Source organism: Desulfitobacterium sp. THU1 (assembly GCF_038181555.1).
GTDB lineage: Bacteria > Bacillota > Desulfitobacteriia > Desulfitobacteriales > Desulfitobacteriaceae > Desulfitobacterium.
In genome coordinates this window covers 1-57,525 of the sequence record NZ_JBBWUA010000014.1, presented here as the reverse complement: position 1 = coordinate 57,525, position 57,525 = coordinate 1, and the positions used below count along the sequence as shown (strand labels likewise).

Below are 57,525 nucleotides of genomic sequence, written 5' to 3'. Positions count from 1 at the left end.
ACCTACCGCTAAAGGGAGTGCTCTTTGATAGAAACCTGAATCTAAGGTCATCCCTTTTTCCCAGCATTTCTTTAAGAGGTTCCAAGTAGCTTGCGCATCAGACATGGCCCGATGTGCTTTTTCTAGGGGTTCTAAGTCAAGCTTTTTCACGAGATCAGCCAATCGATAGCTATTCAAATTGGGAAAAAAGACTCGAGCAAGCTCTAGGGTATCCCAGATTGGGTTTTCAAAATGAATATTTAACACACGCTCAACAAAACCTAAATCGAAATTGACATTATGACCTACAATAATAGCATCCTGAAAATATTTCAGTATTATATCATGATAAAACTCTAAGGGTTGGGCTTGTTTTAGTTCATCTAAGCTTATCCCTGTTAGTCGCAAAATACGTTCAGGAACTGGCTCTTTCGGAGAAACTAAAACACTAAATATCTCGGGATCCTTCCCCTCGACTATACTAAAGGCGGCAAATTCAATAATCTCATCTCTATATATATCTAATCCAGTGGTTTCGATATCCATAACCACTATCTTCTTAGCAATCATAATAAGCCCCTTTCTGAAGTCATTTTACACATAATTTCGAAGGTAATCAATGTAAGATGCTAAAAGAAGGGATTGGCTAAGAAAGAGCGAATTAATGCAGTTGATTCTACATAATGCTTCTGGGAGGAACAAACCTTGAATAAGCTCCGTAAGATTTCTTTTTGGATGTGTATCATTCTTTTACTTTTTTTACTTAGTGGTTGCGCTGAGAGACCCTTTTTAGCCAAAGGGGGGATTTATTCTATAGTAACGATGTCTTCTGAGGGAGAAGTAGAAAAAACACCTATCCAACTCAATTGGAATACAAATTTTGCCGTGATGCAACAGCTTCTCTTGGAAGCTTCCTTTGTCTTGGGAGACCTGCATACTTTACCTAGTTCTGAAACTACCGTTATTACGGCTGAAAGCGTTCCCAAACATAACCCCGTTAACCCCAAAGATATTTCATCGCTTCCTAAGGTGGAAGACTCTCTTCCCCTAGCTAATAAACTTGACACGAAAAATGATCTTTTGGGGATAGACATGGAAGGCATAGAAGAAATCCCTGCTATCTCCTCTATGATAGATGAGCTTCCGATTCGTCCTACAGAAACAGTTTTATTAGAAGCCACTTTCCCTGAAGCTAAATCCTTCGAACTTCTTATCGATGACGAACTCACGACTTTAGATATTACCAATGTTCAAATAGAAGTCACCGGCCTTCATCCTGGTCGGGTTATTTTGAACCAAACTATGTTCCTCCAGGGCATCCCCAACCCAAATCTTGAATCTGCCTTTAAACAATTTCTTGTTATGCTAGCAAAGACCGAGCAGGCAACTGTACGCTAAGCTGATAAAACTAAACACTATAAAAACAAACAAGAAGCCGTTAAAACCTGCTTCTTGTTTGTTTTTATAGTGATATAAAGAATTCTGCTTTATACTTTGCTAACCTCTAATGATAATGCGTCTGTTTCATTGGGCTGGGGTAATGGCTACAAAATCCAAAAAAGCCAAACACATACATCGCTAATTTTTCTGGTCGTAAATGTTGCCAATTATCAATGTTTATTTCTTCCCCAAAACTATTTCTCAAGATTCGATTACTTTGAATCCAGCCACTGCGCCCATCATCATTTAGCTTAATTTCCCAAATCGTATTTTCACCTTGGACTTGAACCGATGCGATATGAAGACAGCACCGAGCATGGTATATTTCGATCAGCTTCACAAGTAAATTTGTTACGGGATCAATGGTAACCCCATCGCTAGGATTGATCTGAGCCTCTTCCATAATCTTGCTTGCTAATTCATCGACAGCTTTTTCTCGATCATAGCGCTGCTCCAAAGGATTATTTAAGTTTTTAACCCGAACGGAACCCTGGCTCAAGTCAAAATAGAGGGGGGCATGCCCTTCGAGATCAAGAATTAGAAAATTACCATCTACTTGAATATGTCCCTGTACCCGTGAAAGAAGTTGATGTGCGATTTGGTACGAGAGGATATGAGCTGAAACTTCCCGTTCATCACGCCGTGCACAGCTTTGACATTCCTTGACCGGATTAACTTCTAAGGCTAACCTCAACCTTGACACCCCCATTTATTTTTTAGATTAAACTCATCTATAGTATACACAATTCTATAGTAATAATCATCATAATATTTGAAATTTTTAAATAATTCATCACCAAGAAAAAGGAGCCTAGATCATCTCCTTTTCTTACATCGCTATCTACCTTTTGGCATCCTAATCACTTAGAATTTTTCGTCAATCACATCAAACATTTGTGGTGTAGCTTGTTTAAAGGCTTTGTTTTCACCTATGGTCGATGCCCAATTTTCGTAAGCATTTACATTGTCCCATTTCGTCATAACCATAATCTCATTCGTATTCGTTTGCTCATTAATACTAGCGTACTTAAACCCTCCGATTTGATCTAGGTCATCTAATCCGTTTCGAATATCAGATAATAACCGATCACGATCGGGCGATTCAAAGGTATGAACGATTGTAAGCATAATGGTACCTCCTCAGAAAATTTTTAATCGATTTTTATTCTGTCCTAATCTTTCCTCTTCCATTCAATCTTCAATGGGGCAAGCTTCCTGAAGAGTTGTTCATGTCAAATTTTGCACCAGTGCCAAATTTGATCTAATATTTATGCCCTTCTCCTGTTAGTTCACGATTCACTTTTACACTCTCTCAACATAAACTATTGTATAAGTCTTACCTTCGGTTTTTCCTTTCCTATAAATGAAGAATGAATATTCCTACAAGTCGTCGTTTTTTAACATCTAAAGTGCTATAATTATAGTGTTCCAACCTAAATGTGTGTGCTAAAGGAGGATCCAGATGAAGTTCGTTTATTTAAAAACAGACTTCCCGAGCGGCAGATCCCATATCCTTATGAAAAACACCGAGTCTCCAAGCCAAGAATTGAATCATTTCGTTCTTGTACTTACCAATAAAGGGACGCTTTGGGTAGATGTTTTCTGGCCTTACGATGATGAATCCGAGCGATATACCCGTCGCATTTCTGAACAACAGTTCTGGCAAACATTCCGCGAGTGGCGTCTCGCCGGTTTTCAATTAGGGGACAATGAGCAGGTGGCTACAGTCTTAGCTAGGCGTCAATTGAATCTTAAAAAAAACACAGTTGATGCTTAGATCTACTTTCAAGCAATTCATCGCATATATAAAGGCGTTCAAACAGTTGGTAATGTTTGAACGCCTTTATATACTTATACTTCACCTATGGGAGCATTGCTATTAACCTTCTGGGCTGCTGATTTCATGGCCAGCTTGTCAAGACGGTAGATAAAAGCTAAGAGCTCAGCTACAACTTGATAGAGCTGAGGTGGTATCTCTTCCCCATACTCCACTTTCATAAGGGTCTCAATTAAAATCTCATCTTTTTGAATGGGTATTCCATATTCAATGGCTTGCTCAATAATTTTGCGAGCTACTTCCCCGGAGCCTTTCGCTACGACTTTTGGGGCTCCAACATGGTCATAAGCCAGGGCAGCGGCTTTTTCTTTCATACCTGATAGTTCACCCCTTCACGCAATTCTCCTTTTAGAAAGCGATGGAATTCTTCCGCAGTCTTGAGCTGCCCTACACCGATGGGGTGAAGGGTAATTCCCATTTGGTGAAAAATGGTACGGGTCGGCTCGTAATTTTCCTCAATTAAAGTCTGTAGCTTTTCGTGTTTTTCGCTTAAAAGCTTAAGTGTCAATTGGCCTTCATACAGCCATCCTTCTAGCCCAAGCTCACCTAAGGTAGGGGTTTCGGCATGAAGGGCTAAACGGCAATGATCGAGGTCTATTTTTTTGCCCTTCCGCGAAGCTTTAAAGGCTAGAGTCTGAGTATATAGCTCCCCCTCTGATTGCAGAGGTATTTCCATAAGATAAAAAGGTGCGTCAGGGTTACCTGCTTGCAAGAGGATTTGCTGACCTGTTAAGCGCTCCAGAAGACTGGAAAAGAGGGATTTCTCATTTCCGGTAGACTCACTACTATTTAACAATGAAAGTATGATACCCTTAAGGCTCTTTTTTAGCTCTATTTGTAAATTCTGGACATCCCCGTCTTTCATGGTCTCAATATTTTTAAGTCTCCGTTCATAATCTAAGCCCAAACCCTTAAATAGCATAAAAAGCTGCAGAAAGCCATCTGTGCCAAGATTCGACCACTGGGGAACATTATTATTTATAAAAGAGGCTATCATTTCTTTTCCAGAAAGATTGAATAGCTCGTCATTAGAAGCCTCTTGAATGCCTGCATTGCTTGGCAGACCCTTCCCATCGATAACCGCCGGTGTACCCTTTACATCTATAGGCACCGGTGCACTCTTACCGTCAATGGGCACAGATGTGCTCTTACTGTCTGTCGTTACTGGTGCACCTTTACCGTCTGTCACCACCGGGGCGCCCTTGCCATCCGTGACCACCGGTGCACCCTTGCCATCCGTCACCACCGGGGCGCTCTTGCCATCGGTCACCACTGGAGCACCCTTGCCATCCGTCACCACTGGTGTGCCCTTGCCATCCGTCACTACTGGTGCACCCTTGCCATCCGTCACCACTGGTGCACCCTTGCCATCCGTCACCACTGGTGTGCCCTTGCCATCCGTCACCACTGGTGTGCCCTTGCCATCCGTCACCACTGGTGTGCCCTCGCCATCGGTCACTACCGGGGCGCCCTTGCCATCCGTAACTACTGTTGTGCCCTTGCTGTCTGCTGGCACTTGAGCGCCTTTACTATCGGTTAGAACTGCACTTAATAAATTGGATAAAGATTTTCCCTTTGGTGAAGCAAACTCAAGATACAACCGCTCCAGTCTTTGGGAATCTATGGGCATATCTTTACTAGGGTAATTACTATTATCGCGAACAAGTACAATTCCGTTTTCATCAATTTTTTGGATTGAAGCCCAGAACTTCCCTCCAGGTTCGACGGATATCTCCAGCAGGGCAGGGATCACTTGTCCTGCAAGACGGATTTGAGCCTTCCCACTAGGATCCTTCTGAATAACTTCCACAAGGAATCTCTGCCCCGGTTGAAGTCCGGTATTTTTTATGGGTAAATTAATTGACCCCAAGCCCTGTAGCTCCAAATTATCCCACTCCCATATGTACTAATTCTTTTTACCCTTGTTCATTTTCAGATCCTTCTGCAATGCCTTTAAGGCCTGGTACGCTTTAGCATCTATTCTTCTCCCTAAATTTTCTTCGAAATCTTCAGTGTTCCTATATATCCTCTCGATCCTTTTTTCAGATAAAGAAGACCTTTTCGAATGCTGGTTATTCTTGTTGAAGGAACTCTTGTCAGGTACCGCCTCTTTCCTTGGTCGCTGCTTTACTTTACGCTCACCTTGTTTTTCCTTAGCTAAAGAAATCTTTTTGCCATCTGCCGTCTCTTGTTGATCGCTTGACGATTTGCTATCGAAAGGGAATTGCGCTTCCACCCACTGACGAACAAATTCTGGTTCCTGAGTGACAACGAAGGCTTCTTGAATCGACCCATTGCTTTTCAGGAGAATTTTACAGCCCGTTTGTGTTTCGTATTTGTAAACGATTCCGCGTTCTGGAGAGCGGTTAACTTGTATTACTCCAGGTATTATATCGGAAATTTGCGGGTTTTGGCTTAGTTCTTCTAGCCAACCCAAGGCATCTTGAATGATCCCATGTTCCCGCTTGACTTTATTTCGCCGATGCTTCATCTATTCACCTTGATTCAGAAAAAATATGCTGAGCAATTATTTCCTTGCCCTCAATATCAATAATTCCCATCGAATAGCTAGCCTGCCGCCTTTTATCCGTAGGAGATCCCGGGTTAAACAAAAGTAGTGGACCGTGTTTTTCTAGATAAGGTTCGTGGCTATGACCAAAGATAATTAGATCTACCTGATCATGCTCAAAATTTCTTATGGCTCTTTCGGTAGTTGTGCGTCCCGATCCTACAGCACCATGGGTCAAACCTATTTTTACCTCCCCGCAGGTAACTATTTTTCGCTGCGGTAAGTGAGCTAATTCCCAACCATCGCAATTTCCTTGTACTGCTTCTAGTGGAGCAACCTGTTCCAAATCTGTTAAAAGACCAGCGTTTATCACATCACCTGCGTGGATAATTAAATCTACTCCTTCAATCTGCTCCCAAACCCACTTCGGTAAAGATTTCCCCTCGCGTAAATGTGTATCAGACATAACCGCTATTTTCATGATGTTCACCCTTTCGAAGATGCCTAAGTAAAAAAACTATCCCCAGCATAAATATTGAAGTGAGAATTCCGCTTATGACAAAGGTTACTTTTGCTCCCCAGAAATCCGACAATGTTCCGGCATAAAGACTGCCTACAGGGATCATACCACCAAAAACAAGGTTATAGGCACTCATAACTCTTCCCCGATAGGGTCCATCCACAGCTATTTGAATAAGTGAATTAGCGGAAGCAGAAAAAACGATCATTGACCAGCCTAAGAAGACAAGAAACAACGCGCTGCTGAAATATGTATTCTGTAAGCCAACTATAATATTGAAAATCCCCAAGCCGAAGGCACCTACCAGAAGCAAACGGGGTTGTGGACCTTCGGCACTCCTAATGGCAACTGTTAAGGCTCCAACGAGGGCTCCAAACCCTAAAGAGCTCATCAAAAGTCCGTATCCCAAAGCCTCTTCCTGTAAATCAATTTTGGCAAGCACTGGTACCAGTACATTAAAATTCATAGCGATGGCACTCAAAAATCCCATCATTATCATGATCACTAGAATGCGCGGAGTTCTTCTTATATAGCTCAAACCATCAAAAATATCACCTTTTAAGGATTTATGCTTAGGCATAATTCCTTCGCCATGAGGTATCGCTTGAACGAAAATCAAAATCCCCAACACGCCAATAAAACTAAATCCATTGATTAAGAAGCACCACATGGGCCCCCAGAAACCCATGATAATTCCCGCAATGGCCGGACCGATGAGGCGAGCCCCATTAAAAATTGCTGAGTTCAATGCAATTCCATTAGCCAAATGCTCTCTCCCTACTAATTCAATAATAAAAGCTTGGCGGGCCGGGATATCAAAAGTATTCGCGATTCCAAGAATAAAAGCCATGGTGATAAGCATCCAATATTGTATAGCTCCAGTGCCAACTAAAATAGCCAAGGTAAATGCTAAAACCATGAATATACTCTGGGTCACAATCAGGACATTGCGTTTAGGTAGTCGGTCAATCCAAGCTCCAGCCTGAAGAGAAAACAGCATGGTCGGTATGAATTGCATTGCCGAGACCAAGCCGAGTAAAAAAGGCGAATTGGTCAACTGCAAAACCAGCCACACTTGCCCAATATTTTGTGTCCAAGTTCCGACTAGTGATATGATTTGGCCTCCCCAAAACCAGCGGAATGAGGAATGGGTTAAGGCTGGAAATGCTCGATATATATATGAATTTTCTTGTAAGCCTGCCATCTGCCGCTCTTACCTCCATCAGTGAAACATTGATTCTATCCGTCGATAACTTTACTTGCGTCAATTAAAAATTATAACATAATTTATAGAGTTCCAGAAAACAATAACACTATCTACGGCTTAAAACCTATACGTGAATTATAACCTATACGTTCTGATACATAAAAAAAAGGCGTAGCCTCATTGCCCGCCTTTAATTAAGAAAACTAATGGTAATATCGTCCAACGGATCTTTGATGTCTTATGGCCTTACGCACTTCGTTCGCGACCTTCCAAGTTTCTTGAAATTGCGGAGTCATCAAGCTCAGTTTACCCGAATGTTTATCGATTAAAATATCCACCCCGGGTTTTCTTCCCTCCGTTTTTTCACCAGGCCTAAGTATGTCAATCCCTATTTTGTTTTCATCATATTCAGGAGGCACAAGGTAATTCAGCACTTCTTCAGTAGCATCTATTAATTCAACCACTTGATCTTGAGGATATCCCTCGCACAGCAAGATATCCCGCACTTGTGAAAGTGGATGATCAAGCGTTAGTAGCATCTGGGCCCGTTGGACTAAGTTGTAATCAATTTCCACGACGCCACCTCTTTTCAATTATTTCTACAATTTCATTTTTCCCTTGAGCTACATTGGAAATACGAACTACTTCTTGTCGAAGTTGGAGAACTTGACCAATTCAATCAATATTTATATTAGGAGGTTTTCATGAATAAATTTTTATCTCTTCCCGCTGTGATCGCTGCCATCTCTGGCATCACTATGGCGGTTCAAGGCACATTAAATTCTGAACTCTATCAAAAAACCTCAATTTTAGCCACTACCTTGGTCGTTCATATCATCGGAACTGTCTTGGCATTAATTGCAGTCTTCATTACTCGGGTCCCATTTTTAGAATATAACTGGCTTTCCATACCATGGTATCTTTACCTTGGCGGAGTTCTTAGTGTCGTTATTGTTGGGCTAGTGGCCCTAAGTATTCCCAAGATTGGAGTGTGTAACGCTACAACAGCCATTATCATTGGTCAGGTGGGCGCCGCTCTTATCATCGATCATCTCGGTCTATTCGGTGCTGAGCGTCTAGCTTGGAATCCTTGGCAATTGCTCGGACTCATTCTCTTTGCAGCTGGAGCGAAGCTCCTCTATAGTTAATGCTCAGAAATCCCTTAACCAAGTTTTGCTCGTGTGTCAATAGCAGCCATATTGACCACAATTTGATAGATTTCATCGGCAACGGAAAACTTCCGAAGCTGGCCATTAGCAACCATAATTACCGTTTTCTTGCCGCCACTAGACTGATCATTTTCAATTAAGCGCAATAGAAAGGTATAGGCCTCGCTGGCAACTGCCAGCTGCTTAAACTCTCCATCAGCTACAAAAAGTATCCAATAACCCGTAGACACTTCATTGCCAAGATATAGAGACGAGGCCGGAGAGCCGAGGCTCGAATCTCCCGTGGAATACAGATAACCTGATGATGTATCAGGATAGGTATTGTCTATATTCGTATTGGAATCATAGATACTATCCTCATTATTATTCGGATCATAGGATCCTGTAGAAGAGTCAACCAGCTGTGCTGCTGGGTCAGTAAGGCGTGCATAGACATCACTAAAGAAATTCGGGAAAATGATATAGGCACCTACCCCTATGAGCAATACCCAAAAGGCCAATGCCTGTAAATCCTGCCAGATATCATTGCGCGGTGGCCGCCCCCATGAATTTGACAACTGAACCCCTCCTCTATCCCAGTGGTGAGATCCTATGAGATCCTATAAGTAATTATACTAATGAAAGATGTCCGATATGTTTGTCCATAACAAGACGTTAGCAAAAGTCTTTGCACTTACCCTTGAAATAAACGCGAATTTAACTTATTCCCTCCCGATAACTTGCATAACTCTTCATCTCCGTCTAGAATAATACCGAGGTGTGCAAGATGGAGATACTTCGCGAAAAACTTAGTTTATTACCGGACAAACCGGGAGTTTATCTTATGAAAGATGCTTCCGGCGAAATTATATATGTAGGTAAAGCCAAGATTCTCAAAAATCGAGTCCGTTCCTATTTCACGGGTTCCCATAATGGAAAAACCCAACTCATGATCAGCCAAATAGCAGACTTTGAAACTATTCTTACGGATTCAGAAGTAGAGGCCTTACTTTTAGAATGCAATTTAATTAAAAAACATAATCCTAAGTATAATATTTCATTGCGAGATGATAAAACCTACCCTTTTATCACGATCACCGATGAAGATCATCCACGTATCTTAGTGACCCGGCAGGTAAAAAAAGGAGCAGGGAAATATTATGGACCCTATCCTAACGCGACAGCAGCCAAGGAAGCGGCCCGCTTGCTGAATCGTCTTTTTCCTTTTCGCAAATGTCGTCAGATACCAAACAAGCCCTGTCTTTATTATCATCTTGGTCAATGTCTGGGGCCCTGCACTCAAAATGTGCCCCGAGCGGCCTATGAGGATATCCGTAAGGAAGCTGCCACCTTTCTCAAGGGGGATCAGGGGGCCATCCTTAAAGCCTTACAGTCCAAAATGATTCAGGCTGCAGAAAATCTAGAATTTGAACGAGCTCAAGAATACAGGGACCTGATCGAAGATCTAAAGAAAGTCGGAGAAAAACAAAACATCACCCTCAACGACTTTGTGGATCGGGATGTGGTTGGATATGCTTTTTCCCGCGATCAAATATGCATCCAGATCTTTTACTTACGCCAAGGCAAGCTCCTCTCCCGAGATATTTTTATCTTTCCCTATTATGAAGAACCTGAAGAGGCCTTTATTTCTTTTTTAGCTCAGTTCTACACCGAAAGCTCCACCATTCCTCAAGAAATACTCTTACCTCCGCTAGATCTCAGCGCATTAGGTAAGCTTTTTCCTATGGTCGTACCCCAAAAGGGACAAAAACGTGATCTAGTCCAGATGGCCATGGAAAACGCCCAAACCACTTTACACGAACAGATCTCCATCGAAATCCGAGATTTGGAAGAATGCACCCAAGCACTAGAGGAAATCGGAAACGCTTTAAATATACCCTCCCCGCAAATCATTGAATCCTTCGATATATCCAATATTGCCGGAGCTCATAGTGTTGCCGGAATGATACAGTTTAGCGAGGGAAAGCCGAATCGCAGTCAATACCGCAAGTTCAAAATACAGCCCATGCCCAATATGGATGATACAGCCTCCATGCACCAAGTGATTGAGCGACGCTATAAACGCCTCCTCCAAGAAAACCTTCCCCTCCCAGATCTTATTCTTGTGGATGGAGGTAAGGGCCAGATTAATGCGGCTAAAGATGCCCTAGCTGCCTTGAAGGCTGATATTCATGTAGCGGGTATGGTCAAAAACGATCGACATCAGACCTCAGCTCTCATGGACTCCGAGGGCTTTCCCCATTCTTTCGAACGACGGTCAGCCGGCTTCCGTCTCTTAGAACGAATTCAAAATGAAGTCCATCGTTTTGCGATTACCTTCCATCGACAACAACGTACCAAAAACATGATGCTCTCTGAGCTTGATGGAATACCTGGTGTCGGGCAGAAGAGAAGGCAACAACTTTTGCGACATTTCAAATCCATAGACAACATCCGCACAGCCACCCTCGAGGATCTTCAGAAGGCTGGTCTTCCTTCTCCAGCTGCTACCGCCATCTATACACACTTCAATGACAAAGGAGTCAAGCCATGATTCTCAATTACCGCGTCGAACTCTGTCGTCAATGCTATTACAAGCGGACTAAAAAATGTCAAAAGACGGATCTGTACATTCATAATCAGACACCTGCCGAACCGGGAGGAGAATGTAAAAAACATCGACTTGTGCCTTGGGTCCCCTATTAAAAACAAATTAAACGAAAAAAAAACACCTCTCTCACGAGAGGTGTTTATCTTTGAGCTTTAGGACACAGACGAATAAATATTGCGCCATAGGTCGAGTAGGTTTTCCCACTGAGTTCCTCCAGTTTCCTGTAAAGGCGGTTTCCCCTTTCCCTCAGCCTAGAATGTCGCCCAAACTAGCACTTGATCGCCACTAAGAACGCACTTTAATCCTCGTTAGTTTTCGCTCTAGAAGTTTTCCTTAACGGCCCATGACAGCTTAGCCTCTTTTGCAGAAAAGAATTTCAGGCAGACTCAAGCCCATCGGCCAATGAGCAGAAGCCCCTTTAGCCCTCCCAACTTCTCCACCTCAAGGCAGGCTACACTGCACTAAGTTCCTTCCTAATGCAGGTTCATACCCCAAGCCGTAACCAAAAACTCAGCCACGAACTTAGGCCTCCACGGAAGAGGGTATCGCCCGCATGCCATTGCGGATCCCCCTCAACCTTAACCCCCAGCAGCAACCCTCGACTGGGCGTCGAAAGCCACCACCAGGAACTTCATCGGTATGCCCTTAGCGGATTATTAGGCCCGCCTTCGACTGTCATTTCACGCACTAGAATAGCGCTCCATAGCTCAAAGACAATTATATTATTTATTTTACAATGAAATCAATCTTTTTTTCAAATCTTCATTGTCGGTCCTTGAGCTTGCTATACTTCGAAAATGAACGCAACGTTGAAATAAGTTATCATTAAACGGATTTTGCCTCAATTGCCGGCTTTCCATCAGTAAATATGCGCCTCAGCATGACTTCAATACTTCCCGGCAAATCCTGAGCGGCTTTCTGTATTTGGGAAGCCCTCCATTCAATTTCATCCATCAATACTTGAACCTGGGGATGAGAAATATAGGCTTGAGGTTGCTTCTCTTCAAAAATACCTTTCGCCAAAAAAACCATAACAAGAATTACAAAAACTCGCCAAATATAACGCAATGGATATACCTTCCTTTCTTTAGCAGGTGTATCCATAGTTTATCCTTCTTGTCTCACTTTAGTCCTCATTATCTGATCCCGGCTATAAAAACTACCAAAATCGCATAAAGGCTAACGAGTCGGCAAACAGAGCATAGATGTGCATTCTCATAGATGGACGAGAAAGGTCTGATGTCAAAATACATCAGACCTTTCATCGCACTAAAGGTAAACTTAGCTATGTTGCCAATTCGCCAGATAACGTTCCTGTTCCTCTGATAATTGATCAATCTTCAATCCCAAAGTTCTTAGCTTTAGCTCTGCCACGCGCTGATCTATTTCTAAGGGAACGGAATAAACTTTAGACTCAAAAGGAGCCTTGGCAGTCGCCAAATAATGCAAGGCGAGAGCCTGTAAAGCAAAGGTCATATCCATGACCTCAGCAGGATGACCATCCCCGGCAGCCAAGTTGACCAAGCGCCCTTCAGCTAAGAGATATATTTTGCGTCCATCCTGAAGCAGATATTCCTCGATATTGTTACGAACTTCGCGACAACTCTTGGCCATAGCCGCTAATTGGACTTTATTCACTTCGACATCAAAATGACCAGCATTAGCTAGGATCGCACCATCTTTCATCACTTGGAAGTGTTCACCAGTAATCACATCTTTGTTCCCGGTAACCGTTACAAAAAAGTCGCCGAAGGGGGCAGCCTCAACCATGGGCATGACTTCAAAGCCATCCATCCATGCTTCGTTGGCTTTGATTGGGTTGACTTCGCAGATGATGACTCGGGCACCGAGGCCCTTAGCTCTCAAGGCGACCCCTTTACCACACCATCCATAGCCTACGACGCAAACAGTTTTTCCGGCAACCACCAAGTTGGTTGTGCGCATTATTCCATCCCAAACCGATTGCCCTGTGCCATAGCGATTATCGAATAAGTACTTCATTTCGGCATCATTAACGGCGATCATGGGAAAAGCCAATTCTCCATTCTTCTCCATAGCCCGTAAACGGAGAATCCCGGTGGTGGTTTCTTCAGCTCCACCTAGAACCTTGCCAATTAATTCCCGACGTTCTTTGTGGATGGTCGAGACTAAATCGCCACCATCATCGATTATGTAGTCCGGGCCAAAATCGAGCGCCTTATGAAGGTGTTGATGATACTCCTCATCAGTCGCACCGTACCAAGCGTGAGCATGAACACCTCCAGCCACTAGAGCAGCAACTACATCATCTTGGGTAGATAAAGGATTACTAGCCACTACTGTGACCTCCGCTCCACCTGCTTGGACGACTTTGGCAAGATAGGCTGTCTTTGCTTCTAAGTGCAAGCAAATAGTCACCTTTTTACCTTTAAAGGGTTGAGTTCTTTCGAACTCCTCCCTCAAGGTGTTTAATACAGGCATATGTCCTTGAACCCAGTCAATTTTTAATTGGCCTTTGTCTGCTAAATTAATATCTCGTATTGTTGATCCCATAGTACCCGGCTAAACCGGCCACCCCCCTCTTCTCTTTACGCGGTTGTTTTAATGCTGTCGGCTAAGCGTTGAGCAATATCTTTAAAATTCTCTGATTCGTAATCCTCGATTTTGCCGAGGTCCGACACGGTCGCTAAAACCGGATCAATGGGTAATTGCCCGAGATAGGGAATTTCGTTTTTCGCAGCTTCCTCTTCTCCATGTGGTTTGCCAAAAATCTCAATCCTATCTTCACAATGAGGGCAAGACACGTAAGCCATATTCTCGATCAAGCCATAGATATTTGCATCATATTTTTTCACCATTTTGATCGCTTTGCGAACGATCATTCCAGCTAATTGTTGAGGGCTGGTCACGATGACTATGCCAGACACGGGCAAGCTTTGCATCACCGTAATGGGTACGTCCCCAGTTCCCGGCGGTAGATCAACAAGTAAGAAATCCAGTTCTCCCCAGATAACATCGGTCCAGAACTGCCTTACCATCTGCGATATAATCGAACTTCTCCAGATTACCGGCTCATCTTCGTTAGGGAGCATTAGATTTAAGGACATAACCTTTATGCCATGCTGTGATTCGACAGGAACGACTCCTGTCTCATTGATATCTGCTTTACCTTTTAGGCCGAAAATCTTCGGAATACTTGGCCCTGTAATATCCGCATCTAAGATACCGACCTTATAGCCTTTTCTCATTAAACTTACGGCAAGCATAGAGGTGACAGAGGATTTACCTACGCCCCCTTTGCCACTCATAATCGCGATAACGCTTTTAATGTTACTGGCTTCTTGGGCTTTCGTTTTTTCTGGTTTAGACGGACAGCTGCCTGTGGTACAGGTACTCGCTGATGAACATGAGCTGCATGCATCACTCATAATCCTTCATCCTTTCTTTCTGAGAATCTTAAATCAAGCAATAACCTAATATAAATAGTGTGCTTATCCATAATCTTTGTCAAGGTAGGTCTTTGGGAAGACTTGCCCTTAAAGAAGAGCTTCCAAACGATCGAGAAGTCCTTTAAAGACCTGCAAAGCTTCTCTCACAGGTAACGGGGTCTCCATATCCACTCCCGCCTTACGCAAAAGCTCAATGGGATAGTCCGAGCTTCCGCTCGACAAAAATTCTAGGTAACGCTTCACGGCAGGCTCCCCTTCGTCGAGGATTTTTCTGCTTAAGGCCGTAGCTGCTGAGAATCCCGTAGCATATTTATACACATAGAAGGCATTGTAAAAATGAGGAATCCTTGCCCATTCAATAGCGATCTGAGGATCCATAACCACATCCGGTCCATAATAATCCTCATTGAGTTTAAGATAGACACTGGACAACAAATCCGCTGTAAGGGCTTCCCCAGCTTCCACCATAGCATGGGTTTTCATTTCAAACTCCGCAAACATGGTCTGGCGGAAAACAGTGCCTCGGAATTGCTCTAGATAATGGTTTAATAGATAGGCCAGTAGCTTCGGGTCTTCAGTTGTTTTAAGCAGATGATCCATAACTAAACCTTCATTAAGGGTAGAGGCAACTTCAGCAACGAAAATCGTGTAACCGGCATAAATATGAGGCTGAGTTTGGTTGGAATAATAGGTATGGAGTGAATGACCCATCTCATGAGCGATGGTAAACATCGAATCCAGGGTATCTTGATGATTGAGCAAGACATAAGGATGGGAACCGTATGTACCCCATGAATAAGCACCGCTGGTCTTGCCTTCGTTTTCATACACATCGATCCAATGAGAATTAAAGCCCTTTTCTAAAACCTTGCCATACTCTTGTCCTAAAGGCTTTAACCCTGCCTGACACATTTCCACAGCTTGGGCATAGGGGATTTTCATATTGACTTCCGACACAATGGGTACATAAATATCATACATATGAAGCTCATCAAGCCCCAAAGCCTTCTTTCTCAGCTTCACATAGCGATGCATCTCCGGCAGAAACTCGCGAACCGTTTCAATCAAGGAATGATAGACTGTAAGAGGAACCTTGTCAGCATTCAAGGATGACTCAATTGCCGAGGGGTAACGACGAGACTTAGCGAAAAAGACATCACCCTTGATATTCGAACTGAGAATAGCTGCCCAAGTATTAATCTGCTTTTGATAGGTAGCATATAAGGTTTCAAAGGCCTCCTGCCGAACACGACGATCTTCGCTTTCCATAAATTGAATATAATTACCCTTGGTAAGCTCGACTTCCGCACCTTTTTCATCCTTGATGGTAGGAAATTTCAGGTCCGCATTATTGGCCATCCCAAAAATGGTACTGGGGCCATCCGCAATTTCTCCCATTTCGGCCAGTAGTTTTTCTTCCGCCGGGCTTAAAACATGGTCCCGTTTGCGTAGAATATCATCTAAAGCATGGTCGTAGAGGGCTAATTGGGCATTTGCTTGACGATATTCCTGAAGCATCCCATCCGGTAGGGAGAGAATTTCAGGAACGACAAAGGCCAGAGCACTCCCGACACGTACAGAGAGGGCACCGGCTCGATCGGTTAAGGCTTGATAATGTGAATCCCGATTATCCTCGTCACGACGCATCCGTGCATAGGTGTAGATTTCGCCGACGCTTTGGCCGATTTCGTCCACCCAAGCAAAGCATGCTAATAATGTTTCGGCACTCTCCCCCAGACGTCCTTGATATTCTCCAGCTTTAAGCAAAAGCTTCTCAGCTTTGATATACTCTTCCTCCCAAGCTTGATCATGGGGAAAAATGTCTTCAAGATTCCATTTATATTCTTGAGGAATCTCCGAGCGAGATTTTTGTTTAGCTTGTTCCATTTTGCTTACCTCCTAAATCACACTTACCAGCTTATTATACACATTAGGGGTAATATTTAGCAAAATTCTCTTCACGGTTCTCATTCTCAAGGCCCGGTATAAATATCAACATCAGGGAATAATAGCCTGAGAAATACAGGGAGTTTATTAATACGTATATAAAAAAGTGAAACAGGCAGCGTACGTTCCACTGCCTGTTTCTGCCACCTCGTCCACCTATCTCCCAGGAAGGTTCCCCAACCTTCCACACATATTTTAACGTGCTTATAGGGTTTGTGCAAGTTTAAAGTGAACGGAAATTTCCTAAAAATTAAACTTTTAGTCAGATAAAAGTAAAAAAGCCTTTTCAATAGCAAAAGTTATTGATATAATTGGTAAAATCAAATTACGCTTAACTCGCCCCTTTGATCGGGATAGTTAAGCTCTTTTTTATTTTGAAAATATCCTAAGGGAGGTAGATAGAATGAAGATTGGATATTTAGGACCGACGGGCAGCTTTTCCGAAGAAGCGCTCCAGCTCTTTTTAGCCACTCAACCGGAAATTATGGAACCTCCAGTAGAGCTAATTCCTTTCACAACGATTCCCAAGCTTTTAAATGCCTGCCAAGCTCTCGAGATCGAAGGAGCCTTTGTTCCGCTAGAAAACTCCACCGAAGGCCAAGTTGCCGTGACCATGGATATGCTAGGCCAAATTGAAAATCTCTATATTATGAGGGAATTTATCCACCCCGTAGAGCAATGCTTACTCACCGCCAAACCACTAGACTTTGAGGAGATAGAACAAGTATTTTCTCACGAACAAGCCTTAGGGCAATGCCGTGACTTTTTAGAAACTCATCTCCCCCAAGCAAGTCAATCTCCCTGCTTCAGCACCACGGAGGCTGCAACGAAAATTTCTCAGAATCCAGACCATAATTGGGCGGCCATCGGTCCTCGTCGATCAGCTGAAATCTATAACCTGCACTGTCTGGCGGAAAAAATTCAAGACTCAACGCTCAATGCTACACGCTTTGTTTTCGTTGGTCACCATCTTGCCGAGATGAGTGAGGAAGACAAGACTTCACTTTTAATTGTCACGGGAGATACCCCCGGTTCCTTAGCCGATGCTCTTCAGGAATTTTCCTTAAGGAGTATTAATTTGAGCCGGATTGAGTCACGGCCTTCCAAGAAAAGGCTGGGTGAGTATGTCTTCTTCGTTGACGTCGATGGTTATGTCTTCTCATCTTCCCTCCAGGATGCTCTCTGGGCTTTAAAAAACAAAGGTGTTAACACCAAACTTCTTGGTTCATACCCCAAAGCCAAGCCGCTCACCAAAAATTAATAGAAATATAAAACGAGTTTGGGAGATGAGATATCAGCACCCGAACTCGTTTTGTCTTAAGACTTTTTTGACTTTAGACGTTTTGACTTTAGATATATACTTTCTTAATCAGTTCAGAAATCTTGTCTGGGCTGACATGGCTCATTCCAAAGGTTTGTTTATCCTCTAACCCCTGAAGTCCTTGAGGAATAGCCCAACCGGTGATCTCACTCAGCTTCTTCAAATTAATCCATTCATCCCCTGAGACAGCACTTGCATCGATTCCCGCAAGAACAGTTTTGGCAAATTTATATGGGCTTGCAGTTGAAGCAATAATTGTATAGGTCTGATCACCCGACTTCTTCGCATAATCATCGTATACTTTCACGGCAACGGCAGTATGAGGATCTAAGACATAGGAATATTCTTGATAGACAGCATCAATGACCTTCAGAACCTCTGCTTCATTGGCCCAGCCGGCGTCAACTGCATCCCTTGCCTTGGCCAGGGTGTCAGAATCAACCATAAAGGCACCTCGTTCTTGAAGATCTTTATACCATTTGCTGATTTTATCCGGTCTTCTTCCTGACATTTCATACAAAAACCGCTCGAAATTGCTGGATATCAGGATATCCATCGAGGGCGAGGAAGTCACATAGAAAGGTCGATTTCGATTATAGATTCCCTCAGCAAAGAAATCTGTCAAAACATTATTTTCATTGGAGGCACAAATCAGTTTATTAATCGGTAAACCCATTATCTTGGCATAATAGGCAGCAAGGATATTACCGAAGTTACCCGTGGGGACAACCACATTCATTTCTTCTCCGGGACGAAGCGCTTGGGACTCCACGGCCTGCAGATAGGCCCAAAAATAATAGACGATTTGTGGCAAGAGTCTACCCCAGTTGATCGAGTTCGCTGAAGAAAAAGCGATGCCCTGTTGATTAAAGGTTGATCTCAATTTTGAACTGGCGAAAATCTCTTTAACTGCAGATTGACATTGGTCAAAGTTACCCATGACGGGCACAACCCGGGTATTAACTCCATCGGTGGTAGTCATTTGCCGTTCTTGAACAGTGCTGACACCATGCTCGGGATAAAACACCATGATCTCTGTGCCCTTAACATTCTTAAAGCCCTCCAAAGCAGCCTTTCCGGTATCTCCCGAGGTAGCTACAAGAATCAGGACTCGATCCGTTTTGGTTAGCACCTTCATGCTTTCGCCAAGTAAACGAGGCAGAACTTGCAAGGCCATGTCTTTAAAGGCAGCTGTAGGCCCATGCCATAATTCCAGTATTCCCATCTTCCCCACCCTTACCAGTGGAGCGGGATTATCCGAATCAAAGACCTTATTATTATATATTTCTGAAGCCTCAATGCATTTTTCTTTCTCAAAATCGGGAAGATAGGATTGAAAAATCAATTGAGCAAGCTCTGGATAGGTTAGACCGCGGATTTCCTCCCAGTTGATTTTTGGGTAATGCTTTGGAACAAATAATCCACCCACCGGAACCATACCCAAGGCAATGGCTTCTTTTCCTGTTTGTTCCGGATAATTTCCTCTTGTGCTTTCGTACAATTCGCTTCACTCCCCAAGACAATATCCGATTTCTATTCGCCACTGATAGACATTTTTCCTTCTCCAGTATACCATAACTAAAGGAAAGTCATTCCAAAACAGAGGAAGTTGCTGCTCTATTGGAGAATTATTCAACTATCAAGCTATTATCAGCAGATTATATGGAAAAGGAGCATAAAGATGAGTGTAAATGAGACTACTCACCGTCAATATCGGCAAACCCTTATTTTCGGTTTAATTATGATTATCGAGAAGCTTTTTCCACTAGAAAAGCTCAAAATTCAATACTCCATTTTGGATGGTGTCTACTGTGAATTAGAAAATTCTCCGCTTTCTTCACGAGAAGTATCCCTAATCGATGAACGTCTACATCAATGGGTGGACTCTGAGCCCCCCATCCTCTCCTGTGAGGAGGAGGATGGGTTTTTCCACACAAAGGTCAACCAAACCTTTGTAAAGTCTCTTTACCCTGCTCTACGCCCCACAGGGGCCCATTATCCCTATACCTTGATCTATTACCATCCCGGCTTTATATTGCACTTTTCCAACGCTGTACATCCCTGCGAGCTACCCAATTTTGTCCCACCAGAAAAATTAGCTGCTACCTTCCTGGAATCACAACGCTGGGTAGAAAATCTCCATTTGGATCAGGTTGAAGATATTAATCAAAATGTTCTTGATGGTAAGACAACCGAATTGATTTCCTTAGCTGAAGCATTACATGAAAAGAAAATCTCATTAATTGCGGACCGAATCCTCAGCCAAATTAAAAATCTTCGTATTATCCTTATCTCGGGCCCTTCTTCTTCTGGAAAAACTACCTTCGCTCAACGCCTATCCACACAACTATGTGTTAATGGTATTCGCCCCAAAGCCCTATCCCTAGATGACTATTTCTTAGACCGAGAGCACACCCCTCGCGATCAAAACGGTCAATTTGATTTTGAAGCACTTGAAGCCCTTGACTTACCATTGTTAAATCAGCATGTCAGTGCCTTGATTCATGGTGAAGAAATTGAGTGTCCCATCTTCGATTTTGTTGAGGGACGACGCAAAAATGAAGGTAAACGCATGAAGTTAGCAGCCGATGAAATCTTGGTTATGGAAGGAATTCATGCCCTGAATCCACGCCTTTTACCTTCCTTGGAGCGTTCTCATCTCTTCAAAATATATATAAGCGCCCTTTTCCAGCCTAATATTGATGCTCATAACCGCATCTCGACGACGGATGTACGTCAAATTCGCCGTCTAGTCCGCGATGACAAGTACCGAGGAATTAGCTCCGAAAAAACTCTTAATCAATGGCCCAGTGTACGGCGAGGAGAGATCAACAACATTTTCCCCTATCAAGAGGAAGCGGATGTTATGTTCAATTCCAGCCTGTTATATGAGTTGAACGCTCTTAAAGCCTATGCGGAACCTCTGCTCATTACGATTACACCTGACCATCCCTATCATGCCACCGCGACCCACCTCTTAAGACTTCTTCATCACTTTCAAACCATGGATGTTGCCAAAGTTCCTTTCAACTCTATCTTACGAGAATTCATTGGCGGCGGAATCTATTAGTCTTTTCTCTGCAAAAATGGAACAGTTTGCAAAGATGGAGCTGACCATTAATTATGATCAGCTCCATCTCTGTATGGGTATCGCTCTTATTGCTTATCGCTAGCGAGAATTCCTCCCGATGCAAAACTTTCCTTAGCCATATCCCGAATGATAATACTTACACTCTCGGGCTTAGCACCTGTGGTTTCGACAATAGCTTGTGTCACTTTTTCTACCATTTGCTTTTTTTGTTCTAGTGTACGACCTTCTAATAGATCGATCTGAACGAATGGCATAGCAGATCATCCTTTCCAATATCCATGAAATTATATTATAGTACTATTATAAAGCTTCTTTTCGCACTCTAATGTTAAATGGTGCATCGATGCACCATTTGAACTGCACTCAACTATTTAGCACCCCTATATCAAACTCGTAACCCTTCTCTTTAGCCAGCTGAAGAAGCTTTTCTGGAGAAGCAATCATGGCTTCCTTTTCCTGCCGTGAAAAGCGCTTGATGAAGGCCTCTAAACGAAGAGCCTGACCGCGATTCTCTACTACCCAAGCCTGCTTAAGAACTACAGGCCTCCGTCCCCGGGTATATTTGGCCCCTTTACCCTCGTTGTGCTCTTTGATTCTGCGCTCCAATTGCGGTGTTGTACCCGTATAGAGGGTCTTGCCGGCACATAGAAGGATATAAACCCAGTACATATCCTGCTCTAACCGACCTTATTCTCTAGCTTGCCGATGCCTTCGATTTCAATGGTGATGACATCGCCAGCTTTCATGGGGCCCACTCCTTCCGGGGTACCGGTCATAATCAGGTCTCCGGGGTTTAAGGTCATGATCTGTGAAATATAGCTGATTAACTCGGGAACGGAATTAAGTAAATTACGAGTATTGGAAGACTGCTTCACATCCCCATTCAGTAAGGAACGGATGTTTAAATTATTATGCTCAAGGTCAGGAACGATCCACGGACCGATGGGACAGAAGGTATCGAAGCCTTTACAGCGAGTCCATTGACCATCCTTCTTTTGCAAATCCCTTGCCGTGACATCATTTCCACAGGTGTATCCAAAAATATAATCCTGTGCTTGGGCTACCGAGATATTCTTGGCGGTTTTCCCCATGACTACCACCAGCTCAGCTTCATATTCAACTTGTTGACTCATCGCCGGATGATCAATCACATCCTCTGGTCCGATCAAAGCTGTCGAGGGTTTAAGAAAAATGACGGGTTCATCATGTCGAGTATGTCCTAGCTCTACGATGTGTTTGGCATAATTTAAACCAATGCAAACAATTTTGCTCGGTTCTACCGGCGCTAAGAGACGCACCCCTGCCAAGGGGATGATTTGTCCCGTTCTCTGGCAACCCTCTTCTAGATAAGATCGATCAAGAACATGAATTGTTTCACCCTCGACCTGTCCGTAAAAAGTATCCCTCTCATGAGAAAACCGTATGTATTTCATCAAATCTCTCCCTTTCCCAAAATCTCATTGGATAATAAATATTATAGCTTCTGGAGGTTATTATGAGCAAAGACGATTCCCAAGTATTAACCGACCCCCAAAGAGTAGATTCTATTCTGACCCTTTTGGAAAAGACTTATCCTGATGCCCATTGTGAACTCAACTTTTCGAGCCCCTTTGAGCTCCTGATCGCTACCATGCTCAGTGCTCAAGCTACGGATAAAAAAGTAAACCAAGTGACTGAAAAGCTCTTCCTGAAATACAAAACTCCGGAAGATTTTTTGACCTTGACTCTGTCCGCGATGGAAAATGCTATCAAAGAGCTGGGCCTCTACCATAATAAAGCTAAAAACATCCTCTCCACCTGTCGGATATTAGTAGAGGACTATGGGAGTGAGGTTCCAGATGAGATGGACGCTCTGACTCAATTGCCCGGAGTGGGCAGAAAAACAGCCAATGTGGTATTAAGCAATGCCTTTAACGTCCCTGCCTTGGCTGTGGACACCCATGTTCTCCGTGTCTCTAATCGCCTGGGATTAGCCTCCGGCACCAATCCCGATATGATTGAGAAACAATTGAAGAGCTTGATCCCCCGTTCTCAATGGAGTCAAGCTCATCATTGGCTTATTTGGCATGGACGCAGAATCTGCGCCGCCCGTAATCCCAAATGTCAAGTTTGCCCCTTGACGGCTTTGTGTCCGAGTTCATCAATCCCGATCCGGATGCCGAACTAGCTTAACACCTCGGTAATAAAGACTGTTCTCTGTTCGACCATATTATATTCTTTAGCCTGTCCTATCTCAAACTTCATATCATCAAACACACGTACCACTGGGCGTGCCGGAATACTAGGATTTTGGTTCACCACTACCCCAATCTCCCCGGTATTCAAACGAACTGTACTTCCGGAGGGGTATGCTGCAATATTGCGCAGAAACAGGCGCACAGGCTCCAAGGGGAAGGCTTTACCCACAAGGCCCATAAGAACCTCACAAGCTTCGTGGGGCATAATTCTTTCCAGACCGCTGTGATCGGAGGTCAATTTATCATAGAGGTTGGCAATCGCTACGATTTGGGCAAGTGGATGGATCTCATCTCCTCTAAGCTGACGGGGATAACCGGTTCCATCAATATACTCATGGTGCTGAAAGGCAATGTGGGCAACCACAAGATTGAGATCCTTACGCTTGCGGAGCTCTTCAAAGCCTAGTTTCGTATGTGTCTTCACCTGCTCTTCCTCTTCTTCCGTGAGAGGCTCATTCTTCTCAAGGAGATTCTGAGGAAGATGCACCATACCGATGTCATGGAGAAGGGCACCTATTGCTAGAGTTTCCAGTTTTTCTTTATCCAAAAGCATAACCTTACCCAAAACAGTTGCAAGGACACAAACATTCACAGAGTGAGCAAAGGTATGATTATCCTTGCTACGAATATCCATCATATTGACTAGGATGTCTTTTTTGAACAAGATCTCTTCCACAATTTTACTCACCATGTTGCGCAAATGAAAATCATCGATATCCTTTCCCACTCGGATGGCTTGAGATGCCTGCTCGATAATTTCAATAGCTTGTCGGCGACTATCTTCATCGATTATATCTTCTGGGATAACGTCTTCAAAACGATCATCTTCAATATATACTATGGTGATACCCATGTCTCTCATTTTACTAATGTAGAGAGGTGTGAGTTTAACCCCTTTCCCCAGTAAAACCCGTCCATTACTCGAATATATCGTTTTGCCCAGTACATCACCTATTTTTAGGGTATTCACACTGACTTGACGCACCAAGTCCCCCCCTTTTGAAAAACATATTATTATTCATCCTACACTATTAAAGTTTCTTTTTAAATCCATCTTTGGTCCTATCCAAAAAAAAAAAATCAAATACCTAAAACTAAAAGCCGCTCCATGGGCGGCTTTTAACTATTTAGGATCACTTAACCAATTTTCAGGCTTTACTGGATAGCCATCGGGTGCTTGAAGCAAGGGATGTTTCGCATCAGTTTGACCAAAGACCCTTACTCTAATCCAGCTTTTACCTGTAGTAGCACTTATGAGCAAATAACCCTGTGTCGAATTTCGAAAGCGAAAATCTAGTACTCCGTAAGCAACGGTAGCATCCTCTTTTAAAGGCACATAGGAAACCGGTAAAGAATGAGAATGTCTTTCTAAGACCTCTAGATTAGCCTGTTTGACGGCCTGATAGAGGGTTGTAGAATCCTGGCAGATCCCTCCGCCATCATCGACACCGACTTGATTGCCCATAAAAACATAAGCTGGTAAATATCCTCGCTCGGAATCCCTTTCACCCACTACATCATTAAAAGAGAACTCTCCACCAGGAGGAAGTAGGAACCCATCTATTGCCTCAGCCGCAAGTCGGACATTGTTTACGCGCTCATAAAAATACGGGTCATAATATGTCGTATAATCACCTAAAGGACTCTTAACTATCTCCAATTCCGCTGTTGTAGGATGAACTTCTACAACCTCGGTGACTAACGGGACTGGCTCTAAACCGCTGCCCTGTTGCAATTGTTTCCAAGATTCTTCAATATTAACACGCACTCCAGCGCTACCTTGCTCTAGTATTACTGAACCATCTCCATAATAAACTCTAGCAGCCTTTCCCACTTGATCAATGCTTTGGGCAATTGTCATCAATTGAGAAACCATCTCTTCTTCATTGAGTTTTTGGGGCGAAGGAGATGATAAAGTCATTCTACGCAAATACTCGAAGGAATCAGTGATGAAGTTACCCGTTGAAATTGCGTATTGACGTGTCAAATAATCGTGCAGATTTTGATTGGTTAGAGTAAGCTCTAATGGGTAAAGATTTTGATCGTGGATCACTGCTTTTGGGATTTCTTCAATAAGGACATTATACGCTTCTTCTAGAGCCATACCACTAATGTCTTTACCCCAAATAACCAGTCCATCTGGTGCTTTGGCATAACCAGCCCCATAAGTAACTGAAGCTCCAACCAGAATGGAAATGAGGAGCTGACAAAATAGAATAGCAAAAAGAAGTCCCCACGTTTTCCTTCTTAACATAGTTCAGCCAACTTAGTTCTTATGAAGTAAAGAAGTGATTTCCATTAGCTTACTCCGTGTAGTAATCTGACGAATTGTTGTTTCAGTCATCGGCTCACCTGCATGTAACATTTCGCCATTATCCAATTCAACATCTTGAACTACAGTCTTACCAACAAAATATTGCAATTGACGTTGTTCAAAAAGATTGAACTCCGCAGCTTCATTTTGTTGACTAACTAAATCTTCTTCAGCAACTACTGGAGTAGCTTCGCTAACCTTTGGTTCTATCACTTCAACTTTACCACTTACAGCTTGACTAACAACTTCTGTCACAGTATCCCGTGGATCCACTTCAATAATTAGGAGCTCTTTACCATAAGTAATGATTTGTTCTCCATTGACTTGATGACCTTCACCATTATTATCTGTAATTGCACATTGAGCAATTTTTCCGGTCTGTTCGTCGATGAGAATCTCTTTTACTTCACCGATCAATGCACCTTTTTTTGTCAATACTTTTGTGCCGATGACTTGGACACCTTGCTGTATCAATTCTTGCGCTTCGTTACTATTAGCAACGTTTTGAATTACATCAGGGTTAGGGACGGTCAGAGCAAACTCTCCTAATCCAATAATATCAGCAAAGGAAATCACTTTAGCGCCAAAATAATCTGTGGGCTGGTCCACCACAAAAAACTCTAAGCTCCCCTTTTGAGGATTAAGAATATAGTCTTTTACCACTCCCACTTGTGTTCCTTCTGATATGCTAATAATACGCAAACCTTTGATTTCTGCACTTGCCTTCATCTCATTAATCAGTCCTTCCTAAAATCTCCCTTGGAATTGGCAAGTTTTCCACTTCCAGCCATTCCACGAGTTTAATACCCCACTCAGGAGGCGCATTTTGAATATATTCATTGAGATAAGGAGTGACCTTATCCAACGCATCATAAATTGAGGAACCATTTCTCCAGTGTTTACAAATTTCCATAATTAAGTAAAAAGCAATATCATAAGATGGCTTTTGTTCTAGGGCCAAAATAAACCATTCAGCTGCAAGGTGAAAACGTCCCTGCTCCTTCGCCTGGAACCCTCTATCAATAAGGTCCTCGATGCTGAATTCCTCAGCCTGCCTGAAGGAAGTAATCAATGGCGATGTGGGAGCCATGGGTTCTATGGGCTCACTGTATTCTTTATGATCAATTACTTCAGTTGGTTCAACTGGTTGTTGTGATTCTACTGCTTCTACCCGTTCTATCGATTCGGCTAGCTCTACCGACTCTACTGGCTCTTCCGACTCCACTGGCTCTTCCGACTCCACTGGCTCTTCCGACTCCACTAGCTCTTCCGACTCCACTAGCTCTACCGACTCTACTGGCTCTTCCGACTCCACTGGCTCTTCCAACTCCACTGGCTCTTCCGGCTCTACTGGCTCTTCCGACTCCACTGGCTCTTCCGGCTCCACTGGCTCTTCCGACTCCACCGACTCTTCCGACTCCACTGGCTCTTCCGACTCCACTGGCTCTTCCGACTCCACTGGCTCTTCCGGCTCTACCGACTCTTCTAGTTCAGTTGTCTCCGTTTCTTCAGCTGGTTCCGTAGATTCTTCATAATTCGTAGCATCGAACAAATCATCTACAATAATCTCAGCTGTAGAATCAAGATCCACTGCCTCTAAGTCAAACTGGTGTTGAGCCTCTATGAGTACAACCGCAGGATCCGTCACAAATTGAGTTTCTTCCGATTCCTTAAAATCAATGACTTCTGTTTGATCCGAGTTGGTATCCCCTTCATTAATGTCCTTTGCCCGGTTCCTGGCAACCATTATTACTATGGCTAAAAGAAGGAACCCACAAACACCAACTATCCAAAGTAGAATTCTACCTTGGCGTAGTGCATAAGGGAAAATTTGGGCAAAGATAAGCATTGACAAGGACGCAAATACAACCTCGCCCTTCTTCAACTTCGCTCGATCAGCTATCCGAAGTACCATAAATATAAAAGGAGCACTGACTATCATTACAGTTATCCAATATAACGAAATCTTACGCTCCCCCCCTTATTATCTTTGACTATCTCGTATATTCGACACAAACCAAGTTTCTCCTTCTCTTTCTATGAATTACCGTATCATAGCTGCAGTAAAGTCCACCCAAAGGCACAAATAACAGCTGCCAGGTAGGCAGGTATTGTATATTTCATTATGCTATGAACCTCAACCCCTGCCACGGCAGATGTCACAGCTACAAATCCCCAGGGTATTAAAGCTGCTCCGGTCCATATCCCGACCACCTGGCCCAAGACTGCTAAAGGAACCGCTGGCAATTGAGATACCTGGCTTAGAGCAACCGCAATCCCCCCCACTAAAGGTAAACACGAGAAGCCAGAACCATCTAGTGAACCGAGAATGGCTATGAACACAATAAGCGCCGATACCGTCCATTTCGTAAGCGGAAGTATTTCGGAAAGGAGGATAGAATAATCATAAAAATAGCCTGGTCCATCCAGCAAAAAAACCTGCTCGTAACCGGCCATCGTCCCTAGAAAAAAAAAGCTGGACATCATGACTATGGGTGCAAATACTCCCATAGCATAACGCATTCCTTCCTTGACGTAAACAATAAATTGAGCGAAGGCTCTTTTCTTTTCCGTAAGTACTGTACATAGGCAGAGGATCAATAAGGTCACTCCGCCAATCAATCCACTAGCTTCATCCCCACGAATTTTGTACATTAGAATGGTGATTACAGTGCCTAGATAGCTCAAGCCTATAATGCCTGCTATCCACTGGTTTCTCTTGGGGGATGACCCCTGTTGAGTGACCTTCTTATCCTCTCTTTCCATTCCTAGATTGCCTTTTTGCCCTGCATCCATTAGTTTTTTTGGCATTTCTTCTTTATTTAAAAACAACTTTAGTGCTATATAACCAATTAAAGCACCACAACCACCGCTCAACATAACCACAGGAAAAGAGGCAGAGAGAATCACGGCAATAGGAATCCCTGTGGCTTTGCTTATCAATGAAGGCGCCCCTTGGATAACGAAATCCCCCGATAATCCTATTCCCTTTCCAAAAACCGCTAAACTGACCGCGAGAGGGATAGGATGGATTCCCGCCCGCCCCAAAGCAGGTATAACTGCCGCTCCTAGAAGAGTCAACGCTGGAGTCGGCCAGATCAATAAAGTCAATACCCACATGACAAGCCCAATTGACCAATAAGCTACACTTATGGATTTAATTCTCATCAAAGGACTCACTAAGATTTGATCTGCACCCGACTCTTGGAGCAGCTTGGTTAGCGCTACGATAAGTCCAATCAGCACAATTACTCCGAGCAGGTTATCCGTAGCAAGAATTATTGCCCGAAAGGATATCTGCACCGCTTCAATCCCATTACCACTTTGGGCAATTCCTACTCCAAATAAGCCGATCGTGGCAGGTAATAAAGGAAGCTTACGGAAGAACAAAGCAAAGATAATAATCAAGATAAAGAAAAGAAACACCCAATGCGCTATACTAAACATGATTATCCCCCTCATTCCCTTAATCTGCCACTTCAATCATGGAAGTATACAAGGGAATGAAAGTATGAAAAAAGACTGCTCCTATACTGAGCAGTCTCTAAATCCCTAATTTACTTGATATCTACGCGTGGGAAGGTCTTGTGGCTTTACTTCTTGTTCCTTTAGGAGTGTTAAAGGAATTGAAGCTAACAGAGAAAATTTGGCGACATGAAGCGCACACAGCGATTCCGCAACTAACCAAAAAGATCCCCAGAATAATCATTGCGATCCAAGCTAACATAACATCTACCCCCTTCGTCGTAGTCTATAAGTAGTGACACGATGCTATATATCATTTCAAGTAATAACTTTCACTTACCTTTACTCATATTATATGTGAAAACAAAAGCATACGCAAGTGAAAGTTCTTGTTTTCTTATATTAAAAATACTCTGATTTTTTCACCAAATAAACCTTCATCTAAATAAAGAAGACCCCGCCTTAGCTGGGTCTTTCATCTTATTATTCAAGTTCAGCACATAAAGTAACTTCTATCTCCCGTGCAACAACTTTTCGTTCAGTAAAATCGGCCAACCAGTCTAAGAATTGTTGTCTATCCGCCCAAGGAATATACACTTGAAATTTTACAAGCGCAAGGAATTCCTCGTTAGCGGTTGACCAGGAATACTGTTTTAACCAGTATTTTAACGGCTCATACCACTCGTAACCTGCTTCGATTTCATAAATCTGATGAGGAACAAGCCTCCCTACAGATGCTTGATCCATCAACTGACGTGCAGTGCCGCCATAGGCTCGGCTTAGCCCACCCGTACCGAGAAGAATCCCCCCAAAATAACGAATAACCACCAGAAGGACATCCCATAACTGACGATATTGAAGCACATCGAGGACGGGTCTTCCACCTGTTCCTTGTGGCTCACCATCATCTGTGGACTTTTCCAGTTGGCCTTGATAGAGACGATAGGCATAGACATAATGACGAGCATTGGGGTAATCCTTGCGAACCTCCTGAAGTCTTTGCTCCACTTCCTGCGTATTGGTGACTGGAAACACAAGGCCAATAAAACGCGATTTTTCAATGACTTGCTCCCATGCCGATGCACTTAACACTGTATCATAGCTTTCCACAGCCATTACTCCTGTTCACTACGTTTTAACAATGCTTTACTCATGAATTTTTCGGCATCGATCAAGAATCGTTCGTGAACTCCTGTCCCGATAAGTTCTTTCTCATCGAAAGCTTCTAATTTAAAGACTAAACGGCGACGGTCAATCTCTATCAACTCAGCTACAGCCCAGACTTTCATATCAAGAGGGGTTGCTGCAGTATGCTTAATGTCAAGCGCGACCCCTACACTGCTTTGTCCGTCCTCTAACGTTAAAGCATTCACAGCTGCTTCCTCCATCATAGCGACTAAAGCAGGTGTAGCAAATACATCCAACGAGCCACTACCCATTGTTTTTGCAGTGTTGGTTTGATCAACCAGCTTTTCTGCCCTTCCCTTTGCGCCGAGAGTTAATTCTCCCATCTCATCACCTCATGTCTTTCATCATTTATTCTTAGGCTTGCGACCACAGACGATCGCCACAACCCCACCGGCAAGATTAATGTAGCGAGTATCCGTTAAACCATTGCTAGCAAAGATACGTGCTAGTTCTTGTTGAGCGGGAAATTCTACTGCCGAGTCATGAAGATACTGATAGGCCTTTGCCTTCCCAGCCCAGATTTTCCCCATTAAAGGAACCAGTTTATTAAAATAGAGCCAATATCCTTGCTTAAAACCAGGCATTGTCGGCTTAGCCATGTCTAACGAGACAACCATACTGCCCGGCTTAACGACACGCACCATCTCTCGAACCCCTTTTTCCAAATCGGGAAGGTTTCTAAGCCCCCAGCCCACGGTTGCTCCGTCAAAGGAGTTATCCGCAAAGGGCAAGTTCATGGCATCCCCCTGTTTAAGTTCAATAATTGCCCGATAGGGTGAATTCGCCAAATTCTCCTTGGCTTTGCCTAGCATATTTTCTGAGAAATCCAATCCTGTTACATGTCCCTGCTCCCCCACCGTCATGGCTAGCTCTAAGGAGAGCTGTGCTGTCCCACAACAGATATCAACCATGTTCATGCCAGGCTTTGCTTCAACAGTTTGAACTGCTTTTCTTCGCCATCCTTTATCTAAACCAAAACTCATCAAGCTATTCATCAGATCATAACGCTTGGCAATTGAGTTAAACGTATCTTGAACATAGGTTGCTTTATCCTTACCGGAAAAATCCATCAATAAAATCCTCGCTTTCTAGGCTTCCATTACATTCCTCCCTTAGGATTGTAATGGATTATTCTTTCCTTGTCTACTTTACGCCACCGCTGCTGAGAATTTCTCGCAGGTCATCCTGAGTGACTCCGGACTTTAAGGCGATGCTGAGAAGCAAACGCACTTTCTCTGTAGAAAGGTCTCCGGCAAATAAGGCACCATGCTCTTGGAGATTGGCTCCACCACCAGGGTAACCATAGATGGGGGCAGTTCGCCCAAACAAGCAACGAGAGGTTACCACCGTGGGTATATTGCGGGCGGTAATTCTTTGGAGAGCCGGAACGACTTCGGGAGGTACATTTCCTCGGCCGAAAGCCTCGATTACAACTCCCTCAACTTGAGAGTCCACCATACACTCTAACAACCGTTCGTTCATACCTGTGTAAGCCTTACAGATAATCACCTTTGCCAAGGAGGAAGGAAGATCAAATTTTATAGTGGGCTCGGGTTTACGGTGCCACAGCACTTCCTCGTTGTCAATGCTCCCGAGTGAACCTAATTCTCCGGAACTAAAGGCATCGACATGGCTGGTATGTAGTTTCCTGACGTCCCTTGCCGCATGAATCTCTTCATTTAAAGCAATCAAAACTCCTCGCTCTTTGGCACGGGAATCGAGGGCAATTCTCAGGGAATTATGTAAATTACGAGGTCCGTCTGAGTCCCGTTCTGAAGCATCTCTCTGAGACGCCGTCAGAATAACCGGTCGTGTATCTTTAACTGTAAGATCCAAGAAATAAGCTGTTTCCTCTAAGGTGTCGGTTCCATGGGTGATAATGATCCCTTGGCAATCCGGATCAGCAAACGCTTCATTGACAACCTTGGCCAATTGGAGCATACGCTCCGGATCAAAATTACAGCTGGCTACATTACTAAATTCGATCACATCCCATGTGGCGTCTTTCTGCAATTCGGGTAGACTTCCTAATAGATCGTGTCCAGTAACGGCTGGTACCGCTTTGCCACAAGGATCCTTGCGCATGGCGATCGTACCACCTGTGGCTATTAGTTTAACCTTTTTCATTTCTTTCCCTCACTTTTTATACGCCCAGTGATGTTTTCCACTAAAAATAAGTATACATTCATTTTAATATTATTTCCTCCTCGGAAAAAGCAACTTTGCAGACAGAGCAAGTGAAAATTAAAATTAATTCTCTTGTGCATCCGACAAATTCCCACTATTATGAAGATAGGATAGTATTTTTAGAGGAGGCTGAGTCATGTATGAATTAAAAAACCACACCGAAAGTGTGGTACATCATGTTTTAAAAGAGTATATGGAAAAATATCAATTACCATGCTCATGCGATCGTTGTCAAGCCGACATAGCAGCTCTTTCCTTAAACCAGTTACCCAGCAGATACTATGTTTCTCTCCGTGGGGAAATACTAACCCAATGGGAGTCGGAATCCTTGCCCGATAAAGCTCGGGTTATTTCCGCTATTGTTAGTGCTGCCCAGCGCGTTGCCGAGGCACCCTCCCATACATAATCAATCCAGATTACCCAATCCAAAATCAACTGCAAATAATGATTAAAATTATAACCAGAAATTGAATGATTATTGCCGTGATTTTAAAGGGTGAGTCTACAGTAAACTGTATTTTAATTGGAACACTCTCCACTTTTGCCATCTTACTCTCCTTTAATCTCTCAGTCCTCGATTACTGCTCTCCTTGCCCTGGATTTCTATAGTTGCCTTAACAGCAAGAAAATAAGTCTCTACTAATAATATTCCTATTCATATGATGTTGTGAGAAACCATCTTTTAGCTCGTGTAAAGTGAGGTATTATTTTGCTGGATCCAGAACTACTAAGACGTTTTAGTTTATTCTCATCCCTACCTGATCAAGATTTATCACCCGTTTTGCCTCTTTTCAAAACCCGGAAATATCGAAAAGGGCAAATTCTCTTTATTGAAGGAGAAATCGGCTCCCAGGTTTATTTTATCCTTGAAGGTCAAGTGAAGCTCAGTAAAGCTTTGCCTAATGGTGATGAACAAATACTCGATTGGTGCGGTCCCAGTGACAGCCTCGCAGAAATACTCTTGGTTGAACCCGGTTCCTATCCGGCTACCGCAGAAGCACTGAGGGACAGCACTCTTCTTGTGTTATCCAATGAAGGGATGGTTGAAATATTAGAAAGTCATCCTCATTTAGCAGTAGCACTCATTCGCAAGCTCAATATGCGTTTGCGTATGAATCAGGAGTTCATTCGAGTTTTGACTAGCCGTTCTACGGCAGGAATTTTGGCCACCCTCTTACTTCGCCTAGCTAAGCCAGCTACTACGCAAGGACAACCCATATATTATGATGCAACACTTACCAACAAGGATTTAGCCAGTATGATTGGCACTTCAAGGGAATTGGTTAATCGCACCCTTAATCAATGGAAGAAATCCGCGATAATCCGCCAAAATGAGGATCGCATGGAAATTCTGCTCCCTCATGAATTAGCGGATTGGCCATGAGGCAAGTGGGCGAGGACCTGTTGAACTCTCCATATCTAAAGGACGAAGACCGTTCCAAGTAGCTTCCCAAGATAATTCGGGATTACGCCGCCAAAACACCATGGCGGCTCTTACTTTTTCTACGCTGCTTTCTTGGGGTATCAAACGAAGATAACTTTTTCCACCCCAAGCCTTCACCCATTCCGTATAGCAGTGCTGGTACTCAGGGGTGGCTTTCTTCATATGCTTTAGGGCAAAAAAGGACGCAATACCGATTAGAGTCGAATCTTCATTTCCGCGACGAAAGGATTGACCATCTAAATCTTGGCCGCCGATAATCAACAAGCAATAGAGTAAATGAATCCGCACGACTTGTCGCACAATCTCTGGATTCAATTTTAAAATCTCGGCAAACCTTCCTAAGGGACGCAGAAAAATCTTAGCACAGGGTTCAGAATATGAAAGCTGGACAAACACGGATAAGGGTAAAGGAAACAGGTCGTCCATGCCTGACTCCGCTAATTTGGAGATCAATTCATTTTCCATGTGCGACACTTTGCGGTCCTGTTGTTGAATTTTTTGCGACGTTTCGCGGAGGAAGGATTCCGCTTCCTTTGGTTGCTCGGGAAGCTCCTCCAGCCATTCTCTCAAACGGGCCCGCCGAGGCAAAATGATCTCTAGCAAAGTAGCCGTCTCCTGATGGAGGATTTTAAACCCTGTTTTGATTTCCTCTGGATTGCGATAAAGTCCCCGCATGAGCGTTTCCGCACCCTGGGGTACCTCCATGGTTTCATCAAAGCGTATCATCGCTTCTCCATTTCTTTCCGGAAAGCGAAGCCCCATGGCTTCCTCGGCCTCTAGGCGCAATGACATTTAGACTCCCCCCTTGGCCAGTTCTTGTTTCATCATATGGCCTTTTTGGCTTACTCATGCCATAATCTTCATAGAATCCTTCCATAATTTGACCCTTAGAGAAGGGTTTGTTAAAATAGATAAAACTCCGGAAGAAATGAGATGATTTTCAATGTCTGCACGCACATATCACGGCTTAACTTTAGATGCATTTCAAGAAGAAGCCTTAGATGCCATTGATGCCGGAAAATCTGTAATTGTCGCTGCTCCCACCGGAACAGGAAAAACACTCGTCGCTGATTATTTAGTCGAAAAAGTCATGGCCGATGGACGACGAATTATTTATACCGCACCCATTAAAGCACTGAGCAACCAGAAGTTTAAGGATTATAAAGCCCTGTTCGGCGTTGAAAATGTCGGTATCCTTACCGGGGATGTGGTGCTCAATTCGGAAGCTCCTTTACTCATTATGACAACTGAGATTTTCCGAAACCAAGTGATTACCAACGACCCTACCTTGGAATCCGTGTCCTACATCATTTTCGATGAGATTCATTGGCTTAATGATGAGGAACGAGGTACTGTCTGGGAAGAGTCCATTATTTTAGCTCCCCCGCACATGAAGCTATTGGGCTTGAGTGCTACCATTGCCAATGCTCATCAGCTGGTAGAGTGGATCGGAACCATTCGCCAAGAGGATGTCGCATTGATCGAAGAACATCGTCGCATTGTTCCTTTAGAATACTATTACTTTTCAAAGGATACCGGTTTGATCACCTATGACAAGCTCTGGAAATATTATCGCCAAAGAATTACATCCGCCCCTCCTCAAGAGGGTAGCTTGTTTGCCCCAACCAGTCATATTGACTTGATTAAGGTCATCCAAAAACAATATCTACCTGCTCTCTACTTTGTCTTCAGTCGCAAACAATGTGCCGATAAGGCATCAGAATTAGCCTCTTTAACCAATTATTTAAAGCCTCAAGAAAGAAAACAAGTCGAGGATGCTTTTCTAGATCATTTTGGCCCGGAAGAAGAATGGTCAGCCTCCACACGCTTGTTGCGACGGCTTGCGGTCAAAGGAATTGCTTTTCACCACGCGGGGCTTATACCCTCGCAAAAAGTCCTGGTTGAAGAGCTGTTTCTTAAACGCCTTATTCATGTCCTTTATTGTACCGAAACCTTCAGCGTAGGCATCAATTACCCGGTTCGTTCCGTTTGCTTTGATAGCTTAAACAAATTCGACGGTCGCAACTTTCGTTCCTTGGCTAATCACGAATTTTTTCAAATGTCCGGACGGGCGGGCCGACGGGGATTAGATGAACGAGGCTATTCCTTTGCTCTTGTAGATCTAAATTATATGGAAAAAAGTCCCCCTCCCCGCTTCAATATTAACCGTTTAGAACCACTGACCAGTCAATTTAAACTAAGCTATAACACGGTCTTGAATCTTCAGCTCACCCTCACACTTGAGCAAATCCAGATCTACTTTCAGAAAAGCTTTGCCGCTCACAGCAATCTCCAGATTCACGGACATCTGATTGCTGAATTAGCTCAACTGGAAGAACAGTTTGGTAACAAAGGTGAACACGTGTGTAAACATGCCGACAGCTATACCTGTCCCGTCAGATATCTCCCGAAAAAGACAGAATTGGACCGCCTTAAACGGGCCTATCACGCTTTAGGACCACGCCGCCAAAATCGAGTCTACGGCCGAGAAATGGCCCGCAAAATAAAAAATTGGGAAAAGCTATTATCCCAGACCCCGCAAAAATGCCCTAACTCAAAGTTAGAGCTGTGCGAGAAGGAAAATAAACAGCGTCGAAAATTGCAGCAAAGCATGGTTGATATCCGTAAAGAGCTCAAGACTTTGCCGGGTCAAGACTATTTCTTCAATGAATTTCAATATAAAAAGAATCAATTAATTCAACTGGGATATATCCGCGATGATGAATTACTCCCCCGCGGGGAATGTGCGCGCCATATCTACGTCCAGGAATTATTAGTAACGGAGCTTATTTTTTCAGATGTATTTGATACCTTGAACGACGACCAATTAAATGGTTTGCTTTCAGCTATTGATTTTGAATCCCGTAAAAACGACTATTTTCAAAGATTACCCGTCTTAGACTGGACACCCATCCAAGAACTATCCCGTTATATTCAAAGCGTCTGTGGCACAGATTCAGTGCGCTATGATCCAAGAGTTTCGATCATTGTCTACTCATGGAGTCAAGGCCTCTCTTTTCCGGAGGTTCAGCGACTATCTAATCTGGATGAAGGAGATATCATCTCCGTGATTCGACGTACCATTGACCTACTCCGCCAAATGCGCGATGCCATCAAAGAACCGGCCTTGCTCCAGCGTTTAAAAGTTTGTATGGATAAACTTGATCGTGATGAAGCGGCAGTTCTCGCACTTTAGCATGCATAACTATTCCAAGAAATGCTCATAATTGTCTTGAGGTGATAAACTTGGAATATGTGGTTTGTTTAAAAAAGGAAATAGAGCTTTTTAGTGAGCGAGAGGCCCAGAAGAGGTACCTTGAGCTTGTTGCTATGGGGTACAAGGAGAAGGATATTCTTCTAGCTGAACCCGTACCGGTGCAAATTCATCTCAATATGGGGCAAAACAATGGGGCTCAAGCTAATCCGGCTATGTACTCTGGGGTCAACAATGGATTCCAAAACACTGCCGTCCCCGGATATCCCATGTCCATGCCCAGCATCGACACACAAGCCGATCAGAATACAAATATGACCATGATAGCAACTAATGATGGATATGAGCCGGAATCTACTGATGAACTACCTTCAGACACCATGAGTTAAGAAAAAAAAGATGAACTCAATTTACATGAGTTCATCTTTCTTATGTACTATTCTTCGACGACTTCAAACTGGTCCTTGCTTACTCCGCAAGTTGGGCAAACCCAATCCTCTGGGATATCTTCGAAAGCAGTGCCTGGTGCAACACCGGAATCAGGATCCCCTACTGCTGGATCATATTCATACTGACAGATAGTGCATACATACTTTTTCATATTATTCATCCCTTCTCATTTAATTCATGGCATAGACCTTTAATAGATTGCTTTTTTATTATGTCCATTTTCTATTTTATCATCTCAAATATTGGTTGCCTAGATAGAGTTTCCATAAAAAGAAATCCCGTAACGATTCCACATGTACTTGCGAAAATTCTCGGTACACTGGCAAGGAAATTCGTGCTCACAAAAACCTACCTCTAGCTTACCTAAGAGATGGTGATAGAGAATATGAACATTGATATAAACATGCTCAGCTAGCCTGCGCACCTTTAGATATTGCTTTAAAGCAAGAAAAAAGCCTACAAGCAAGAGAATACTCAACAAGGAGGAGACCTCGACCACTGGAGTAAACATCACACTCCCTAGACAAAAAAAACCTAGGGAAATCACCGCCATTACCCAAGCCACTTCCCGATGTCTAGCACTTTGTAGTTCTCGATATCGACTTAAAAACTCCTGAAGCAATCCTCGCAAATGGCTCGGTACACTATGTGATTCAACAGGATTCCAGCTATTGCTGGATACTTGTTGTACAAAAACTCCCATGATGTATTCCCTCTCCTTCATGAAATACTCGAAGGTGTAATTTCATGGTTAAAGATTTCTCGCAATGATGCGCTGTGCTAATTCAGCAATATCCCCCGTGTATGTTGTTTGGATCCCTTCCGTGGTATCCCCCACATAGAAGGTTTTCATGCCGATGTCTTGGGCTACTAAATCCTCTACTGGATGGTTACCTACCATTAAGCATTCGCTTGGGTCCAGCTCAAGATTCTCAGCTAGCTCCCTATAGAATCCAATGTGAGGTTTGCAAAAATGAAAGGACTCTATGGAAGGAACAACCTGAAACATCTGCGGAGTTAAACCTGCCCAACGAATCCGCTCTTCGATGGCAATCAGTGGCATCACCGGATTAGCAGCAATAGCGACCTTATATCCTCCCTCTAGAGCATTCGTCACAGCTTCCTTCCCATGCTGATTAACCTTAACTAAATAACTTAACGCCGGAAAATCAGTTGCATAAAAAGCCTCGAATATGGGCCATAAAGCGTTATAGGTTAGACCTGTCCCTTTCGTAAAATCGGCAATGAACACTTGCAAGTTAGTCTTTCCCTCTTGGGGTTGTTTAATCATAACCTCAGTGGAACGGTTGAGCTGCTTAACAAATTTCTCTGGGGAAAGAAGACTCTTAAAACGAGGAGCTAAAAGCCCCACGTAATTCTTCATGAATTCCTCTTGGTTCATCAGAGTCAAGGTCCCGTCTAAGTCAAAAAGAATGGCTTTAATCATAGTTCCTCCTAGGTCGCCTTAGGTCATGAGGGAACGGTTGCCTTGGCACAACTTCGTCCCCGTATTTTTGTATATATATTTTACCACAAAAACAGAGATACAAGGAAATATTTCTAGTAAAATGATCGAAAAGCACTGCCTTGAAGCAATGCTTTTCTTCTCATAAAAATTGACAACTTAGAATTGATTATTTTTTGTTTTGGCGCTTTTCCAATAGCAATTGCGCCGTATGCATTACCTTCACATTCAGATCGGTTTGATCCAATCCACCGGAAATTTGCATGAGACATCCCGGGCAATCTACAGCTACAACTTCTGCCCCTGTGGCATCAATATTGCGAAGCTTTCTCTCCAAAATTGGTCCGGACATTTCAGGGAATTTAATGGAATATGATCCTGCAAAGCCACAACAGCGATCTGACTCATTCATCTCCACAACTTCAACGCCTTTTATATTCGCGAGGATATTGCGTGGTTCTTGAATAACATTCATCTTCCGTCTTAAGTGACAGGAGTCATGATAGGTGACTTTCAAAGGAACACCGTCTCCATCCTCTTCCAGACCGCCTAAGACCGTCAGAAGCTTTGAGAAGTCCATAGATTTCTTACTGAGCTCTTCGGCACGCTTAAGCATGACCGGATCATCAGCAAGCAGCTCTTTAAAGCTATCTATAAGTGCATGAGTACAGGTCGGGCACGCTGATACCACATAATCTACACTTTCAGCATTCATCGCTTCAATATTCATGACAGCCAATTTCCGAGCATTCTTGCGATCACCCATATAGGTTGCGGGTGCCCCACAACAAGATTGTCCTTCAGGGAAAATGACTTTATACCCTTTTTCATTTAATACCTTAACGACCCCTTCACCGATTTTCGGATAGACAAAGTCGATAAGACAACCGCCGAAGAAAGCGATGGTACCTTGGGGATTCTTAATATCTTGATCAATTTTCTTAATTACATCTCGGAAGGGTACGTCAGCGACAGTCGGCAAGCTGCGCTTATCGGTCAAGCCCGATAAGAAGAAGGGTAAGTGGCGAATCATCGGCTGACCCTTAGAAATGGGCAATTGAGCTTTCGAAGCAACCCGCAGAAGGGAATGGAATAATCGACGGTTGGATACAACATCCAAAATAAACTTCGGCATAACTGCCATACCCTTTTGATCACCGATCCGATTCCGAATCTCTAGAATCATACCAGGAATATCCAGCTTACCGGCACAGACTTCGGTACATTTACCGCATTGGAGGCAGAGATTCTGAGGATTTTCGGCATCCTTTTCAGAGTTAAGGAATGCAGTCAAAATAGTACCTATGCCGCCGGTATAAATATGGCCGTAAACATGTCCGCCAACAAGTTGGAAAGCCGGGCACACATTTAAACATGCCGCGCAGCGAATGCATTGGAAGGTCTGCTTAAACTGTTCATCGGCATACATTTTGCGACGTCCATTATCCATCAAGATGATATGGAATTCCTTGTCTTGAACGGACCCGTCCGCATAATAGGTTGGATTAGGGCCTGTAATCATAGTGACGTAGCTGGTCAGCTGTTGAGCTGTGCCATTACGGGGCAAGGTCTGTAAAATATAGCCGGCATCTTCGAATTTAGGAACAAATTTCTCAAGTCCCACTAGGAAAACATGAACCCGCGGCATCGTCGAGGTTAAACGTGCATTTCCCTCATTCGTCACCATCATGAGAGTTCCCGTCTCAGCAACTGCGATATTAGATCCAGAAATGCCCATATCAGCTTCCATGAATTTCTTGCGCATTTCGGCCCGAGCGGTCTTGACTAGCTTGGTGATATCAGGATCATTATGATAGCTAAGGTTATCATTAAATGTATCAGCCACTTGCTCTTTAGTCATATGGATGGCGGGCATCACCATATGGGAAGGTTTCTGTCCTGCTAATTGAATAATCCATTCACCCAAGTCAGTTTCTTGAACGTCAAAACCTTCACTGATCAAGGCATCATTTAGGTGAATCTCTTCCGAGGCCATGGACTTGGACTTAACAATGTTTTTAACCTGCTGCTGTTTCGCTAGTTCGATGATATATTTTTTGGCATCATCTCCGGTTTCAGCATGGAAAACTTTCGCACCTCTTGCCGTTGCTGCCTTCTCAAATTGATCTATCATCTCATCTAGATGCTCAGCAGCATAGGATTTAACCTCAACCACTTTTTCACGAAGTTTCTCAAAGTCATAGCCTTGGTAGGCTTGCTCGCGATTCTTACCATAAACATCACCAAAACGACCTAATGCTCCACGGAGAATGGGATTCTCCAAGGCATCTTCAACTTTCTTTTTAAAATTCGCATCAGCCATTGACTGCACCCTCCCCTGCTTGTTCATCTACAAATACTGCCACAAGTTGTTCCGGACCATGAACACCAATCGTTAAAACGCGTTCGATGTCTGAAGTACGGCTCGGACCGGTGATAAAGCCAACATAGCCTGGAATTCTAGGCTCCTTATGAATTGTCGCCAATGCCGTCATGATATCCGGCAACAGTGTTGACGTTTGAACAAGAGCGATATGTAACGGTGTAAAAGATGAGCAAAGCCGCTCATTCACATCCTCAGCATATTGGATTAAAGTCCCCAATTCAGAAATAGCCCATTTCATTTCCGTAATTCCGGCTCCTACTGTCGGAGTCACTTCTTGATAGCGATCTGTGTATACAGTTATACCCTGGTCAGTTAGACTTCTATCCAAATTCATAGCACCGACCATCGGTGACTTAACCATCGCTACCGTCCCAATTCCTTTATCCTTGAGTATTTTAGCAATAAGTGCTTCCGCCTCCGCTAGCGTTTGGGTTCGATAACACTCGCCAGACACGGCTTGAAGCTTTGTCTGAAAACGCTCATATAAGCTTAATTCTTCCATTTTATACACCCCTTCTTCATTTCTCTCTCTTTGCCCAGCTGTCTTGTATCTATTATATTAATTTGGTCAGGCCACCATGCCAATATGTTACTTCAAAATACAGAAAATTTCAATGACTTTCTAAAAATTTTAATATATTTCGTCATATGAATTATCTCCTATGCCATAAATAAAAAACACGAAGAGATGGACAGCGCCCATTTCTTCGTGTTTCGTTATAGTATTATGGGTAATTATTGAGAGAACCAGAGATTATTTGTATTGATTAGCTAATCTCTTTTTCAGATTATCAGCTACTTCTTGAGGATCCATAGGACGTCTTGCGATTCCGGAATCCATAGCTGCTTTAGCTACTGCTGCAGCAACTGCGGGAGCAACTTCAGGGTTGAAAGTACTAGGAATAATGTACTCTGCACTGAGTTCTTCATCAGTAACAATATTAGCAATGGCATAAGCTGCTGCTACTTTCATAGCGTCGTTGATGTCAGTTGCACGAACATCGATAGCACCACGGAACATTCCAGGGAAGGCCAGAACGTTGTTGATTTGGTTATGGACGTCAGAACGGCCTGTGGAGATGACTTTAGCACCTGCGTCAATAGCTCTTTGGATAGGCCAGATTTCAGGAATTGGGTTAGCTTGGCAGAAGCAGATGGGATCTTTAGCCATGGAGCGGATCATATCTTCATTAAGCACATCAGGAGCAGAAATTCCGATGAAGACATCGGCACCTACTAAAGCGCCCGCCAGATCTCCACTATACTTTTCTGGGTTAGTTGCTTTAGCGATTTCTTCCTTCCAAGGGTTCATACCAGCTGTACGTCCATCATAAATGGCACCCTTGGTATCGCACATAATAACATTTTTTAAGCCCATGCTCATGAGAAGTTTGATGATAGCGATACCGGCTGCTCCGGCACCGTTAGCAACGACTTTAACGTCTTCGATCTTCTTGCCGACTACTTTTAAAGCATTAACCAGACCAGCTAAGGTTACAACTGCAGTTCCGTGTTGGTCGTCATGGAAAATTGGGCCTTTGAAGATGCCGCGAGCTTTAAGTTTTTCTTCGATTTCAAAGCACTCAGGTGCTTTGATATCTTCTAAGTTAACGCCACCAAAAGTAGGGGAAGTTAACTCAACAATTTCAACGATTTTATCGACATCGTGGGTGTTAACGCAAAGAGGGAAAGCGTCTACATCGCCAAAAGCTTTGAAGAGAAGTGACTTACCTTCCATAACCGGCATAGCTGCTGCAGGACCAAGGTTACCAAGGCCTAGGATAGCAGTACCATCGGAAACGATACTAACGTAGTTGGCATGATTGGTGTAAATATCAAGGTTTTCAATATCAGCACCAATTTCTTTAACAGGCTCTGCTACACCAGGAGAATAAGCAAGAGTAAGATCGTCACGATCATTAGTCGGTACGGTAACTCTAACTTCGAGTTTACCAGGCTTTACTTTATGAAATTCTAAAGCTTCTTCGCGAAGATTCTTAATACGTGTCATTTAGACATCCCCTCTCATGATTAAAACTAATGGATAGTATGTGATTCAGCCAAATAATTTATGAGCATTACGCAAGCTAAAAGCATCACGCAGCTATAAGCATTTCATTGTGTGTAAAAAATGAAACGTTGTTTCGCAAATTTTTAATAATGCGGTCGCTTCATGAAGAAGCGACCCGCAAATGATAATTCTAAGTAGGAATTAGCAATATTGCTAATTATTTACCAGCATTCTTAGCATCGATTTCAGCTTGAGCAGCTAAGATATCTTGTGCATTAAGATATACAGGGGTGTCTACCATTTTTCCGTTCAAGGAAACGGCAGCCTTACCTTTAGCAAGACCTTCTTCTTCGAAGACTTTAACAACATCTTTTGCCCATTGAACATCAGCCGGATCTGGAGCATAAAGGGTGTTGGAAGGTTCAACTTGTCCTGGATGAATGATCATACGACCTTCATAACCCATTTGTTTACCATCAGCAACATTCTTTTCGAAACCAGGGATATCTTTGAAATCAACGAAAGGAGCGTCAATAGCAACGATTCCAGCTGTGCGGCAAGCTACAGCAACTTTAGCGCGAGCGTATTGTTGCTCAACAGCTGCAGAGGTAAGTTTAACACGCATATCACGGCAATAGTCAACTGCACCAAAGATAGCATTAACATTACGTTTGCTAGCTAGGCAGCATTCTCCAGCATTTTGAACACCTTTAGCAGTTTCAAGAAGCATGGAAATCTTAACAGTTCCAACAGGAATGCCACGACGCATTTCTAATTCTTCTAGTTTCCAGTCTAGACGTTGTACGTCAGCTGCACAACCTGTTTTAGCTAAGGTTACTCCGTCTAAGCCAGGCCAAACGATAGCTTCTAAGTCATCATTGGTCATGCCGGTTTCCCAGTTGTTGATACGAACAAAAACTTGAGCTCCGCCTTCACGACCTCTGTGAAGATTTTCCTTGATCATAACACGGGTAGCTTCTTTCTCAGAAGGTGGTATAGCATCTTCGAGGTCAAAGGTGATGATGTCAGCAGGAATTGAGGCAATCTTGTCGATGAATTTTGGATTGTTTCCAGGAATGTACATAATAGATCTCATAACAGCCATGGATATATACCCCCTAAAAATTTAATAATATTTCTAAGGACATGAAGTCCCTAGTTGCAATGTTAATATGGCTCCATACTATGTTAGCTATTCGACAGCTGACCGATACTTAATTGATAGTCAATCTAGTAGCGCTAAGTAACCGAAAAACCAGCCATGTGGTGTAACTTTCCCGCTCAGATAAGCATTCCCCATCTGAGCGGGAAAGTATCATTTAATTAGGATGATCAATTATTATTTGCCTAACTTTTCCTTAAGAATAATAGGAATATCAGTCGGCCTTTCAGCAACGAAACCACCCGCTTGTGTGATAGCTTCCATCTTACTCTTGGCCGAACCACGTCCGCGCTCAACAATATTGGAAGCATGGGAGAATCGTTGTCCTTCCGGTGCCCAAGCACCAGCTACATAGATTACGAAAGGCTTGGTGAATTTACCTGCTGCAATAACCTCTGCGCATTCTTCTTCCTGTGAACCGCCGATTTCTGCATAAACGGCAACGCCTGCAGTATCGGGATCCTCTTCAAAGAACGGTAAAAGATCAGCCATGGAAGTACCCAAAACAGGCTCAGTTCCAGTATGAACAACCGTACTGACCCCAAAGCCACCCTCACGCAGTACCCAAGGAATAGTCCCTGATTGACCGCCGCTGCGGGAGAATACTCCGATGTTACCTTTTTGGAAAAATTTATTAGCCCACTCCACGTTTCCGCCGAGCCATCCGACAACAGCTTCTCCGGGTGTGAGAATACCAATGGATCCAGGTCCGATCAATCTCGAACCCTTGAGATTAGCATAAGCAATCATATCCATAATATCATGGATAGGCGTGCCTTCGACGCAAGGAATAATATTTTTAACTCCTGCATCAGCTGCTTCCATAACAGCGGTTTTTAAACCACTGCCCGGTACGAAAATAACGCTAAAATCTATTTCACCTTGTTCCCGAACAATTTCCTTTACGGTATTGAAAACGGGAACACCATGGATCTCTTGTCCTGATTTACCAGGACTAGTTCCACCAATTAGCTTCGTACCATATTCTTTCATATACTTTGTCCGCATAGAACCTTCCCGACCGGTGATTCCTTGGACAATTACTTTGGTCTCTCTATTGATCAAAATGCCCATTCTTATCCCTCATTTAACAAATTGCTAATTTTTATCCCAATCGATTTAGAAATTAAGCGCGTTTGGCGAGGTATTCATCGAGTCCAGCTACTGGAACTTCGATTGTGATAGCATCATTACCATGGAATTTGCAAGCAAATTCGCAGGAAAGGCACTCTGTACCAAGGCGTAAAATTTCTTCCTCTGTACGATGAGCAACCGATGCTCTACCTTTATCATCTATTCCAAGCAAACCTCTGGCATATTTTTTGCACGCGTCTGCACATGCTTTTGTTTCGCATGTATCACACTTGCTGGTATCGATTGTGATCTTGCAACTTTTTTCGGCGAATTCCAGCACGTTATTTCCCTACTTTCCTTGAGCTTCTTTCTCAGCTCTGTATTCCTTGCTTAGAGCCAAGAGTCTTTCACCAATGAACTTCGTGTCGGTAACATATTGTTTACCATAAATCTCGATTCTCTTACCAGGACCATCAGCAGTCATAAGATCAGCAAGTCCGGTACGAAGAATTTCTAGAGATTCGTCTTCCCTATTTCCACAGAGTAGGAGAACGCAGGGTAATCCATGCTTCTGGGTTGGAAGAATTTCACGAAGAACTTTTACGATAGCATGAGCATGATGCCATTGCTCCTGATTGGCCATCATGAAGCCACCAAGGAGATAACCATCTATATTCGGTTGAGAAAGTACTGATTTTGCAACACGGTAGATCTTTGATGCAACAGGGTTTCCGCTTGTATCTGCATAGTTAGCAGGTTTTAAGCCAACTTGATTGAGTGCGTCAAGTCCCATCATAGCTGAACCACCACCGATTGGGTGATAGCCGATATGGCCTGGGCTCACTTCATCATAACCCATGTTCATCAAGAAGCCTGTACCACGAGCATCGGTCTCTTCAATACTCCAACCGATATAGTCGAGCTCAGTAGGCTCTCCTGGTAGATCGCGAGCGATATCAAAACCGAACTCTGGGTGACGACCAACTGAACTGTTATCGATTTCCATCTTACAGTCAGCACAGATAAGATCACCCTTACCTGTCATAATAAAAGGATTAATTTCCAGGGTCATGCAATCATATTTCTTGTACGTTTGGGAAAGTTTCGTCAAAAATTTGGCAAACTTGCTTAAGTCTTCAGGAGCAACTCCGGCTTTAGCGGCTAAATCCACTGCATCATAAGATTGCAATCCATAAAGAGGATCAACATTGATCTTAAGAAGCTTATCTTCGGGAACACTTTCGATATCCATTCCGCCCTCAAGACTGAACATCAGCATTGGCGAACGAGCTTCTCTTGCACCATTGACGACAAAGGAGCAATAGAACTCTTTTTTGATATCGAGCTTTTCTTCCACAAGAACTTTACGCACCGGTAGGCCATTCACTGTCTTAGAGAGAATCTCTGCAGCAACAACTGCTGCTTCTTCAGGGGTGTTAACAAGTTTAACAATCCCTGCTTTACCACGACCACCCGCTTGTACCTGGCCTTTTACAGCTACAGGTCCGCCAATCCACTCGGCGATTTCCTTAGCTTCTTCGGGGGTCGATGCCGGACGACCCTTAGGTACCGGCATTCCTGCTTTTGCAAGCCAATCTTTACCTTGATACTCTAGAAATCTTGCCATGCATAAATCCCTTCCATAATGTTATTTCTTTACCCAGAGACACCTATGAACACTTGAGAAGTCTCTCACCCTCCCTTGACTCTAACTTAAATCTTCGATTTAGTGTGAGCTAAATGGATAGGTTTAATACAAAGGAGTTGTTTTTGTTTCGTATTGCGAAACGTAGTTTCATTTTCCTTTGTACAGTATTATTATCTCTGGAATTAAGGATTTAGTCAACCCCAAAAATACGCAAATTTGATAAAATAATATATTTTGAATATTCCGTAAAGTATTGTCTGTCTATATAGCTTTTTATCATTAGCCAAGATGTATACTGTGCAGTTTTATAGTCATTTCTTACAAATACTAAAACATGGTTTTATCTTTTAAAACACTAAGTATAGTATTCTCTATCCAAAACCAAACTCCTGCTAATTAAAAAAATTAATTATACCGCCTGAAGGTCAGACCAATAAAAGAGCGCCTTAGCCCTTTGACTTCATTCGATTCCCTTCGTATTTCATCAACATTCCATTATCTACCATGATATATGCGATAGCTTAAATTATTAGAATCATAATATAGGAATTGTCTTCATATAATTTTCCAGGATTTATTCATAATGCTGGAGGTTAGCATGAGTCAAGTGAAATATGATTTACAAGTACTTTATGTTTATAAACTCTATTATTTTTTCTCCATATTCATCTTTTTTATTCTGACGGGTTTATTTTTATGGTGGAGATTTGGTCCTTTACTTGGAGTCTGTTCTTTGCTGATCGGGTTTTGCATAGCCTATCTATTAATGATGCGCAAACGAAGCTTTCCGCCACCCGATAAAAAAAGCACCGCCCAGAAAATGGCGAAGGAAATCACTCAGGGTTCAACACCCCTTGCAATTTCCCATTTTGCTAGTCAGCTATATTTTTATTTTCGTGAAACGAGACAGGCCATTGCCCTATTAGAAAAGTATCAAAATACAAATGATCCCCTTCTGTGTGCAACCCTTGCCGATCTTCTCTTAAGAGAAGATCGACCAAAACATGCCCTTAACATCATCCAGAAAAACCCGAATTTCTATAAAGAGCCTCTTTTACTGATAATTCATGGCCATATTTTGCAGCATATGAATAAATGGCAGGAAGCAATTGATATTTATGAGCAAAGCCTTGATTTAGCACAAAAAACGGGTTTTCCCCATAATGGTACTGATAAGCTTACCCAATTTCTTTTATCACTGAGCTATACAGCTACCCTCCACCATTCACTTGGCGATTGTTATGTAGTCGTACGCGATTATCCGAAGGCGAATAAACACTACATATTAGGAAATATCCGCTTCTTTGATATTTCCCTCTGGAGAAAACTCAAGTCACCCGTTACTTATGTCGCATAATTTTACACAAATTTCACTTATTTCATCATTCTTTATCTATTTTATCTGGTTACTCTCTCCCTTTTACAACACTTTTCACAACCTAAGTTTTTTATAATAAGGACAACACTGAAATAAGTACAGTTTTTTTAATAAACAACCAGTTGTATCATAAATAATAGCATAGAGGATGGTGAATGGTTATGCTGTCAACTCATGAAGATGCCTTAGAATTAATTCGCGAATTCGAGAATTCTTGTCGCGAGGTTCTGGTTTCCCAAGGTATTTGTGAACAAGATTTGGCCAATGCCTATCTTGATCTCCAGTGGAAATTTCTCCACATGCTCCTTGCCGACAAGGGAACCTTATCACTTTCCTTCAACAGAAACCCCATCCGTAATAAGTCCCATTCTATTGCTTAGACAAATTCAAAATCATGGCATTCTCATCACAATTGGGGAATTTAACACAATGAATACAATCCTTCCATACTTTATGCGGCATATCTTCTTTCTCAATCATGGTAAATCCGCAGCGTTCAAAAAATCCAGGTTGATAGGTTAAAGTGAATACCTTGGGACATCCGATGGTTTGTGCATCCTCAAGCAATGCTTTGACGAGACTACTGCCCAGTCCTTTCCCTTGGTATTCTTCCATGACCGCTAAGGCCCGGATTTCTGATAAATCATCCCAAATGATGTGCAAGGCACCAGTGGCCACAATTCTACCTTGGTCTTCTACGACTAAAAATTCTCTGAGACATTCATAGAATGAATTTCGTGAGCGCGGAAGCATGAGACCTTGATCAGCGAAATGATTGATTAGGGCCATCATCGCTTCAACATCGCTTAATATTGCTCTTCTAACATTCATTGGTTCCCCCCCTTTCTACTGTATGATTATACAATATAATTTATAATTATTAAATAGAATCCTTACTTTTATTGAATTTTTTTAGCAATTAATATTTTTTTCATAGGTTGCTTCAGTGAACAACAAATTTTGCTTTAGGGCATACTATTTTTTGCCTTAGAGCATCTTTTTTTTAAATAGATAGGGTGATTCCATACGATAACTTCGTTAAGAATCACCCTATTTTTTATTTTCGCAACTTATCTCAGCAAACCTATCCATTCCCCGGATAATCCCTGAAAGCACCTTCGCGATTGGGACTGCTGCGGCTGACCAATTCATTAAGCCCTTCTGTTTCCCAATTGCTCGGCAGAGTCCAAATATGATAGCGTTCTGGGTGCTTTAACCAAGATAACCAGAGTCTAAGCTCATCTTCCATTTCTTTGCAGGTGAGCCAATGTATTTTTAGATCCCAGCCATTGTAGGACTTGCTTTTGTCTCCGTATAACAGAGTGCTTATTTCTAAAACGCTGGATAAGAGAACAGCTTGACTGGCATGGAACAAAGGCTTATCTAAGATAGGGCAGACTACGCTAAGCTGACTATTTTCTTCAAAGTAGAACCACTGACCTAAGTCTACCACCCAATTTTCACTCCGGTCACTAGGCAGCCACGGCCATTCCTTTGGTAATCCCCACAAAGCTGATGAAATTCCTCCGCCTTGAGAGAGCCATAAGGATAAGCAGTCTTTGGGTTTAAGCTGCTTTGTTTTTTCCTTCTCCTCCAGTATGCCTAGAATGCGCTGAATGGTTGCGCAAAACTCGCTGTTTAATTCTCCAGATGCATCTACCCAGCCTTGGCAGTAAAGACTCTGAGCTAAATCACCGTTCTTCTCCCACTTTACTTTGGTCACTAAGTCAAATTTCCTACCTTTCTTTTTTATCTCAGCAATCTCAAAATTCCCCCAGATAAAAGAAACAGTTTGATGCTTCAACTCTGATCTGACTCCTCTGTCGACTAGCTTTTCAAAAAAGCCTTTTATTACGGTGAGTTGCTGCTGTGCAACAGGATTCAATTCTTGCCTCCACTTGAGCCAATTAGGCCTCTTTTCCCCTATGGCAATTCTTTTTTGATTTCCAAGGGTCCCATCAGGAATTAAGTAGAGGCTAGGAGATATGCGCTCCCTCCAGTACACCGCTTTGACATTGATTAAGCCTCCAATCTTCGATAAAGCATGCAGAAAGAATGGAGAATAATCCGGAGCTACAAAATATATGACCGTTCGTGCTCCATTGCTCAAACGGTTAGCCCAAAGCATACCTGCTAATAATAAATCCTCTTCCTTTGGCAGAGTTTCGCTTGCTATGATTCCTACCCGCAAAGCGGTCTCTCCCCCGAAAAAATAGTGAAATTGTGGAGAAAGACGCAAATCCTTTTTTCTTTCTTTGGAACATTCCTGCCAATTTTGGGTAATAAAAATATCCGGATGCTGCTCCCAGATTTCTAGCCAATTACTCACAATGATCCTCCCTTAATTTTTGTCACATTACATATTTACGCACAGAGTAGGGACATCATGACATCTTAAAGAAAAAAGGGCTCTACCCAGCTCAATATCTCTGCAACAGGAAGAGCTTTTCGGACATGTCCGTCTCGACCATCCATGGTGGTAGCAAAAAACATAGAATTCCAAATGCTTTCAGCTGTGAGTTCAACAACTGCTTTAATGAGAGAATCCATCTCCCAATCATCGAGAAATTTCTCCTGAGATAAACCATTGGTATTAACCATGAGGCAGAATTCCCCACTCCCCGTTCGTGATATTCCTCCGGTTCTACCTACCCCCATCGCCGCCCTTGTTGCCAATCTATTGAGTTGCCAACGGCTGAGAGGTGCATCGGTTATACCTACGAGTATCAGGGAACCGGGAACGTCACCACCGGTGCTAATCTTTAGTTTTATTCCTACCGGGACCCCATTGAGCAAGAAATCCTCTAATCTCCCATAATTAGTTAGAGCCAACATCCCTATTAAGTAAGGCCTCCCTTGTATGGAGACCTTACGGGAGGCACTCCCAATTCCTCCCTTGAGTTGATATAAGGACATCCCAACACCAGCCCCGATATTTCCCTGCAGCATTAGATCATTTGTCGCTCGATTAAGGGCTAGGATTGCATCCCAAGGCTTCACATGGCGACCGCGTATATCATTAAGGTAAGAATCATCACATTCAAAGACAACCAAATTTGGAGTGCGAGCATCGTTACCAATTTCCGGATTTTCCTTTAATAGATAACTCAACATGCCTTGTGCAGCATCATTGACGCTTAAGGTATTAGTCAAAAGTATCGGTGAATTGAGAACTCCTGTTTCTTGAATGTAGGGTACGCCAAGAGACTTGCCAAAGCCGTTCATCACGTGAATCCCCGCCCAGCAGGGTTGACGATATAGATTACCCGGATGAGGGCGAATGGCTGTAACTCCCGTGCGGACGGGACCCTTTCCCGGAATTAATGGACCCGAGCCTTTGATGAGAGAAACGTGGCCGACTAGAACCCCAGGAACATCTGTAATATCGTTTTTGGGACCCGGAGGTAATTCACCCATCCACAGCCCATAAGACCGCGCACTTTTTCTCTGCATTTTATCCCCCCTTGACACTTTATGTAGATCAAGGGAGGAATTAGAACATGAGACAATTGTTTAGAAATATCGCGTTATACAATCTACCCTATTACCTTATACAATCTACCCTATGACTTCGTTCGTTAAGTCCTTCAAAGAAAAGCTGGAGTATATCCTCTATCTCCCTTACTAAATTGCCTTCACCACTCACATACCAATGTAAAAAATGCTGAAGCACCATTCCTTCTAAACTTTCCGCTAAAAAAACAGGATCATACTTCTTGCTTATTTCACCGATGCGTTGTCCGTGGCTTAAAATCCCGATAATTCCATAGTGTAGTCCCTTGTCTAGCTCAGCTTCTTCTCTACTCTTCACCGCAACCCAAGCCATCTCCCGTTCCTCCACCATAAATTCAGCCCAGTTTTTTAGTACATGGTCTAATCTTTCCGTAAGTGAATATCCGGCTTCACGGCCCGTAACAATCAATTCCTGATATTTTTCTCGCGAATATTCTAAAACAACAGCTTCTTTGGTTTGAAAATAATTATAAAAGGTACCTTTCCCCACATCGGCTAACTGGGTAATTTCCTCCACCGAGGTCTTTACATATCCCTGCTTATGAAACAGCTCAATTGCACAATGATAGAGTCGATCGTAGGTCTCTTGTTTTTTACGCTCACGACGTGACAATTCGGACATAATATGCCCTCCCATCAGCAATCCAATTTATAGCTCCTTATTGCTAATTCGCCATATTCCATATTTTCCCTTCTCTATTCGATGGACTTCCGTACTATTTTTTGGATGGTCTTTTTTATAGAATGGTCGATTGAATTGCCAAATCTTCGTCATTCGTTATACAATAGTGTGGTATAAAACTACACTTCAAATAAGATAATGTACTACTAGGGGGCCTAAATGCTTTACCGTGTCCGACAGCTTTATTATGCTATCTATCCAAGGATTAAAACCGAGGAACTAGAATGGGCCATGAGCCTTCTTCCCCCATGCTCCCTTCCATTGTTTGAAAGACAATCGCTACCAGAACAACGACATGCCCTAGATGTGGCTTTAGATTTGCATACTTCCGGAATCCAAGTCTCTCATCTTCTGGTAGCTGCCCTCCTTCATGACTGTGGCAAAATCAAACATCCCTTAAAGATGTGGGAAAGGATTGCCATCGTCCTCTTGCAAAAGTTGCCGCAACAGATTCGGGAGCACATAGAATCGTCTCAATCTCCTCTTTCCCTCTCTCTGCGCACAGCTCACGAACATCCCTCTTGGGGGGCAGAGCTGGCCCAAGAATTCGGTTTAGACCCTCATATCATAGAACTCATTCGCGAGCATCATCATCCTCATAGCAAAGAAGGGCGCTTGCTCTACGAGGCTGATAATCGGCATTGAACAAAATAACAGGCACATGAAAAGAGAAGGCTACCTCGCGGTTAAGCCTTCTCTTTATATTCCTCAATTTTTTCCTGTAGCTTGATAATCTCGCGATTTTTAGAAAATATCCATTTGGCAAAGCGTGTATTATCCCTCTGCAAACGAACGTTTTCTTTTTCCAAGCTATGGATAAGAGCTACCTTTTCTCGCTCTACCTTTTCCAATAGATTCATAAGAACTCTGCGGCTGACTCTTAAATGCTCTACACGCTGTTCCAATTCACCTATTCTTTCTTTAGTCGCCTTGAGCTCTTCGCGAAGATTTGTTATCTCTTCATGAATCTCCAAGCCTCTGACCCCCCTAGCCATAGTCTACATATGTATTCTATGCTGAGGTCGGGCTTTTTAACCCTTTGCAAGCAAAGGAAATCATTTTTTCCGAGGGTGAGACAAAAACTCTTGGACCCGTTGAACCGCTTCTCTTAAAACTTCTGGCTCCTGAACCAAGCCAATGCGCACATATCCTTCACCATATTCCCCGAAGGCAACTCCCGGCACCACAATAACCCCTGCTTTTCTCGCTAAATCGAAGGCAAAGCTTCGAGAATCTTGATCTGTCGGTACAGGAGCCCAAATAAACATCGAACCCTGAGGAGAAGGCATAAACCACCCTGCTTGCGCACACCCTTCAACCCAAATATCTCTTCGTTCCTGATAGGCTTGACGGTTATTAATGACATTATCCTGTGAGGCGCTGAGGGCATATGCTCCTGCCTTTAGAACAGGTTCAAATACTCCATAATCAATGTTAGATTTTAATTCGGCCAAAGCATCAATAACTGGGGCATTACCCACCACAAATCCCAGCCTCACTCCCGCTAAATTATAGGTCTTGGAAACCGAATGAAATTCAATCCCGACCTCTTTTGCACCCGCTACTTGCAAAAAGCTTGCTGGCCGATAACCATCAAAAGCTAATTCGGAATATGCCGCATCGTGGCAAACCACAATATCGTGCTTCTTCGCAAAGTCTACGACTTCCTCAAAGAACGATAAAGGTGCTACGGCAGCCGTCGGATTATTTGGGTAATTGAGAAACATTATTTTAGCTTTACGAGCTACTTCAGGCGCAATAGCCGAAAGATCCGGTAAAAAACCATTCTCCTCGCGGAGGGGCAAAGCAATTTTTTCTCCTCCCGCCAAAATACAACCCGCAGTGTAGATGGGATATCCGGGATCAGGTATTAATGCAATATCGCCCGGGTCGCACAAGGCTAAAAAGATATGGGCCAGTCCGTCTTGAGAACCCATCAGAGGAAGAACTTCCTTTTGTGGATCTAAATCTACATCAAAGCGTTTTTTATACCAATGTGCACACTCTGCTCGGAAACTTGCCGTCCCACGAGTAAGGGTGTAGCCATAATTACTGCCATCCAATACTCCTTCGGCTAAGATCTTTTGAATATCTGCTGAAGGTGCCCGGTCAGGACTGCCGATGCTGAGATTGATCAGTTGTTTTCCGTCTTTCTCTAGTTCCTTTTTTAAATCGTCTAACTCCGAAAAAACCGAAGCTCCTAAACTGCTTAAACGGCGCGCTTTCAAAACCAAACCTCCTCAAAACTCATAAAGAATGAAAGTTAGTTACTCAATGGCCGATTCTTCGTCTTAGAGATGATGAGAATAAGCGATTCTACGCAGATCATCAACTACCCCTAGACAGGTTCCCCATCCACCTATCTGAATACCCGGCTTGCGTTCTTCACCGTGAAAATCTGAACCACCGGTCATAAGCAATCCGGATTTCTTTGCTAATTCTCGATATTTCTTCTCATCCTCACGGGAGTGCTCAGAATGACATACCTCTATCCCTTGCAAACCTGCCTCAACCCAACGTGCAACCCCTCGTTCCAAACCGAAAATACCCGGATGTGCTAATACCGAAACCCCTCCGGCTTGACGTACTAGGTCAATCCCCTCTTCCGGGGTAATTTTATAACGAGGTACATAAGCCGGAGCTCCTGCCCCAATATAACGTTCAAAGGCCTCCTTCACACTTCCCACCACCCCTTTGCTCATAAGCACTTGAGCAATATGGGGTCTCCCGATGGATTCGCCTTTGGATACTTTTTCAACTTCGCTTTTTTGGATTGGCAGTCCCAGTTCTCGCAATTTTTCTATGATCGTATTCACACGTTTCGAACGAGCCTCCCGTAGTTCAGAAAGCTTTTCCTGTAAGATCGTTGACATAGGATTCATCTCGTAGCCAAGGATATGAACTTCAATCCCGTTCCAATCTGTGTTGAGCTCGACTCCTTTAACAATATCCACCCCAAAGAGTTGCCCAGCATGAATTGCTTCTTCCCAACCACTCAAGGTATCATGATCCGTTATTCCTATAGCCTTTAAACCCTTCTCTGCAGCACTTTTTACCAACTCTCTTGGTGTTAATAAACCATCTGATGCTGTAGTGTGGCAATGTAAATCCGCTTCTGGGTATCTTAGTTTTACTTCTAGCATGACCTTTACCTCTTTCCCCAAAAAAACCTCACCAGATTATTTTAACACGGTTGACAAAAATCTCATAAAATTTCTATGAGTAATTTTCTCTATTTCAGTTTGGGAAAACCCTGAGTCAGATAAAGCCTGCACTAAAGCATCGTATTTATTTGCTCCCTCAAGTCCTTTGGGCGTGTTTTCTATGCCATCGAAATCAGAACCCAGTCCAACCGCTTCCACCCCCGCTACTTCGGCAATATGTCGGATATGGCGGACAACATCTTGAAGTCCGGCTTCTGCTTCTTGGGTTAAGAATTGCGGATAGAAATTCACTCCAACAATTCCACCTTGTCGAGACAAAGCCTTGAGCTGTTCATCGGTTAAATTGCGCGGGTGAGGACACAAGGCGTAGGCACAGGAATGGGAGGCAAGAACGGGTTGGGAGCTGAGCTCAAGTACATGCCAAAAGCCTGCTTCATTAAGGTGAGACACATCGATAATCATGCCCAGTTCATTCATGCGTAAAATAACATTTTCGCCAAATTGGGTTAAGGAGCTTTGAGTTTTTTCTCCTGCTCCATCGGCTATGGCGTTTCTCTGATTCCAGGTAAGTCCCATGGCCCGTACTCCCAATTCATAAATTATATCGAGGAGAAACAAGCTATTGCCGATAATTTCTCCACCCTCTACGCTCAATAAGCAACCCATCTTTGAGCCTGAGGGAAGGCGATCTAAATCTTCCCTTTGCTTGATCAGAAATACTTTTTCCGAGTTGCTTTGGATAAACCTGTGGGCGGCATGGATTAGTTCTAGGCCTCTCAATGTCCCTCGTTCGGGCTTATACTGACTCTCAATATATGCCGCCAGAAACTGGAGAATAACTTTCCCTTCTTGGGCCCTTTCTAAGTCCCATTGTCCTCCCTCCTGCGGCGAAGTTAAACTCCTCTTGCCATCAAGATAGTCAAGAATACTATCACAATGACCATCTATCACCCAATAACTTTCCAAACTATACCCCTCCTGTAAAACCAGAAACACCTGTCGCCTAAGCAAACAGGTGTCCTGTCTAGAACATTAAAACACTTAAGTGTAACACTTCAACTCAATCTTGCTTACCGAGGTTCTACGATAAGCTTTATTGCCGTTCGCTCTTCTCCGTCAATTTGTATGTCGGTGAAAGCTGGAATACATATAAGATCGACTCCGCTCGGGGCAACAAACCCTCTAGCAATAGCTACTGCTTTCACAGCTTGATTAAGGGCGCCAGCGCCGATGGCTTGTAACTCCGCTCCTCCCCTCTCACGGAGCACACCAGCTAAAGCACCTGCAACAGAATTTGGACTTGATTTTGCTGAGACTTTTAACACATCCATGAACGACAACCTCCTGTTCGATTCACTTACATATATTCCTAATATGTTAGTTGTATTCTCCAGAAGGTGGAAATAATCCTCTTTTTTTCTTGAAGGATTCAGATTCTTTTAAATATTTTTGCGAAGCTAGATATCCCTAAATTTCCCTCTTACTCCTTAACCCGTTGAATTGCT

General features: G+C 43.2%; 61 protein-coding genes (1 of these 61 only partly in view). 14 read left to right on the top strand and 47 right to left on the bottom strand.

Going from position 1 to position 57,525, the window contains the following annotated elements; translation table 11 throughout:
- A protein-coding gene (locus AAC978_RS11735; RefSeq protein WP_341548235.1) for a helicase C-terminal domain-containing protein crosses the window boundary here: on the bottom strand, nt 1–549 show its start. The gene continues 2,223 nt to the left of window position 1, outside the view; the window shows 549 of its 2,772 coding nt (coding positions 1–549); it begins with the start codon at nt 547–549; the stop codon falls past the left edge of the window.
- A 135-nt stretch (nt 550–684) separates the two neighbouring features.
- Here AAC978_RS11735 and AAC978_RS11730 point away from each other — a divergent pair, with 135 nt between their 5' ends.
- Complete coding sequence (locus tag AAC978_RS11730; RefSeq protein WP_341548234.1) at nt 685–1,377, top strand: hypothetical protein; 693 nt, start codon at nt 685–687, stop codon at nt 1,375–1,377.
- Nucleotides 1,378–1,483: 106 nt separating this feature from the next.
- Here AAC978_RS11730 and AAC978_RS11725 read toward each other — a convergent pair whose 3' ends face one another.
- Nucleotides 1,484–2,113 carry a hypothetical protein gene (locus AAC978_RS11725; RefSeq protein WP_341548233.1) on the bottom strand — a complete coding sequence of 210 codons (630 nt, stop codon included), beginning with the start codon at nt 2,111–2,113 and terminating at the stop codon, nt 1,484–1,486.
- Between the two features lie 170 nt (nt 2,114–2,283).
- On the bottom strand, nt 2,284–2,547 hold the full coding sequence (locus tag AAC978_RS11720) for an antibiotic biosynthesis monooxygenase (protein ID WP_341548232.1): 264 nt from the start codon (nt 2,545–2,547) through the stop codon (nt 2,284–2,286).
- Between the two features lie 334 nt (nt 2,548–2,881).
- On the opposite strand from AAC978_RS11720, the gene AAC978_RS11715 reads away from it, so the two are divergent.
- Entirely contained in the window at nt 2,882–3,196 is a 315-nt protein-coding gene (locus tag AAC978_RS11715; protein WP_341548231.1) for a hypothetical protein, read from the top strand.
- 74 nt (nt 3,197–3,270) lie between these two features.
- Here the strand turns inward: AAC978_RS11715 and AAC978_RS11710 are convergent, their stop codons facing one another.
- The 6 genes from AAC978_RS11710 to AAC978_RS11685 form a co-directional block, all read right to left on the bottom strand.
- Nucleotides 3,271–3,570, bottom strand: coding sequence for an EscU/YscU/HrcU family type III secretion system export apparatus switch protein (locus AAC978_RS11710; RefSeq protein WP_341548230.1), 300 nt, complete (start codon nt 3,568–3,570; stop codon nt 3,271–3,273).
- The gene (locus AAC978_RS11705) at nt 3,567–5,141 is read right to left on the bottom strand and encodes a hypothetical protein (protein ID WP_341548229.1); all 1,575 of its coding nucleotides are present in this window, start codon (nt 5,139–5,141) and stop codon (nt 3,567–3,569) included. Before AAC978_RS11705 ends, AAC978_RS11710 begins: the two co-directional genes overlap by 4 nt.
- Nucleotides 5,142–5,162: 21 nt before the next feature.
- Nucleotides 5,163–5,747: a DUF2103 domain-containing protein gene (locus AAC978_RS11700; RefSeq protein WP_341548228.1), complete on the bottom strand. Its 585-nt coding sequence runs from the start codon at nt 5,745–5,747 to the stop codon at nt 5,163–5,165.
- A 4-nt stretch (nt 5,748–5,751) separates the two neighbouring features.
- Nucleotides 5,752–6,246 (bottom strand): metallophosphoesterase family protein, encoded by a 495-nt coding sequence (locus AAC978_RS11695; protein WP_341548227.1) that lies wholly within the window; start codon nt 6,244–6,246, stop codon nt 5,752–5,754.
- On the bottom strand, nt 6,224–7,489 hold the full coding sequence (locus AAC978_RS11690) for an MFS transporter (protein WP_341548226.1): 1,266 nt from the start codon (nt 7,487–7,489) through the stop codon (nt 6,224–6,226). The genes AAC978_RS11695 and AAC978_RS11690 overlap by 23 nt, the downstream gene beginning before the upstream one ends.
- A gap of 206 nt (nt 7,490–7,695) precedes the next feature.
- A complete protein-coding gene (locus tag AAC978_RS11685) occupies nt 7,696–8,067 on the bottom strand; it encodes a hypothetical protein (protein ID WP_341548225.1) in 372 nt (123 codons plus the stop codon).
- A gap of 129 nt (nt 8,068–8,196) precedes the next feature.
- On the opposite strand from AAC978_RS11685, the gene AAC978_RS11680 reads away from it, so the two are divergent.
- On the top strand, nt 8,197–8,640 hold the full coding sequence (locus AAC978_RS11680; protein ID WP_341548224.1) for a DMT family transporter: 444 nt from the start codon (nt 8,197–8,199) through the stop codon (nt 8,638–8,640).
- Nucleotides 8,641–8,654: 14 nt separating this feature from the next.
- Here AAC978_RS11680 and AAC978_RS11675 read toward each other — a convergent pair whose 3' ends face one another.
- The gene (locus tag AAC978_RS11675) at nt 8,655–9,218 is read right to left on the bottom strand and encodes a hypothetical protein (RefSeq protein ID WP_341548223.1); all 564 of its coding nucleotides are present in this window, start codon (nt 9,216–9,218) and stop codon (nt 8,655–8,657) included.
- A gap of 209 nt (nt 9,219–9,427) precedes the next feature.
- Here AAC978_RS11675 and uvrC point away from each other — a divergent pair, with 209 nt between their 5' ends.
- On the top strand, nt 9,428–11,194 hold the full coding sequence (gene uvrC / locus AAC978_RS11670; protein WP_341548222.1) for an excinuclease ABC subunit UvrC: 1,767 nt from the start codon (nt 9,428–9,430) through the stop codon (nt 11,192–11,194).
- 882 nt (nt 11,195–12,076) lie between these two features.
- Here the strand turns inward: uvrC and AAC978_RS11665 are convergent.
- The 4 genes from AAC978_RS11665 to pepF form a co-directional block, all read right to left on the bottom strand.
- Entirely contained in the window at nt 12,077–12,355 is a 279-nt protein-coding gene (locus AAC978_RS11665) for a hypothetical protein (protein WP_341548221.1), read from the bottom strand.
- A 177-nt stretch (nt 12,356–12,532) separates the two neighbouring features.
- Nucleotides 12,533–13,783 (bottom strand): adenosylhomocysteinase, encoded by a 1,251-nt coding sequence (locus AAC978_RS11660; protein ID WP_341548220.1) that lies wholly within the window; start codon nt 13,781–13,783, stop codon nt 12,533–12,535.
- Nucleotides 13,784–13,818: 35 nt separating this feature from the next.
- Nucleotides 13,819–14,658, bottom strand: coding sequence for an Mrp/NBP35 family ATP-binding protein (locus tag AAC978_RS11655; RefSeq protein ID WP_341548219.1), 840 nt, complete (start codon nt 14,656–14,658; stop codon nt 13,819–13,821).
- Nucleotides 14,659–14,766: 108 nt separating this feature from the next.
- Entirely contained in the window at nt 14,767–16,566 is a 1,800-nt protein-coding gene (pepF, locus tag AAC978_RS11650) for an oligoendopeptidase F (RefSeq protein ID WP_341548218.1), read from the bottom strand.
- A gap of 463 nt (nt 16,567–17,029) precedes the next feature.
- Here pepF and pheA point away from each other — a divergent pair, with 463 nt between their 5' ends.
- Nucleotides 17,030–17,887: a prephenate dehydratase gene (gene pheA / locus AAC978_RS11645; RefSeq protein ID WP_341548217.1), complete on the top strand. Its 858-nt coding sequence runs from the start codon at nt 17,030–17,032 to the stop codon at nt 17,885–17,887.
- 88 nt (nt 17,888–17,975) lie between these two features.
- Here pheA and thrC read toward each other — a convergent pair whose 3' ends face one another.
- Nucleotides 17,976–19,448 carry a threonine synthase gene (gene thrC / locus AAC978_RS11640; protein WP_341548216.1) on the bottom strand — a complete coding sequence of 491 codons (1,473 nt, stop codon included), beginning with the start codon at nt 19,446–19,448 and terminating at the stop codon, nt 17,976–17,978.
- 180 nt (nt 19,449–19,628) lie between these two features.
- Here thrC and AAC978_RS11635 point away from each other — a divergent pair, with 180 nt between their 5' ends.
- Nucleotides 19,629–21,017: a uridine kinase family protein gene (locus tag AAC978_RS11635; protein ID WP_341548215.1), complete on the top strand. Its 1,389-nt coding sequence runs from the start codon at nt 19,629–19,631 to the stop codon at nt 21,015–21,017.
- Between the two features lie 86 nt (nt 21,018–21,103).
- On the opposite strand, the gene AAC978_RS11630 is transcribed toward AAC978_RS11635, so the two are convergent.
- The 3 genes from AAC978_RS11630 to AAC978_RS11620 all read right to left on the bottom strand — a co-directional run bounded on the left by AAC978_RS11630 (nt 21,104) and on the right by AAC978_RS11620 (nt 22,471).
- Nucleotides 21,104–21,292 (bottom strand): 2-hydroxymuconate tautomerase, encoded by a 189-nt coding sequence (locus AAC978_RS11630; RefSeq protein WP_341548214.1) that lies wholly within the window; start codon nt 21,290–21,292, stop codon nt 21,104–21,106.
- Nucleotides 21,293–21,401: 109 nt separating this feature from the next.
- Complete coding sequence (locus AAC978_RS11625; RefSeq protein ID WP_341548213.1) at nt 21,402–21,707, bottom strand: GIY-YIG nuclease family protein; 306 nt, start codon at nt 21,705–21,707, stop codon at nt 21,402–21,404.
- A gap of 8 nt (nt 21,708–21,715) precedes the next feature.
- Nucleotides 21,716–22,471, bottom strand: coding sequence for a fumarylacetoacetate hydrolase family protein (locus tag AAC978_RS11620; protein WP_341548212.1), 756 nt, complete (start codon nt 22,469–22,471; stop codon nt 21,716–21,718).
- 62 nt (nt 22,472–22,533) lie between these two features.
- On the opposite strand from AAC978_RS11620, the gene nth reads away from it, so the two are divergent.
- Nucleotides 22,534–23,205, top strand: a complete 672-nt coding sequence (gene nth, locus AAC978_RS11615; protein WP_341548211.1) for an endonuclease III — start codon at nt 22,534–22,536, stop codon at nt 23,203–23,205.
- On the opposite strand, the gene AAC978_RS11610 is transcribed toward nth, so the two are convergent.
- From AAC978_RS11610 to AAC978_RS11570, 9 genes are all read right to left on the bottom strand, one after another.
- Complete coding sequence (locus tag AAC978_RS11610; protein WP_341548210.1) at nt 23,202–24,260, bottom strand: HD-GYP domain-containing protein; 1,059 nt, start codon at nt 24,258–24,260, stop codon at nt 23,202–23,204. The two genes, nth and AAC978_RS11610, sit on opposite strands and share 4 nt — an antisense overlap.
- A gap of 138 nt (nt 24,261–24,398) precedes the next feature.
- Nucleotides 24,399–25,529, bottom strand: a complete 1,131-nt coding sequence (locus AAC978_RS11605) for a VanW family protein (RefSeq protein WP_341548209.1) — start codon at nt 25,527–25,529, stop codon at nt 24,399–24,401.
- Nucleotides 25,530–25,541: 12 nt separating this feature from the next.
- Nucleotides 25,542–26,318, bottom strand: coding sequence for a PRC-barrel domain-containing protein (locus tag AAC978_RS11600; protein ID WP_341548208.1), 777 nt, complete (start codon nt 26,316–26,318; stop codon nt 25,542–25,544).
- 4 nt (nt 26,319–26,322) lie between these two features.
- On the bottom strand, nt 26,323–27,504 hold the full coding sequence (locus AAC978_RS11595; protein ID WP_341548207.1) for an MFS transporter: 1,182 nt from the start codon (nt 27,502–27,504) through the stop codon (nt 26,323–26,325).
- Nucleotides 27,505–27,641: 137 nt separating this feature from the next.
- Nucleotides 27,642–29,036, bottom strand: coding sequence for a citrate transporter (locus AAC978_RS11590; RefSeq protein ID WP_341548206.1), 1,395 nt, complete (start codon nt 29,034–29,036; stop codon nt 27,642–27,644).
- Nucleotides 29,037–29,537: 501 nt separating this feature from the next.
- Nucleotides 29,538–30,164 carry a YigZ family protein gene (locus AAC978_RS11585; protein ID WP_341548205.1) on the bottom strand — a complete coding sequence of 209 codons (627 nt, stop codon included), beginning with the start codon at nt 30,162–30,164 and terminating at the stop codon, nt 29,538–29,540.
- A gap of 5 nt (nt 30,165–30,169) precedes the next feature.
- Nucleotides 30,170–30,565, bottom strand: coding sequence for a thioesterase family protein (locus AAC978_RS11580; protein ID WP_341548204.1), 396 nt, complete (start codon nt 30,563–30,565; stop codon nt 30,170–30,172).
- A gap of 21 nt (nt 30,566–30,586) precedes the next feature.
- Nucleotides 30,587–31,312 (bottom strand): demethylmenaquinone methyltransferase, encoded by a 726-nt coding sequence (locus AAC978_RS11575; protein WP_341548203.1) that lies wholly within the window; start codon nt 31,310–31,312, stop codon nt 30,587–30,589.
- A 73-nt stretch (nt 31,313–31,385) separates the two neighbouring features.
- Nucleotides 31,386–32,369 (bottom strand): asparaginase, encoded by a 984-nt coding sequence (locus tag AAC978_RS11570; protein WP_341548202.1) that lies wholly within the window; start codon nt 32,367–32,369, stop codon nt 31,386–31,388.
- A gap of 196 nt (nt 32,370–32,565) precedes the next feature.
- Here AAC978_RS11570 and AAC978_RS11565 point away from each other — a divergent pair, with 196 nt between their 5' ends.
- Both AAC978_RS11565 and AAC978_RS11560 read left to right on the top strand, forming a co-directional pair.
- Nucleotides 32,566–32,835 carry a late competence development ComFB family protein gene (locus AAC978_RS11565; protein WP_341548201.1) on the top strand — a complete coding sequence of 90 codons (270 nt, stop codon included), beginning with the start codon at nt 32,566–32,568 and terminating at the stop codon, nt 32,833–32,835.
- Nucleotides 32,836–33,138: 303 nt separating this feature from the next.
- Nucleotides 33,139–33,813, top strand: a complete 675-nt coding sequence (locus tag AAC978_RS11560) for a Crp/Fnr family transcriptional regulator (RefSeq protein ID WP_341548200.1) — start codon at nt 33,139–33,141, stop codon at nt 33,811–33,813.
- Here the strand turns inward: AAC978_RS11560 and AAC978_RS11555 are convergent.
- Nucleotides 33,796–34,665: a hypothetical protein gene (locus tag AAC978_RS11555; protein WP_341548199.1), complete on the bottom strand. Its 870-nt coding sequence runs from the start codon at nt 34,663–34,665 to the stop codon at nt 33,796–33,798. The two genes, AAC978_RS11560 and AAC978_RS11555, sit on opposite strands and share 18 nt — an antisense overlap.
- A gap of 151 nt (nt 34,666–34,816) precedes the next feature.
- On the opposite strand from AAC978_RS11555, the gene AAC978_RS11550 reads away from it, so the two are divergent.
- Nucleotides 34,817–37,069: a DEAD/DEAH box helicase gene (locus tag AAC978_RS11550; protein WP_341548198.1), complete on the top strand. Its 2,253-nt coding sequence runs from the start codon at nt 34,817–34,819 to the stop codon at nt 37,067–37,069.
- A gap of 134 nt (nt 37,070–37,203) precedes the next feature.
- On the top strand, nt 37,204–37,476 hold the full coding sequence (locus tag AAC978_RS11545; RefSeq protein WP_341548197.1) for a hypothetical protein: 273 nt from the start codon (nt 37,204–37,206) through the stop codon (nt 37,474–37,476).
- Between the two features lie 47 nt (nt 37,477–37,523).
- Here the strand turns inward: AAC978_RS11545 and rd are convergent, their stop codons facing one another.
- The 10 genes from rd to AAC978_RS11495 form a co-directional block, all read right to left on the bottom strand.
- Nucleotides 37,524–37,688 (bottom strand): rubredoxin, encoded by a 165-nt coding sequence (gene rd, locus AAC978_RS11540; protein WP_341548196.1) that lies wholly within the window; start codon nt 37,686–37,688, stop codon nt 37,524–37,526.
- 99 nt (nt 37,689–37,787) lie between these two features.
- The gene (locus tag AAC978_RS11535; RefSeq protein ID WP_341548195.1) at nt 37,788–38,240 is read right to left on the bottom strand and encodes a hypothetical protein; all 453 of its coding nucleotides are present in this window, start codon (nt 38,238–38,240) and stop codon (nt 37,788–37,790) included.
- 48 nt (nt 38,241–38,288) lie between these two features.
- Complete coding sequence (locus AAC978_RS11530) at nt 38,289–38,984, bottom strand: HAD family hydrolase (protein WP_341548194.1); 696 nt, start codon at nt 38,982–38,984, stop codon at nt 38,289–38,291.
- 187 nt (nt 38,985–39,171) lie between these two features.
- Complete coding sequence (ldhH, locus tag AAC978_RS11525) at nt 39,172–41,325, bottom strand: L-lactate dehydrogenase (quinone) large subunit LdhH (protein ID WP_341548193.1); 2,154 nt, start codon at nt 41,323–41,325, stop codon at nt 39,172–39,174.
- Nucleotides 41,318–41,890, bottom strand: a complete 573-nt coding sequence (locus AAC978_RS11520) for a LutC/YkgG family protein (RefSeq protein WP_341548192.1) — start codon at nt 41,888–41,890, stop codon at nt 41,318–41,320. The genes ldhH and AAC978_RS11520 overlap by 8 nt, the downstream gene beginning before the upstream one ends.
- Before the next feature lie 252 nt (nt 41,891–42,142).
- The gene (locus AAC978_RS11515; RefSeq protein WP_341548191.1) at nt 42,143–43,399 is read right to left on the bottom strand and encodes an NAD(P)-dependent malic enzyme; all 1,257 of its coding nucleotides are present in this window, start codon (nt 43,397–43,399) and stop codon (nt 42,143–42,145) included.
- A 217-nt stretch (nt 43,400–43,616) separates the two neighbouring features.
- Nucleotides 43,617–44,504, bottom strand: a complete 888-nt coding sequence (locus AAC978_RS11510) for an HpcH/HpaI aldolase/citrate lyase family protein (RefSeq protein WP_341548190.1) — start codon at nt 44,502–44,504, stop codon at nt 43,617–43,619.
- Nucleotides 44,505–44,738: 234 nt separating this feature from the next.
- Nucleotides 44,739–45,635, bottom strand: coding sequence for a succinate--CoA ligase subunit alpha (locus tag AAC978_RS11505; RefSeq protein WP_341548189.1), 897 nt, complete (start codon nt 45,633–45,635; stop codon nt 44,739–44,741).
- A gap of 52 nt (nt 45,636–45,687) precedes the next feature.
- Nucleotides 45,688–45,975 carry a hypothetical protein gene (locus AAC978_RS11500; protein WP_341548188.1) on the bottom strand — a complete coding sequence of 96 codons (288 nt, stop codon included), beginning with the start codon at nt 45,973–45,975 and terminating at the stop codon, nt 45,688–45,690.
- Nucleotides 45,976–45,984: 9 nt separating this feature from the next.
- A complete protein-coding gene (locus AAC978_RS11495; RefSeq protein ID WP_341548187.1) occupies nt 45,985–47,262 on the bottom strand; it encodes an ATP-grasp domain-containing protein in 1,278 nt (425 codons plus the stop codon).
- Between the two features lie 619 nt (nt 47,263–47,881).
- On the opposite strand from AAC978_RS11495, the gene AAC978_RS11490 reads away from it, so the two are divergent.
- Both AAC978_RS11490 and AAC978_RS11485 read left to right on the top strand, forming a co-directional pair.
- Complete coding sequence (locus AAC978_RS11490) at nt 47,882–48,640, top strand: tetratricopeptide repeat protein (protein WP_341548186.1); 759 nt, start codon at nt 47,882–47,884, stop codon at nt 48,638–48,640.
- 176 nt (nt 48,641–48,816) lie between these two features.
- Nucleotides 48,817–49,041 carry a hypothetical protein gene (locus AAC978_RS11485; protein ID WP_341548185.1) on the top strand — a complete coding sequence of 75 codons (225 nt, stop codon included), beginning with the start codon at nt 48,817–48,819 and terminating at the stop codon, nt 49,039–49,041.
- Here AAC978_RS11485 and AAC978_RS11480 read toward each other — a convergent pair.
- The 4 genes from AAC978_RS11480 to AAC978_RS11465 form a co-directional block, all read right to left on the bottom strand.
- Nucleotides 49,031–49,492: an N-acetyltransferase gene (locus AAC978_RS11480; protein WP_341548184.1), complete on the bottom strand. Its 462-nt coding sequence runs from the start codon at nt 49,490–49,492 to the stop codon at nt 49,031–49,033. The two genes, AAC978_RS11485 and AAC978_RS11480, sit on opposite strands and share 11 nt — an antisense overlap.
- 253 nt (nt 49,493–49,745) lie before the next feature.
- Entirely contained in the window at nt 49,746–50,990 is a 1,245-nt protein-coding gene (locus tag AAC978_RS11475; protein WP_341548183.1) for a hypothetical protein, read from the bottom strand.
- 65 nt (nt 50,991–51,055) lie between these two features.
- Complete coding sequence (locus AAC978_RS11470; protein ID WP_341548182.1) at nt 51,056–52,114, bottom strand: DmpA family aminopeptidase; 1,059 nt, start codon at nt 52,112–52,114, stop codon at nt 51,056–51,058.
- Nucleotides 52,115–52,205: 91 nt separating this feature from the next.
- Complete coding sequence (locus AAC978_RS11465) at nt 52,206–52,796, bottom strand: TetR/AcrR family transcriptional regulator (RefSeq protein ID WP_341548181.1); 591 nt, start codon at nt 52,794–52,796, stop codon at nt 52,206–52,208.
- A gap of 219 nt (nt 52,797–53,015) precedes the next feature.
- Between AAC978_RS11465 and AAC978_RS11460 the strand changes: the two genes are divergently transcribed.
- Complete coding sequence (locus tag AAC978_RS11460; protein WP_341548180.1) at nt 53,016–53,501, top strand: HD domain-containing protein; 486 nt, start codon at nt 53,016–53,018, stop codon at nt 53,499–53,501.
- Nucleotides 53,502–53,542: 41 nt separating this feature from the next.
- Here AAC978_RS11460 and AAC978_RS11455 read toward each other — a convergent pair whose 3' ends face one another.
- The 5 genes from AAC978_RS11455 to spoVS form a co-directional block, all read right to left on the bottom strand.
- Entirely contained in the window at nt 53,543–53,851 is a 309-nt protein-coding gene (locus tag AAC978_RS11455; RefSeq protein ID WP_341548179.1) for a translation initiation factor 2, read from the bottom strand.
- Nucleotides 53,852–53,911: 60 nt separating this feature from the next.
- Nucleotides 53,912–55,084 carry an aminotransferase class I/II-fold pyridoxal phosphate-dependent enzyme gene (locus AAC978_RS11450; protein ID WP_341548178.1) on the bottom strand — a complete coding sequence of 391 codons (1,173 nt, stop codon included), beginning with the start codon at nt 55,082–55,084 and terminating at the stop codon, nt 53,912–53,914.
- 63 nt (nt 55,085–55,147) lie between these two features.
- Nucleotides 55,148–55,999, bottom strand: coding sequence for a PHP domain-containing protein (locus AAC978_RS11445; protein WP_341548177.1), 852 nt, complete (start codon nt 55,997–55,999; stop codon nt 55,148–55,150).
- 36 nt (nt 56,000–56,035) lie between these two features.
- Nucleotides 56,036–56,986 carry a dipeptidase gene (locus AAC978_RS11440; RefSeq protein WP_341548176.1) on the bottom strand — a complete coding sequence of 317 codons (951 nt, stop codon included), beginning with the start codon at nt 56,984–56,986 and terminating at the stop codon, nt 56,036–56,038.
- 104 nt (nt 56,987–57,090) lie between these two features.
- The gene (gene spoVS / locus AAC978_RS11435) at nt 57,091–57,351 is read right to left on the bottom strand and encodes a stage V sporulation protein SpoVS (RefSeq protein WP_006715678.1); all 261 of its coding nucleotides are present in this window, start codon (nt 57,349–57,351) and stop codon (nt 57,091–57,093) included.
- Nucleotides 57,352–57,525: the final 174 nt, after the last annotated feature.

What these genes read in the sequence shown, in the direction of transcription:
- AAC978_RS11720 (WP_341548232.1), bottom strand. Translation starts at nt 2,547, where the DNA reads ATGCTTACAATCGTTCATACCTTTGAATCGCCCGATCGTGATCGGTTA.
- AAC978_RS11715 (WP_341548231.1), top strand. Translation starts at nt 2,882, where the DNA reads ATGAAGTTCGTTTATTTAAAAACAGACTTCCCGAGCGGCAGATCCCAT.
- AAC978_RS11710 (WP_341548230.1), bottom strand. Translation starts at nt 3,570, where the DNA reads ATGAAAGAAAAAGCCGCTGCCCTGGCTTATGACCATGTTGGAGCCCCA.
- AAC978_RS11700 (WP_341548228.1), bottom strand. Translation starts at nt 5,747, where the DNA reads ATGAAGCATCGGCGAAATAAAGTCAAGCGGGAACATGGGATCATTCAA.
- AAC978_RS11695 (WP_341548227.1), bottom strand. Translation starts at nt 6,246, where the DNA reads ATGAAAATAGCGGTTATGTCTGATACACATTTACGCGAGGGGAAATCT.
- AAC978_RS11690 (WP_341548226.1), bottom strand. Translation starts at nt 7,489, where the DNA reads ATGGCAGGCTTACAAGAAAATTCATATATATATCGAGCATTTCCAGCC.
- AAC978_RS11680 (WP_341548224.1), top strand. Translation starts at nt 8,197, where the DNA reads ATGAATAAATTTTTATCTCTTCCCGCTGTGATCGCTGCCATCTCTGGC.
- uvrC (WP_341548222.1), top strand. Translation starts at nt 9,428, where the DNA reads ATGGAGATACTTCGCGAAAAACTTAGTTTATTACCGGACAAACCGGGA.
- AAC978_RS11665 (WP_341548221.1), bottom strand. Translation starts at nt 12,355, where the DNA reads ATGGATACACCTGCTAAAGAAAGGAAGGTATATCCATTGCGTTATATT.
- AAC978_RS11660 (WP_341548220.1), bottom strand. Translation starts at nt 13,783, where the DNA reads ATGGGATCAACAATACGAGATATTAATTTAGCAGACAAAGGCCAATTA.
- AAC978_RS11655 (WP_341548219.1), bottom strand. Translation starts at nt 14,658, where the DNA reads ATGAGTGATGCATGCAGCTCATGTTCATCAGCGAGTACCTGTACCACA.
- pepF (WP_341548218.1), bottom strand. Translation starts at nt 16,566, where the DNA reads ATGGAACAAGCTAAACAAAAATCTCGCTCGGAGATTCCTCAAGAATAT.
- pheA (WP_341548217.1), top strand. Translation starts at nt 17,030, where the DNA reads ATGAAGATTGGATATTTAGGACCGACGGGCAGCTTTTCCGAAGAAGCG.
- AAC978_RS11635 (WP_341548215.1), top strand. Translation starts at nt 19,629, where the DNA reads ATGAGTGTAAATGAGACTACTCACCGTCAATATCGGCAAACCCTTATT.
- AAC978_RS11630 (WP_341548214.1), bottom strand. Translation starts at nt 21,292, where the DNA reads ATGCCATTCGTTCAGATCGATCTATTAGAAGGTCGTACACTAGAACAA.
- AAC978_RS11625 (WP_341548213.1), bottom strand. Translation starts at nt 21,707, where the DNA reads ATGTACTGGGTTTATATCCTTCTATGTGCCGGCAAGACCCTCTATACG.
- AAC978_RS11620 (WP_341548212.1), bottom strand. Translation starts at nt 22,471, where the DNA reads ATGAAATACATACGGTTTTCTCATGAGAGGGATACTTTTTACGGACAG.
- nth (WP_341548211.1), top strand. Translation starts at nt 22,534, where the DNA reads ATGAGCAAAGACGATTCCCAAGTATTAACCGACCCCCAAAGAGTAGAT.
- AAC978_RS11605 (WP_341548209.1), bottom strand. Translation starts at nt 25,529, where the DNA reads ATGTTAAGAAGGAAAACGTGGGGACTTCTTTTTGCTATTCTATTTTGT.
- AAC978_RS11600 (WP_341548208.1), bottom strand. Translation starts at nt 26,318, where the DNA reads ATGAAGGCAAGTGCAGAAATCAAAGGTTTGCGTATTATTAGCATATCA.
- AAC978_RS11595 (WP_341548207.1), bottom strand. Translation starts at nt 27,504, where the DNA reads ATGGTACTTCGGATAGCTGATCGAGCGAAGTTGAAGAAGGGCGAGGTT.
- AAC978_RS11590 (WP_341548206.1), bottom strand. Translation starts at nt 29,036, where the DNA reads ATGTTTAGTATAGCGCATTGGGTGTTTCTTTTCTTTATCTTGATTATT.
- AAC978_RS11580 (WP_341548204.1), bottom strand. Translation starts at nt 30,565, where the DNA reads ATGGGAGAATTAACTCTCGGCGCAAAGGGAAGGGCAGAAAAGCTGGTT.
- AAC978_RS11575 (WP_341548203.1), bottom strand. Translation starts at nt 31,312, where the DNA reads ATGGATTTTTCCGGTAAGGATAAAGCAACCTATGTTCAAGATACGTTT.
- AAC978_RS11570 (WP_341548202.1), bottom strand. Translation starts at nt 32,369, where the DNA reads ATGAAAAAGGTTAAACTAATAGCCACAGGTGGTACGATCGCCATGCGC.
- AAC978_RS11565 (WP_341548201.1), top strand. Translation starts at nt 32,566, where the DNA reads ATGTATGAATTAAAAAACCACACCGAAAGTGTGGTACATCATGTTTTA.
- AAC978_RS11555 (WP_341548199.1), bottom strand. Translation starts at nt 34,665, where the DNA reads ATGTCATTGCGCCTAGAGGCCGAGGAAGCCATGGGGCTTCGCTTTCCG.
- AAC978_RS11550 (WP_341548198.1), top strand. Translation starts at nt 34,817, where the DNA reads ATGTCTGCACGCACATATCACGGCTTAACTTTAGATGCATTTCAAGAA.
- AAC978_RS11545 (WP_341548197.1), top strand. Translation starts at nt 37,204, where the DNA reads ATGGGGTACAAGGAGAAGGATATTCTTCTAGCTGAACCCGTACCGGTG.
- rd (WP_341548196.1), bottom strand. Translation starts at nt 37,688, where the DNA reads ATGAAAAAGTATGTATGCACTATCTGTCAGTATGAATATGATCCAGCA.
- AAC978_RS11535 (WP_341548195.1), bottom strand. Translation starts at nt 38,240, where the DNA reads ATGGGAGTTTTTGTACAACAAGTATCCAGCAATAGCTGGAATCCTGTT.
- AAC978_RS11530 (WP_341548194.1), bottom strand. Translation starts at nt 38,984, where the DNA reads ATGATTAAAGCCATTCTTTTTGACTTAGACGGGACCTTGACTCTGATG.
- ldhH (WP_341548193.1), bottom strand. Translation starts at nt 41,325, where the DNA reads ATGGCTGATGCGAATTTTAAAAAGAAAGTTGAAGATGCCTTGGAGAAT.
- AAC978_RS11520 (WP_341548192.1), bottom strand. Translation starts at nt 41,890, where the DNA reads ATGGAAGAATTAAGCTTATATGAGCGTTTTCAGACAAAGCTTCAAGCC.
- AAC978_RS11515 (WP_341548191.1), bottom strand. Translation starts at nt 43,399, where the DNA reads ATGACACGTATTAAGAATCTTCGCGAAGAAGCTTTAGAATTTCATAAA.
- AAC978_RS11510 (WP_341548190.1), bottom strand. Translation starts at nt 44,504, where the DNA reads ATGGCTGTTATGAGATCTATTATGTACATTCCTGGAAACAATCCAAAA.
- AAC978_RS11505 (WP_341548189.1), bottom strand. Translation starts at nt 45,635, where the DNA reads ATGGGCATTTTGATCAATAGAGAGACCAAAGTAATTGTCCAAGGAATC.
- AAC978_RS11495 (WP_341548187.1), bottom strand. Translation starts at nt 47,262, where the DNA reads ATGGCAAGATTTCTAGAGTATCAAGGTAAAGATTGGCTTGCAAAAGCA.
- AAC978_RS11490 (WP_341548186.1), top strand. Translation starts at nt 47,882, where the DNA reads ATGAGTCAAGTGAAATATGATTTACAAGTACTTTATGTTTATAAACTC.
- AAC978_RS11485 (WP_341548185.1), top strand. Translation starts at nt 48,817, where the DNA reads ATGGTTATGCTGTCAACTCATGAAGATGCCTTAGAATTAATTCGCGAA.
- AAC978_RS11480 (WP_341548184.1), bottom strand. Translation starts at nt 49,492, where the DNA reads ATGAATGTTAGAAGAGCAATATTAAGCGATGTTGAAGCGATGATGGCC.
- AAC978_RS11470 (WP_341548182.1), bottom strand. Translation starts at nt 52,114, where the DNA reads ATGCAGAGAAAAAGTGCGCGGTCTTATGGGCTGTGGATGGGTGAATTA.
- AAC978_RS11465 (WP_341548181.1), bottom strand. Translation starts at nt 52,796, where the DNA reads ATGTCCGAATTGTCACGTCGTGAGCGTAAAAAACAAGAGACCTACGAT.
- AAC978_RS11460 (WP_341548180.1), top strand. Translation starts at nt 53,016, where the DNA reads ATGCTTTACCGTGTCCGACAGCTTTATTATGCTATCTATCCAAGGATT.
- AAC978_RS11455 (WP_341548179.1), bottom strand. Translation starts at nt 53,851, where the DNA reads ATGGCTAGGGGGGTCAGAGGCTTGGAGATTCATGAAGAGATAACAAAT.
- AAC978_RS11445 (WP_341548177.1), bottom strand. Translation starts at nt 55,999, where the DNA reads ATGCTAGAAGTAAAACTAAGATACCCAGAAGCGGATTTACATTGCCAC.
- spoVS (WP_006715678.1), bottom strand. Translation starts at nt 57,351, where the DNA reads ATGGATGTGTTAAAAGTCTCAGCAAAATCAAGTCCAAATTCTGTTGCA.